Source organism: Gemmatimonadota bacterium, assembly GCA_022560615.1.
Taxonomy (GTDB): Bacteria; Gemmatimonadota; Gemmatimonadetes; order Longimicrobiales; family Gaopeijiaceae; genus UBA1138.
The window spans coordinates 1-57,671 of sequence record JADFSR010000012.1; the positions used below are offsets into that span (position 1 = coordinate 1).

The following is a 57,671-nucleotide window of genomic DNA, read 5'->3' on the forward strand; positions in this document are numbered from 1 at the left end:
AGCTGCTGGCCCCACACCGCTCGTACGCCCAGATATGGCCGTCGATCGGGTCGATGTCGATCCCGGCGGTCGAGCCCCACTCCCTTCCTTCGGGGAGATCCCCCCAGTTCGCCAGCACGGTCGGATTCGGGTTCGGCAGTCCCTCACCGGTGATCGTGTTGCCCGCCGCCATGGCCATCGCGGCCGGCGTCCCGGACTCGCTGGCGCACCCGGCGAGTAGGGCGGCACCGCAGGCCAAAAACGTGGACATCAGGACTCGTGACGATGACATGGTATCTCCCCCAGCGAAGCAGCCGTTGTGTGAGGTCGTGCTCTCGATGATAGCCTGCTACGTGGCTCGGCGCGAAAAGGATGTCACCCCCGGCGCCTCCTTTCTGCCGGCCGTCTGACCCGTACATTGTGGCGGCTCTCCTCCCGGCGGGCCGACCCGTGCCCGCAAATTCACAGACCTGAGACGCCTCGATGGAGACCGCCCAGCCGTTGGTGACGAACGACGCCGTGGTCCTGGGCATGCTCGCGCTGATCCTCGGCTTCGTCTTCTACACGGAGAGCAGCGAGCACCTGTTCTGGAAGAAGTTCTACACGTACGTGCCGGGCCTGCTTCTCTGTTACTTCCTCCCCTCGCTGCTCAACACCTTCAACGTGGTGGACGCGGAGCAGTCTCGTCTCTACTTCGTGTCGTCCAGGTATCTGCTGCCCACGTGCCTCGTGCTGCTGACGTTGTCCGTCGACCTCCAGGCCATCATGCGCCTGGGCTACAAGGCCGTACTCATGTTCTTCACGGGCACCATCGGCATCATGGTGGGCGGACCGTTGGCGCTGATGATCGTGGGGATGGTGAGCCCGGAGACCGTGGGTGGCTCCGGCCCAGACGCGGTGTGGAGAGGCCTCGCCACCGTGGCTGGGAGCTGGATCGGGGGCGGCGCCAACCAGACGGCGATGAAGGAAGTCTTCGAAGTGAGCGATGCCCTCTTCTCGCAGATGGTCGCGGTCGACGTCATTTGGGCCAACGTGTGGATGGCGATCCTGCTTTTCCTCGCGGGCCGTGCGGCGGTTCTCGACGAGCGCATGGGCGCCGACACGACCGCGCTCGAGGAGCTACGGCGCCGGGTGGAGGCGTTCCGCGACGAGCATGCCCGGGTCCTAACGCTGACCGACCTCATGCTCATCTTGGCCGTCGGCTTCGGCGTCACCGGCTTCGCCCATCTGGCCGGTTCCTTCATCGCCGAGTGGATCGCGGCCAACGCCCCCGTGCTGGAGCGGATGAGCCTCACGAGCACGTTCTTTTGGCTCGTGGTCATCGCTACCACGATCGGGATAGGGCTGTCGTTTACGAAGGTCAAGAACCTCGAGGGTGCCGGCGCGTCCCGTGTGGGTACCGCCATGCTCTACGTGCTCGTCGCCACGATCGGCATGGGCATGGACATTATGGCGGTGTTCACCAACCCCGGGCTCTTCGCCATAGGCGGCATCTGGATCGCCTTCCACGCGGTTCTGATGCTGATCATGGCGCGGGTCCTCAGGGTTCCGACTTTCTACATGGCGGTGGCGAGCCAGGCCAACGTCGGTGGCGCTGCCTCAGCACCCGTGGTCGCCTCGGCGTTCCACCCCAGCCTGGCACCAGTGGGCGTGCTGCTGGCAGTGCTCGGGTACGGGATCGGCACCTACGCGGCCTGGATCTGTGGGCTGGTGATGCAGGCCATTGCGACCTGACCGCGTTGGGGAGCACGCGTGTGCTCTGTTGGCCGGCCTCCTGGCGTTGGCCGCGCCGGTGATCTCTGCCCAGCAGGTCGGCGATCAGCGATCAGGGGTGGCGCCCGCGCGGGACTCCGTCGCCGGCTACCGTCACGAGCTGGCGCCGACGGCGACCGCGACTCGGGTGGTCGGGGCGATCACGATCGATGGGCTTCTCGACGATGCGATCTGGCAGCAGGTGGCACCGATTTCGGACTTGCTTCAGACCGCCCCGCTCGAGGGCCAGCCCGCGACGGAACGGACCGAGGTGCGATTCGTCTACGACGACGACGCCATCTACGTGGGTGCCCGCCTCCATGATCGGAGTCCGGTCACGTCCCGCCTCGCACGTCGGGATTCCCGCCTCGGGGACTCCGATTCGTTCGTCCTCCTCCTGGACAGTTATCACGATCACGAGACCGCCTACCGCTTCTGGACGAATCCGTCGGGCGTCAAGGGAGATGCGATCGTCACCGGCAATCGCAGGGGAGGGGGCGACTCGTCGTGGGATCCCGTGTGGGACCTCGCGACCGCGGTCACGGACTCGGGGTGGGTGGTGGAGATGCGGATCCCCTTCAGCCAGCTCCGATTCGATCGGGAGGATCAGCAGGTCTGGGGAATCCAGGTCGAGCGGAACATCCAGCGCAACCAGGAGAACGCCACCTTCCCGTTCACGCCCAGGCTGGAACGCGCCGGAGTCTCTCGCTTCGCGCACCTGAACGGTATGGCGGGGATCGAGCCCGGGCGGCGGCTCGAGCTCCTTCCGTATGCCGTAGCTCGGGGGGAGTACTTGCAGCTCGACGCCCCTGCCGGTGTGGCTTTCGGCAATCCCTACCGAAGCGGAGCGGATCACTTCGCAGGCGCTGGTGTCGATCTCAAGTACCGCATCGCCTCGAACGTCACGCTCGACGCAGCGGTCAATCCGGACTTCGGCCAGGTGGAGGCGGATCCATCGGTCATCAACCTCACCGCCTTCGAGACGCGATTCAGTGAGCGGCGCCCGTTCTTCGTCGAGGGCGCGGACATCTTCAGCTTCGGCGAAGGGGGTCCCGTCGGCAGCGTCGGACGACCGCCGCAAATTCTCTACTCGCGGCGGATCGGAAGATCACCCAGGGGCTCCGTTCCCTCGGAAGCCGTCTTTTCCGATGTGCCGACAGCTACGACGATCCTGGGAGCAGCCAAAATTACGGGCCGCGTCGGGGACGGCTGGTCCCTGGGCGTTTTGGAGGCGGTGACCGCCGGCGAGACCGCATCGTACCTCGATGCGAACCGGGAAGCCGGCGAGCTCGCGGTCGAGCCGGCCGCCAATCACTTCGTGGCACGCTTGCGACGTCAGATCCGTGGAGGTGCGACCCGATTCGGCGTGATCGGGACCGCCGTAAACCGCGACGTGCGGGGAACGACGTTGGCGAGCAAGCTGCACTCGTCCGCGTACTCCGGTGGCTTCGACTTCGCTCACGAGACGACCGACCGGATGTGGATGTTCAGCGGCCTGGTGGCCGGGAGCCATGTGGCGGGAACCGCGGACGCGATCGTACGCACGCAAAGGTCCTCGGCGCGGTACTTCCAGAGGCCGGATGCGGACCACGTAGAGGTGAACCCGTCCGCGACATCGCTGAAGGGATTGTACGTGATGGGCTTCATCGGCAAGCAGGCCGGCTCGTTCACGATGAGAAACGGCGTGGCGTTCGTGAGCCCCGGTTTCGAAGCCAACGACCTCGGCTTTCAATCCCACGCAGACCGTGTGCTCTTCGATACCCACTATCAATACAACCAGGTGGAGCCGGGCCGGATCCTTCGCTCGTGGAACGCGAGCATGAGCCCGGACGCGGTGTGGAATTCCGCGGGAGACCGTGTCTTCGCCAACGTCAACGCCATGCTCAATCTCACGTTCCTGAACTATTGGCGCACGTCGTTCAGAGTCCAGGTCGATCCGTGGACGGATGATGATCGGCTACTCAGGGGCGGTCCCATGGCCCGCTCGCCTGGGAGCTTTTCAGGAAGGCTGAACCTGAATTCGGACAGCAGGCGGGCTGCGGTGGCTCGAGCCACCTACAGTTGGGGCTCCGATGATGCGGGAGGCTGGAATCGCCGCGTACAGCTCAACCTGAGCGCGCGGATCAGGGAGACCCTCCAGATCAGCTTCGGCCCGTCCTACTCCCGGTCCTACTCGACCGCCCAGTACGTCACGCGCATCGATGATCCGCTCGCCGGCGCCACCTTTGGGAGCCGGTACGTGTTCGCTGACCTGGACCGGACCACGCTCTCACTCGAGACGCGCGTGAACGCCACGTTCTCGCCGACCTTGTCGCTGCAGTTGTATGTGGAGCCGTTTGCATCGGCGGGCGACTACGGGTTCCTGAAGGAATTCAGCGCGCCCGGGACCTTCGACTTCCTCGAGTACGGCACGGATGTGGGTACCGTAACCCAAGACGCGGACGGAAACTCCAGTATCGACCCCGATGGGGACGGACCCGCCGGAAGCTTCAAGGTGTCGAACCGCGACTTCAACTACCGGAGCCTTCTCGGCAACGCGGTGCTCCGGTGGGAATGGAGGCCGGGCTCCACGCTCTTCCTCGTCTGGCAGCAGAGGCGGGTCAATTCGGTTATCGGTCAGGGACCCGCCGGAGCCAACCGGTGGGTGGGCACTTTCGACCTGGGCCGGGACGCCGGAGACCTATTCAGCGTCCCAGCCGACAATATCCTGATGATCAAAGTGAACTACTGGCTGAATCCATGAGCGCAACACAGAGCTACACAGCCGAGGACATCTGGAACGCGCTGGGAAGGGAGCCGATCGTATCCGAATGGCTCGATGTCGAGCAGAAGACGATCGATCAGTTCGCGGACGCCACCCGGGACTGGAACTGGCTGCACATCGATCCGGAGAGGGCTACCCTGGAGGGGCCGGCTGATGGTACGATCGCGCATGGCTTCTGGACGATCTCGATGCTCAGCCACTTCATGCGATCGACCCCGGCCTGGCAGTATCCCGACGGCGTGCAATACGTCCTCAACTACGGCTTGGATCGCGTGCGCCTGATGGCACCGGTTCCCGTGGGGGGGCGTATCCGCGACCGAATGCAGGTCGTGAAAGTGCGGGGCGCGGGCGAGAACCGCTTCGTGATCAAGACGCGGCACACGATCGAAGTCGAGGGCGAGAAGAAGCCCGCGATGGTCGCCGAGTCACTCGGGATGCTCGTGTACCCGTCCCAGGACGACACCCCCGCGTGACTCGGGGTTACTCACGAACCCCGTCTTCCGAGGATCCCTCCGGGCTACCTGCCTTCACCATCCAGCATCGCGTCGGCGATTTGAACGTGGTGCACCTTTCGTTGGCCAGTAACGGCGTGACATCTCCGACCTTTGCGTTCCTCGTCGATTCACTCGACTTCGTCGACACAGCGCCCGCTTCGCCCCGGCCCGCCTCACGTACGACGTTGAGACCAACCCTTACGCGGACCTCTGGTACAATCGCTTTGAAGGGCGGCAGATCTTCGATTACGTCATGGTTCGTCCGCCGCCTGGCTTCGAGCTCGATGTTACCTCGGGACGCCTGGTTCTCACCGGTGACGACGCGCTCTCGGACCACTTCGGTGTGTTCACCGAGCTGAGCATCTCCAAGGTGGACGCGGTGGACGCTCCCGGCTCTGGAGCCGGTTGAAGCATGGCGCTCGCTTCCTGGTGGGATGCCCTCGCGTTCTTCGCGTTCATCGCGCTCGTCGTCGGCGTCTCCCTCTACCAGGGCCGCAAGGAAGAGACCTCCGAGGACTACTTCCTCGCTGGCCGGAATCTGACCTGGTGGCTGATCCCATCGCGTCGAACATCTCGACTGAGCACTTCGTCGGAATGGCAGGCTCCGGGTTCGGCGTGTCCGGGCTCGCCGTGGCGAGCTACGAGTGGATTGCCGCGGCCTCACTCGTAGTCGTCGGTCTCTGGCTGCTGCCGAGGTATCTGGAGCTCGGCATCTACACGATGCCCGAGTTCCTCGAGCATCGCTTCGGTGTCGCCGCACGCACGCTCATGGCGGTCTACATGATGCTGGCGTACGTGGGCGTCACGATGGCCGCAGTGCCGTACAGCGGTGCGCTGGGGCTCGCGACGATCTATCGACCTCGACCTGGTGCTCGGCATCTGGCTGATCGGTCTGCTCGCGGGGGCGTACACGATCTACGGCGGACTCAAGGCGGTGGTGTGGTCGGACCTCATCCAGGGCGCAGCGCTCCTGGTGGGCGGTAACGGTGGTGATGGTCCTCGGATTCGAGCGAGTCGGCGGGGTTCGTGCATTCCTGGATACGAACGCTGACAAGCTGCACACGATATTGCCGGCGGATCATCCCGAGATCCCCTGGACCGCGCTCCTGCTCGGAATCTGGATCCCCAACATGTTCTATTGGGGCGGCAACCAGTTCATCACCCAGCGGACGCTTGGGGCGCGCGCGCTTCGGGCCGGACAGCGCGGGATCATGTTCGCGGCGCTGTTCGGTGCGGTCATGAGCAGCCTCGACTCGATGTTGAACTCCGCGTCCACGATTTTCACTATGGACCTATACAGGCGGCGGTTCCGACCGGATGCGGATGCCCAGCACTATGTACGAGTGGGTCGCATCGCCACCGGGGTACTCGTGATCGCTGCGTGCTTGCTCGGTGGGCCGGTCTACGGCGTCTTGCTTTGGGCGCTCCGAGAGAGGCGCCATTTCGGTTCGAGCGGAAGAGCGACATCGGCCTCACACCCGACCCGTGGGCGCGTCCGTTGGGGATCGGTGTACTCCTCGCAACGGTGGCGCTCTACGTGGTCTTCCGTTGAACGTGGTGAAGGCGGCGGCCGGAGCTGCCGTAACCTAGGCAGGTGACCACGACTACCTGAGACACGGACGACCTTGTACAAGACCTGCATGTTCTGCAATCGGCCTCTCGGCACCAACGAGGTCATCGAGACGTTTCCGGTCGGACGCCGGCTGGCGTTCGACGCCGCGCAGGGCCGGCTGTGGGTCGTGTGCCGGAAGTGTGAGCGCTGGAACCTCTCGCCGTTGGAGGAACGCTGGGAGGCGGTGGAGATGTGTGAGAAGATCTTCCGCGATACCCGCGTCCGCGTGTCCACCGAAAACGTAGGTCTCGCGAAGCACCACGAGGGGCTGGAGCTCGTGCGAATCGGTGCGCCGATGCGGCCCGAGTTCGCGGCCTGGCGGTACGGCGACCAGTTCGGGCGCCGACGAAAACGGCAGATCCTGTACGGAGTCGGCGCTGCCGTCGTGATCGGCGGCGTCGTGATCGGCGGCGTCGTGACGGGGGCGATCTCCGGTGCGGTGCTCGCGCAGAGCGGCAACTTATGGAACGTATGGGCGAACGGGCGCACTCTGGTGAAGCACCGTAGGCCGAACGGAGAGCTTCTCAAGCTCAAGCGGATGGACCTGCTCGGCACGCGAGTTCGTGCCGCAGACGACGACCTCGGCTTCAAGGTCGAGGTGCGGAAAGGCAAGCAAAAAGAGTGGTTCAGGGGAGAAGAAGCCCGCCGTATCGTGGGAGCGATTCTGCCCAAGTTGAACGCCATGGGCGGCAAGCCGGAAACAGTGCAAGACGCCGTGGACGAGATCGAATCGCACGGACACCCCACCGACTTCCTGGCCGACCTCGTCGACCGCGACCAATTCCGCGACAAGAAGGGCGTCCCGGGCTACATCAACAAGATGCCGAAGCCGACGAAGCTCGCACTCGAGATGGCACTGCACGAGGAGCAGGAGCGCCGAGCGCTGGAGGGCGAGCTATGGCGCCTCGAGAGGGCGTGGAAGGAGGCGGAGGAGATCGCCGCGATTTCCGACAACCTGCTGCTCCCGAAAGGCGTGGAGGAATTCGTCGAGTCGCAGAAACGTGAGGGAGGCTAGGGCCGCGCGGACGTTCACGTAGTCAGCCGTCTTCGGTCGCTGTGCGCGGTGCGTTCTTGAGCAGCGCGTTGAAAAGCAGCTTGAACGTGCCGTGCGTCTGGCCGCGATGCTGCACCCGGAATCCGTACATGAGGATGCGCCCGCTGCCGTACTCCACGTCCAGGATCGCTCCCTTGCCGGCCAAGAACTCGGCGCCGATTAGCTGACCGCTCATCAGGAGCCGCTCGGGGTCCTCCGCCCAGTTACCCACCGCGCGTACTCGGCCCGCCTCGCCGCCGAAGTCGGTGGGCTCGTAGGCACGGCCGCCTGCCCACTTTGCGGCCACCTCGTCGGGGCTGCCCATGGTCAGCGGGTGCTCGCCGTCGAGCTCGACGCGCAGCAGTGAGCTCGGCAGGTAGAAATCGGGCTGACCGACTCCCTCTAGGGCGTTGCGCACGGGCACTCCGAAGTGCTCGATCACGAGCTCGTCCGCGCGCTCGAGCGTGATCAGCGTACCGCCCGCGCGCACGAACTGTTTGAGCTTCTCGACGCCATCCTCGCCGATGCCCCCCTTGAACTCCTCTGGGACCTGCGTCGCGGTATCGCCGTTGATCAACCGATTGAGCGGGATCTCCGACGGGAAGACGATGACGTCGAAGCGATCGGAGAGGTCGTCGGCCTGGACGTCGGTGTTCCCGAGGGTTTCGTAGGAGTACTCGAAGTCGTCGAATACGAACCGAGTCCAACCTTCGTCCATCGCGCCGGCCCAGCCCTGGTAGAGCCCGATACGGTTGAGCTGCTGTGGCATGGCTTCGCGCAAACCGTCCGGATCGGCCGTCACGGGGATGCCGAGATCGGCGGTTGCCTCGGTGATCAGGGCGAGTGCCTGCGGGGCCGCGGCCCGCACGACGAAGACCGGACCGTCGTCCGACTCCGCCTTGGAGACGGGGAGCCCAGCGTCCAGCATGCGGTTCACGGCCTGATAGCTGCGGGTGACCTGGGCGCTGATCGCATACCAATCGCTCGCGTTCGGAATGGGCGGGACGGTGAGCGGACCGACCCTGGCAGCCTCGGTGTCCACATCGAACGCATCATCCACGCGGATCACCTCGACCCCCATCTGCAACGGCATGGTATAGGCGGCCCCGTCATAGCTGCGCACGTACGGGCCGTCCGGCCACTCATGGAGCAGCTCACGGCGGCGCGGCTCGATGAGGTCGAGCACGGCGGCGCGCGCGGGCTGCGCTCCGTACACGATCCAGGATCCGGCCGGGAAAGTGCGCACTACGTGCTCGTCGCCCTCGTCGAGCGCATCGCCCTCATCGTCGCTCTCTTCGTCCTCGTCGAGCACCTCGCCCTCATCGTCGCTCTCTTCGTCCTCGTCGAGCACCTCGCCCTCATCGTCGCTCTCTTCGTCCTCGTCGAGCGCCTCGCTCTCGTCTTCGTCGCCTTCGCCACCCTCTTCGTCGTCCTCATCGACGTCGAGCAAACCGCCGTCGGGCGACTCCCACAGATCGCTCTCGATCACCGCCTCGAACGCTTCCGTCGTGCGGTGGACTTCTAGCCCCTGCAGCAGGAGGCGATCGACCATCTCGGCCGCGGCGACCGGGTCGTTCTGGTCGAGCGGGATCACATACGCGCGGGGCCCCTCCTCCTCGCCCTTCCGGATGGTCTCGGAAGACATCTGCCAGCGGCCCATGATGTAGTGCTCGCTGAACTTGGCGGTCTGCTCGAGGAACGACATCGCGGCGATCGTCTGGTAGTCGACGATGTCGCCGAGTCTCCATTCGCCGCCCATCCAGGGGTCGACGAACGCCATCTGGAACCCGTAGGTGCTGAGGCCGCGGCCGGGCGCTGCGCCGCGCTCGAGCGCGGAGAGCGAGACCGTGTCGGGGCTTGCGATGCGAGAGCTGGCGGTCTCGGTCAAGAGCGCGACGATGTTGTGGTAACGCCCGGTGAGCGCGCCTTCTTGGCCCCAGATGCGGTACATCGAGCCCGTGACCACTCCCTGCTTCCCCCGGGCCTGTAAGTCCGCGACCATGCCGCCGCCCATGAAGCGCAACTGCTGCCACTGGAGCGGGTGCACGTCCGGGTTCATGGGGTCGGGGTAGGGCGGCACGAAGATGCGCGGGCCGCTGCTGCCCATCTGGTGCTGGTCGAGATAGAGCTGAGGGTAGGCCCGGTGGTACATCAGCTCCATCCAGTACTGCGTCTCGACCAGGTTGGCCATGAAGAAGTCGCGGTTATTGTCGTGCCCGGCGTAATGGTGATAGAGCCACGGCATGCGCGCGCGCTCATTCTCGGTGTCGACGTTCCGGCGGTACCAGTCGGTGACCATGATCTGCCCGTCCGGGTTCGCGGAGGGGATGAGCACGGTCACGACGTTGTCGAGGATCTCCCGTGTGACGGCGTCGGTGCCGGTAGCGAGCAGGTAGACCAGGTCTACGCTCGTTTGGGATGAGCCGATCTCGGTCGAGTGGATATTGTGGTTGATGAACGCAGTCGCCGGCGTGTCGTCGGCAATGCGCTCAGCTTCCTCTCTGGAGATCCTACCGGCAGCGATACGTTTCGAGGCATCTCTGATCTGATCCAGCCTCGCCAGGTTCGCCGGTGAAGACATCGTGACCGATATGAACTCGGCACCGAGCGTGGTCGGTCCCGCGGTGTCGATCCGGATTCGGTCCGAGCCGTCCGCCACGATCGTGAAGTACTCGAGGATCTCGTCCCAGCGGGCCAGCTCTTTGTCGGTGCCCATGGAAAAGCCGAAGTGCTCTTCGGGCGTAGGGATCTGGGCTGAAAGCGGGGCGGCACCGATCAGCGCGGCGACGGTCATCAACAGGGTGTGCTTGCTCGAAACGCGGCGCACGGGTTCCTCCCGGGAACGGTCTTGAAACGGGTCGCGAATGTATGGGGGAGGCGTGCTCCGAGCTATCGTTATCGTCTCGCTCGTTTCGCAAGACCTATCCCGGAGATGACCGATGCAGATGCAATCCCTAAGGACCTTCGCACTCCTCCTCGCGATTGCGGGCCTCACCACCAACGTCGCCGCCCAAGAGGGGCGTGAGTACATCAACGCGCGCTACGCGACCGACGCGACGGCGCCGCCGTTCAGTGGCGCGGTCCTGGCCGGCAACACGCTCTACCTGTCCGGAACGATCGGGTTGGACTCCAACCAGCAAGTTCCGTCCACCCCGGAAGCCGAAGCGAGGCTCGTCCTGGACAACGTCCGCAGCACACTCGCGGCCGCTGGCATGACGATGGATGACCTCGTCACAGTCCAGGTATTCTGCTCCGATGTCGCGCACTACGACGCCTTCAACGCGGTGTACCGGACGTATTTCGAGGGTGAGTTCCCGGCCCGGGCTTTTCTCGGGGCCGGCACCCTACTTTTCAATGCGCGCTTCGAGGTCCAGGGGATCGCTGTGAGGCGATAGGGCCCGCCGCTGGGATCTTCCTCGCGTCCACCCCCAACACTCGAGGAGCTGAGCTTCGTGTGTGTCCCGGTTCAGGTCGGCGGAAAGGCCGCCGGCAGTCTCGGCGTCACACTGCCCTATGATCGGGAGCGAGACTTCGCGCGCGAAGCAGAGTTGCTGGGGGTCGTGGCCTCGATGATCGGTCAGGCCGTCAGGGTTCACACGCTGGTGGAGACCGAGGGGCAGCGGTTGCTGATGGAGAACGACCAACTCCGCCAGGAGTTGCGGGAGCGGTACGAGTTCCGAAACATCATCGGCAACAGCCGCCAGATGCGTGACGTCTACCAGGAGATCGCCCAAGTCGCAGGCAGCCCGACGACCGTCATGATCCGTGGCGAGTCGGGGACGGGGAAGGAGATGGTCGCTCACGCGATCCACTACAACTCTCCGCGGGCCGAGGGGCCCTTCGTGAAAGTCAACTGTGGCGCGCTGCCGGACACCCTCATCGAGTCGGAGCTCTTCGGCTACGAACCGGGAGCCTTCACGGACGCGCGGGAGCAGAAGAAGGGCCGCTTCGAGCTCGCCGATGGGGGGACACTGTTCTTGGACGAGGTGGGTGAGCTGTCCCCATCCACTCAGGTCAAGCTCCTGCGAGCCCTCCAGGAGAGGGAGTTCGAGCGGTTGGGCGGAGTGAAACCGATCAGGGTCGACGTGCGGGTGATTGCGGCAAGCAACGGCGATCTCGAGGGCGCGATGCGGCAAGGGGCTTTCCGCGAGGACCTATATTACCGACTCAACGTGTTCAGCATCTTCATGCCCGCCCTGCGCGACCGGAAGCCGGACATTCTCCTGCTGGTCGATCACTTTGCCGAGAAGTACGCGTCGGTGCTGGGTAGGAGCGTTCGCCGCATCTCGACACCCGCGATCGACTTGCTGATGGCCTACCATTGGCCGGGCAACGTCAGGGAGTTGGAGAACTGCATCGAGCGCGCTGTGCTCGTATGCGCGGGCGGGGTGATCCACGGGCACGACCTTCCTCCCACGCTCCAGCCCGCCCAGCTGTCGGGCACCCTGCCGCAGGTCTCCCTCGACGTCGCGGTCGGGAACTACGAGAAGGACCTGCTCCTGGATAGTCTCAAGACGGCCCGCGGCAACCAAGCCGAGGTCGCCCGACTGCTTCAGACGAGCCCACGGATCATCGGCTACAAGCTCCGCAAGTACGGGATCGACTCTGCCCGCTACCGCGCGTCCTCACGTCCGTCCTGGGACGCCTGAAGGCCGAACCTACATTTTTGTCGGTTTATCGGGCCTGTGATACGAAAGTGTCGTCCAGCTACGCGGGGCTGACCAGCCCTCGCTGATCCCCGAAAGCGTTCAGCCACAACCACATACGGCTCTGGCTAGGAGCTGATCCCGACCCCGTCGGCAGTTGGTACGGCGCTTGCCCAGAGGCGTGGCTGTCGAGTCAGCGAAGTCAAAGCGATCAACATGTGAAAAAGGAGAACGACTGATGCCCGGCACCCTCCTGGTAGGACGGATGAGGAAAGGGTTCGCGCCGCTTCGCCAGCGGTTGGACGCGTGTCTGTTTGCTCTTGCCCTTGCAGCTCTCTTCTTGCTGCTGAGCCCGGATCTGGTCGCGGCGCAGGAAGAGGCCGTGATCTCCGGCGGAGACACAGCGTGGCTGCTGACCTCGACCGCCCTCGTGCTTCTCATGACGGCCGGCCTCGCCTTCTTCTATGGTGGTTTGGTCCGCTCCAAGAACGTCCTGAACACGATGATGATGAGCTTCATCGCCTTCGGCTTTGCGGGCGTGCTCTGGGTCGTCGTCGGATACTCCCTCGCGTTCGGTGAGGGCGGGGCGTTGGTCGGCGACCTATCGATGGCCTTCTTGAAAGGCGTCGGCGTGCAGCCGAACGGAACCATTCCCGACATGCTCTTCATGGCGTTCCAGGCGACGTTTGCCATCATCACCGCCGCCTTGATCTCGGGCGCGGTCGTGGGACGGATGCGGTTCGGTGCCTACGTGGCCTTCATCTCCCTCTGGGGCCTGCTGGTCTACGCCCCGGTTGCGCACTGGGTCTGGGGTGGCGGATGGTTGGCCGGGTTGGGTGCGTTGGACTTCGCCGGCGGAACCGTCGTGCACGTCAACGCGGGTGCAGCAGCGCTGACGGCGGCGTTGGTTTTGGGGCCCCGAACGGATTATGGCCGCCAGGCGATGCTCCCCCACAACGTGCCTTTCGTCCTACTCGGCGCGGGCCTGCTCTGGTTCGGTTGGATGGGTTTCAACGGCGGGAGCGCTCTGGCGGCGGATGAGTTCGCGGCGCTCGGCGTGGTGAACACGCTCGTCGCCCCGTGCGCTACGCTGGTCGTGTGGGCGCTTCTGGACACCTTCTTCGCGAAGCAGATCACTGCGGTTGGTACGGCAACGGCCATCGTGGTCGGTCTCGTGGCCGTGACGCCGGCCGCGGGCTTCGTCTCGCCCATGTCGGCCCTCGCCATCGGCGCGATCGCGGCGCTTCCCAGCTATGGCATCATCCGGTGGCGCGCGGGCACACGCCTCGACGACTCCCTCGACGTCTTCGCGGCGCACGGCGTGGGGGGAGCCACCGGCGCGATCCTCACAGGGGTCTTCGCCAGCGCGGTGGTGAACGGCAGCGCCGACGGGCTCCTCTTCGGGAACCCGGGCCAGGTCGGTATCCAGGCTGTTGCGGTCCTCGCCGTCGCCGCCTACAGCGCAGTCGCGACACTGGTCATCCTCAAGATGATCCAGCTGGTTACCCCCTTGCGGCCGGCCGCCGATTCCGAGCGGCGGGGCATGGACGTGCTTTCCCACGGAGAGGAAGGCTATGCGCGTGGTGAGGGTGCGGTCCTCATCCTCCACGAGGAGCTCAACGGGAGCGGCGACGCGCTCCGGCACCCTGCCATCGCCCGCGAGCTAGGGGAGCCGCGCACGTTCGAAGGGAGTGACGGCACGCTCGTGAGACTCGTCAAGGCGATCGTGCGTCCGGACAAGCTGAGCGACGTCTTGAACGCCCTATACATGGCAGAAGTGACGGGATTCACGGTCAGTCGTGTGCAGGGTCACGGCGGTGAGACGGAGACCGTGGAGACCTACAGGGGCACGTCCGTGAAAATGGGTTTGACCGACAAGGTGATGATCGACATCGGGGTGTCAGAGCCGTTTGTGGAGGCCACCGTCGAGGCGGTTCTCAGCGCGGCGCGGACAGGAGACGTCGGAGACGGGAAGGTCTTCGTTCTCCCCGTCCAGGCGGTGCATAGGATTCGCACGGCGGAAAGGGACACGGCAGCGGTTACGCCTGTCGCTCCCTGAGTTGGGACGAAGTGTGAGACAGCGATCAAACGACGAATCGAACAAGGACGCGACAACGATGAAAGGACTTACTGGGCCCTTGCTCGCGGCTGCTCTCCTACTACCTGTCTCCGCTGTCGCGCAGGAGGCCACGGTGACGGCCAACGCCGGGTGGAGCAGCGAGTACCTCTATCGCGGCATCCCGCAGGAGAGCTCGTCCGCGAGCGGGCCGGGTTGGACGTCGCACTGGCTGGCCTGTACGTCGGAGTCTGGGGCGCTGACGTGGGTGCGGGAAACGAGGTCGATGTGTACGGCGGCTACGGCTTCGAGATCGCGGGCCTGAGCGTGAGCGTGGGCGGCACCGGGTACTTCTACACGGGTGACTTCGACCATACGTACTTGGAGGCGAACCTCGGAGCGGAGGTCGGACCGCTGTCGGTCGAATTCTCCATGGGCCAGTACGACACGACACCGGAGTCGCTGAACTACTGGTTCCTCGGGGTTACGGCGGAGCACCGGGGTCTCTACACGACCATGGGCAGCTTCGGAGACGGGTTTGACGGTGAGTACCTGGAGGCAGGATACGGCTTCACGGCATCAGAGTTGGACCTCACGATTGGATGGATCTTCAGCAACGCGGACCTGGTGGGTAGTAGAGACCAGACGCTGGTCTTCGGTGTGAGCAAGACCTTCGAGATCCGCTAGGGGGACTTCTGCCAGTCGAAGGACGCCTCGTAGCCGTGACCGTCTGAGAGCCAGAACCGCTCGGATCGCATACCGGACGCCAGCGCCCACAGAACGCACATGCCGCCCTGCAAACAGGGCGCGTGAGGCCAACCCGGGGGGAGGTTCGTCGCAGGCCCTCCCTCCGGGTTGGGGCGGTCGACGGCCTGCCCCGGGGTCGGAGCGCCTACGAGTCCGAGTTCCCCGTCACGTGAGAACAGGAAGCAGATGGCGCCCTCGACCAGCACGCTGTCGGGGAGCTTCAGCCTCGTCAGCTCACGCTGCTCAGGGCGATCCGCAGCAGAGGACATGACGAGCAGCGTGGTCTCGCGGTCCTTGGCCAGTTCCATGACGCGGAGGGCGTCGGCGAAGGCGGTCGCGCCCTCGATCAGGTTCACGCACGGCCCGGTCAAGCCGAACTCCATCGAGATCGAAGCCGCCACCTGGTTCTGGAGGGTGAGGAGGAGTGCGTATGGGTGGAGCCGGCGCAGCCGGCGGGCAAGATCGGGGCCCATCAAACGGCCATCGCGGGAACGCTGCCTGATCGGTTCCACGTGGTGCATGAGCTCGCCCGGTGGCCCCGAAATCGTGACGACACGAGCGTCGGTGGGTACATCGAGACGCGAAAGCGCCTCGATCGCGTATGTGGAGGCCGGTGCTCGGCGCTGCTGCTCGCTCGCATGCTCGACCAGCGTCACGTTCGGCAGATCCATGCACGCGCCGAGCGGCCGAGTGAATGCAGCGCTGAACGCCTCGAGCCGGAGCACGCTAGATCGGCCCGCGGGAAAACAGTAACGAACTGTTGTGCCCGCCGAATCCGAACGCGTTGCACAGAACGAAGTCCCCGGAGACCTCTTTCGATTCGTTGGGCAAGAAGTCGAGGCCCGACTGCGGATCGGGGTGCTCGAGGTTGATCGTAGGCGGTGCCTCACCATGCGTCAGGACATCGATGCAGACACACGCTTCGATGAGTGAGGACGCTCCGAGACAGTGGCCGATCATCGACTTCAAAGAACTGATGGGGACCATTGCTCGACCCTCACCGAGCAGCTCCCTGTAGACGCGTATCTCGGCTGCGTCGTTCGCCCTGGTCGAAGTGCCATGTGCCGAGACGTACGCCAAGTCCGTCTCGAGGTTGGCCACGCCGGCCAGCGCGGACGTGCATGCGCGGAGCATGATGCCGATGTCATCCGGCACGCCCGTCATGTGCGTGGCGTTCATCGACTGTCCGTACCCGCTCAAGTATCCCGGCGCTTCTGGGTGCGGGCGGCTGCTCAGCCACATGGCGGCGGCGCCCTCTCCCATGACGAATCCGTTTCGGTTCACGTCGAAAGGTCGGCTCGCCCGCAGATCGTCGTCGCGGTTCAACGTCCCGAGATTGTTGAATCCCGCTACGGCGAAGGGATTCAACAGGGCTGTGGAAGCGACGACGATCACGTCCTCGACGGCGCCGGCTTCAAGCCACTGATGGGCGAAGATCAAGGCATCGCTGCCCGAGGCGCAGGCGGTATCAACCCGCACTCGGGGGCCGTCCACTCCCAGCCGTTTCGCGATATGTGCCAGCGGCGCGTCCCCAAAGAAGCCGAGTAGCGGAGTCAACCCGCTCGGGTCCTCGACCGCGTCGAGCGAGCGCTCGATATGCTCTGGCTCCGCGCGGAGGGTCGGGAGCGCGAGGACCAGCCCATAGTGAGCGTCTGGGTCGTACTCCAGGCGGTCGCAGGCTTCGAGTGCGAGCGCGACGCCCCTCGGCGTGATCCGCTGAGCATCGGGGCGGGGACGGCAGACGTGGTCTGGGATCGGGGCGCCGACGCGCACCGGAAACTCTTCGGGGAGTCGGACGACGGCCGAGCGGCCGGCGATGAAGTCTGAGTAAGCGAGGTCCCCCGGCGCCACGATGGAGTGGGAGCGGACCACGAAAGAGGTCATCGGTCCAGCTCTTCAGCCACCTTTCGTTCAAGCCACAGCTCGAGAAGCTCTTCTCCTGGCGGCGGTTCGACCGGCTCCCCGGAATCCGGATGCACGAACCGATCTCCGTCCCACACCGCCGAAGGGCGGCCTGATTCGTCCTCACGGGCCATGTGCGTGAACACGTCGTGGATGAGCCGCGCGAACGTGTCCACCGTCCAGTATCGCGCGACATCGTAGACGCCGAGGTCTTCTGGGAGGGTCACACCGCTGAGCTCCGGCATCCGCTCGAGGAGAAGCTCTCTCCCTCGTGGTGTCAGGATCTGATCCCTGACCACGGTGTCGGGCGGAAGGCGCTTACTCAATTCCATCAACGGTTCACGCTCGGGGAACTCGAGGCCGAAGCGGTCCTCGATGTCGAACGCCGCTTCCGTCATGTCCAGTGAGTCCACGCCTTGCTCGGCGATGAGCGGGAGATCACGCTTCAACTGCCCTTGGGTGACACCGTTGAAGATCTCCAGAACCTGATCGGCGATTTCGTCGAACGTTGGCTCGGCCTGTCGCCCCTCCATGCTTCACTCCTTAGATACGGCCAGCGGCCCGGTGAGCGGCGCAGTCTACCAAAGTGACGAGCGTTTTACCAGAGTGCGTAGGGCTGAGGTCCGCCATGACATGCCGACCGCGGAGTTCGTGGCCAAGCATAGGAGCCTGTAGCAGTCGCCTACCGACCATTTGAGGCCATGACTACCTTTACCGCCTAGGGGCCATAGCTCAGTTGGGAGAGCACCGCCTTTGCAAGGCGGGGGTCGCCGGTTCGAGCCCGGCTGGCTCCACTGGGATAAGCCAACCAGGCCTCTCGGAGGGATGCCCGAACATCACTGATCACTCCTACCCCACCTTCCCGTCCGCCGTCACGACGCACCATGTCGTAAACTTTTTGACTATGTGAGTCCCCCGAGGGGCCTGAGGCGATGAGTGATCTCTCCTCTTTCGAGATCCTCACGACGGGCGCGGACGCGGCGCGCTTTGGGCGCCGTGTCCGCGCTCTTCTGGCGCCGTGTCGGCGCCCTTCTGGCGCCGTGTCGGCGCTCTTCCGGGCTGCGCCGATCGGGCCCAACCCGCCGGCTCTCCATCCGGCGGTCCGACAGTTCACGACGCTCGAGCGACACCGCCATCACGGTGATGCGACGAACAGCGTCCCGACGGTAATCGACTCGACGATGCATGTCTCGACGATCCGCCATGTGACGACGCTCGGAAGCTTCCCGGCGGTCCCTGCGGTCGAAACGCTCTACAGACATCCGATTCTCCGTGGCCTGCTAGCGTGTCTGAATCACCCTATCCACCGATCCGCCAAAGTCTCCCGGCGTTTCCAACGCCGGGTTACTAAGGGCTCACTTGCCAAACACTATATATAGTGCTTTCAGATCGTTGGGAATACCCTATACTGCGTTCCTGGACCGAAAATAGTTCTTACTGGATGATCGCCCGAATCAACTCAATCGCCCCATAGACTTCGAGCGCAGTCTCCATGCCACCGACAAGACAGCGGCGGGCCGGAGAACCGGCTCGCCGCTGGGATCACCCGAGGCGATCGACGCGCTAGTTGCAGCGCACGCCATTCCTCCCGCGCTTCTTGCAGGACACCGTGTCGGACGTGGTGTCCTCATTATTACCGCTGCCGTCACCCACAGTGAGCGTGACCGTGTACGTGCCCACGCCGGGATACTTATGGGCGACGGTGACGCCGGACCCTATGGTGGAGTCACCGAAGGTCCAGTCCCAAACGACGCTTCCGGTCGAACCGCTGGCGTCGAAGCTGCACGACAGCTCGCTGCACGAGAACGTGAAGCCCGCTGCGAGCGGGTCCGGGTCCGGCTCCGAGGACGGGGGGTCGCTCAGCGGGCCCATCACGGCCCGGTACGAATTCAGACGCCCCCACCCGAACTCGGTGTCGTACCCAGGGGCGCCGAGGTCGTCGGTCGTCCCCTCGAGGAGTGAGCGAAGCGCCGCCCCGGTGGCGCCTGTAACAGACGCCACGATCGCCGCGGTTCCGGTGACCTGTGGGGCCGCCATCGAAGTGCCCTGGAAGTAGGCGTAGCCGCTGCCGCGCACGGAGCTGTAGATACCTGCGTCGCTCGTCGTGTTCGAGTAGAGCTCGCCGCCGGGCGCGGTGATGTCGAGGCCCTCGCCGTAGTTGGTGTAGTAGGCGTGCTCGTCGAGCCAGTCGCTGGCCGCGACGGAGAGCGCGAGCGTATCACACGCCGGGCAACTCACGGTGCTCGTGCCGCCATTGCCAGCCGACGCGATGACAAGCGCGCCGGGCCGGCCGGTTGTCTCGTCGGTGGCGTAAAATATGGCGTCGGCCTCGAACTGCGAGAGCGAGCCGCCACCCAGGCTGATGTTCATCGCGACGACTCCGGAGTCCGTTGCGGCGTAGATCGCGCTTACGATGGCCGACGTCGGACAACCGTTGGCACCGCACACTCGGAAGACGTAGACCGTCACGTTGGAGGCGGCGCCCGCCACGCCGGCCACGCCGACGCTGTCTCCGACCATCGTGCCGGTCGTGTGCGTGCCGTGGTCGTTCTCATCCGACGGATCGGCGTCGTTGTCTATGTAGTCCCACCCGTCGCCGAACGTCACGCCGCCGAATTCCGGGTGGTCCATTTGCACGCCGGTGTCGATGCTTGCGATCGAGACCGGACCACCGCCCGACGCGTAGCCCTCGTGGTTGTCCTCGTCGGCGTCCTCGACCGAGAGGTACGACGTGACGGGCTTTCCCTTATTGCGACCGCGGGTCCACGCGACCGAGAGCCCCCCCGGGTTGTGGAACGCCCAGAGCTTGGCGTCGATCGCGGTCGTCTGCCGTAGGTAGTCGGGCTCGGCGTAGACCACGCGGTCGTCACCACCGAGGCGGGCGGCGAGGGCGCGTTCGTTACCGACGGCACCGTTGAAGATGGCGATCCGGCCATTCGCGACCGTGCGTTCGAACGCGACACCGTGCGCGCTCCCTACCGACGCCGCGTCGGCACCGTCGACGAGTCGCGCGAGGATGCGTCCAGGCACAACCTGATCGACCTGCCGCTGGATGCTGAACGCGGGGGCGTCGGCTGGATCATTGGGGGAGAGAAGCTGATTCGAGTCCTGACATGCCGCGACGAAAAGGGCCGTCGCGAGTGCAGACAGAGTAAGGGTACGTCGCATGTGGGGAGAACCTCCAAACTGAAAGGGCAGACGATCGCCCCACCGTACGCTTTCCCCCGACTCATTCCCGTCTCGCGTGCGGCGGGCACCTATTCATCCAATGTAGGAGTTCTCTCATACAAGAGACAACGACGACGTCGTACACAGGCCTCAAGGGGAGCCGAGCTGGTGAGAATGGTGGGTCGTGCTCGTTTGCGATTCTTCTGCCGGACCACCATGCTCAGCGAAAGCCGCGAGCTGATGCTATGAGACGCGGTCGACCGCGACCTACGGACTTGGATCACGCCGACGAGTGCGGTCTTTCCAACGAGGCTTGGGCGATGCCGGTTACTGACTGGTGGGCGATCGTCGTATCGATGTGGATGCTGACCTGCTCCGGGATAGCCTACGGGGCAGCGGCCCAGGCGCCTACGCTCCCCGATTCGCTCGAGTCGGCGTATCGAGTCGACGCGTCCAGGTTGGCGCTACGGGGAATCGAGCGTAGCCTGCCGCTCAGTGACGCATCGATTGAAATCCCGCCCGAAGAGGTGCGGGCCCGATTGCAGGCCTTCGCGTGGCTGTTTCATGCGACCGGTTTGGCGGAACGGGATTCTGTCGTGGACGTGTTTCACATTCACACGTTTCCGCGGCCTGCGGTCCGGGAGCTCGTTTTGTCTCTAGATGCCACGGAAGAATGGGTGGCACGCTGGACGCCAGGTGCCGCCCCTAGCGGCAACAGCGTGCTCGACGAACTGGTTCGGCGCTATGGGCTCAGTTTGGTTTCGGATCGAATGACGGGAGCCTACCGACAAGTGGTACTTCGTTCTGTATACGCAGTTAACATCCACGCGCTGGCCGCGCGATTGGCAGAACTACCAGGGGTCCGATGGGCCGAGCCCAACACAGTCCGAGGGGACGGCAGTGATATCGAGTCGGAACGCGACGGGAACGGCTGGCTGATCACGTTCCGCCTCGGCTGGAATGACTGCCCGGCACGTTGCATCGAGTCGCACTACTGGCGATTCCGAGTCACGGACCAAGGTGCCGTCACTTTTCTGGAGAGCTGGGGCTCCCGTGTTCTCGATCGGAATCGACTCGGTCACGGTACGTGAGAGGTCGCTTCGCCGGGGAACAGCTCGTCGGTCTTCGCCGCCATGATGAAGTCGTTCCGATGGAGGCCCCGGATCTTGTGAGTCCACCAGGTCACCGTGACGCTTCCCCACTCCGTCAGAAGCGCCGGATGATGACCTTCCTGTTCGGCCGCGGCACCTACGGCGTTCGTGAAGTTCAGAGCGTCGATGAAGTTCGGGAACACGAAACTTCGCTCCAGCCGCGGGATCTCGTCGCGCTCAACGATCGCCCACTCGGGGACCTGGGCGTGTAGTTGAACGCGTTCCTCGGCCGTGACTGTGGGGGCGCCTCGCTGGCACGCCTCACACTTCGCCTGCGATAGTTGATCCATCGTCCGATGCTCCCTGCTGTGTTGTTGCCTGCTTGCGACACCGATCTGGGCGACGCTGGCCGAGTCTACTCGGCTACCGTCGATTGACCGGCAAGTCCAACGCGGATCGATCGACGATCTTTCCGCCCTTGATCACGAGCTCGATCTCCTGCGTATGGCTGATGTCCTCCAGTGGATCGGCGGACAGTAACACGAGATCGGCGAGCTTGCCTTCTTCTATGGAACCGAGCTCGCGTTCCCGCCCCAGGAAGATCGCCGCGTTGAGCGTGCCAATCCGGATCGCCTCGACCGGGGGGATGCCACCCTCGACCATCAACTCGAGCTCACGGTGCGAGGCTGGCCCGGTGGACTGGTCCGACCCCAGGACGATCACGCCGCCGGCCTCGGCGATGAGCCGCAGATTCTCCTGCGCCACCGGGGTCATGACCTTCATCCACGTCGTCCACGTGCGCGCGGCGTACGAGTCCCGAACCGTGGTGCGCAGCTGCTCGAGCGTCTCCGGTTCGTACGTCGCCTGGTAGATCGGCCGATCCAGGAACTCGGGGTGTTCGACCAACCGGCTGTACCCCTCACCGATTGTGAGCGTGGACACCATCGGCACTTTGCTCGCCGCCATGAGACTGACGAAGCCTTCGCTGACCGGACCCTGAATGATCGGGTGTGCGAGCGTGTTCATGCCGGCTTCGATCGCTTGACGGGCCCGGAACTCGTGCGAAATGTGGACCGTGGTCCGGATGCCGTGCTCGTTGAAATAGCGGCCGATCTTCGCCATCAGCTCTGGCTGGAGAAGAGGGATGAGGGGCCGAGTACCCCACCCGTGCTCGTCGAAGGTCAGCTTCACGAGATCGGGCTCACGCGCGATGTGCGCATCGAGTAACGACCTGTCCTCGGGCCACTCGTCGACGAGCGTCGCGCCGGCGCCGCCGCCGTGGCCTCCTGGCGCCGTCACCACTCCACCGGTCGCGAAGATGCGCGGGGCGACGATCTGTCCGGCCCGCTCCCGCGTCCTCAGGCCGAAGATGTAGTCGGGGTCGTTGCCAGCGTCGAAGACGCTCGTGACCCCGCTATACAGAAAGCCGTGCAGCGCACGGATGCCCACCCGTTCGTCGGGGCCGCCCCGCCCGCGGCCTCCGGATAGGTGGATGTGCATGTCCATCAGGCCGGGGATGAGGAATTTGCCGCGTCCGTCGATCCGCTCGGCGCCCTCCGGCGCCTCGATCTCCCGGACGGCGACGCGCGTGATGCGGTCGCCCTCCACCAATACCCAAGCGTTCGGCATAGCGGGACGTCCGGTGCCGTCGATGAGCGTGACGTTCTCGAACAGCAGGGACGCTTGGCCGCTGAGCGGAGCCTGTGAGGTCAGGAAGACCGCGGCAGCGAGGCAGGGCGTAAGTAGGCGCATGGTTGGGTCCGGGGCGATACCGGGGCAGCGTGGGTTCACGTGCCCAACGTACGGCCCCGGGAGGCAATGCGCGCCGAACTTTGCCTTCTGGTCTCCCAGGGAGGGTGGCTCAGCTTCGGCGCTCAGTGCAGCCGGAACACGAAAAGAGTGTTCCCGCCGGAGCGCTGCTGGATCTCGGGCGTGAGCGAGAGCGTGTTCGGTCCCCCACCTGCTGCGATCGCGATGTATTGAACTCCGTCGACGCTGTAGCTCACAGGGTAACCGCCAGCGGTGGAGTTGAGGATCTGCTCCCAGAGGACCTCGCCGGTCGCCGCATCGAAGGCGCGAAAGCGGCGGGCATCATCGGTCACGAAGACGAGGCCTCCGCCGGTCGTGAGCACCGAGCCGCCAATTCCCGCCCGCTGACGGTGCTGCCAAAGCGTCCTTCCGGTCGCGACGTGCACGGCGGTGAACACGCCCACGTTCTCGTCGGAACCCGGGACGTGGATCCGCCGGTAGGACGCGGAGTTGTGGTACATGCCCACGGTCGGCTCCACCGGATCGAGCGTGTACTCCATGCATGTGTTGTTTCCCGAGGAGTAGAGCGCGTTCGTCACCGGATGGTAGGCCGCTGCCTGCCAGTTGGTGCCGCCGCCCAGGTGTGGGCAGACGATGACCTCCTGACCGATCTGGGGATGCTTCAGCTCCGGGTTCAGGATCCCTCTCCGGCCCTCGGCATCGACGCCGACGATCACGTTCTGGAAGTGAGTGGTGCGGGCCCATAGGAAGTCGCCCGTCGCCGCGTCGAGAGTCCAGATGATGCCGGGCTTGCCCGGTATCCCCGTTACGACCTTGCGCCGTTCCCCCGGCGTGATCGTGGGGCTGATCCACTCGACCGCGCTGGCGTCCGGTGCCACCTCCGTCTCCACGATGATGCGTTCGAACGGGTGATCCTGGTCGAATTCGTCGCCTGGAAGGTGCTGGAAATACCACACGATCTCACCGGTGCGGGCGTCGAGCGCCAGCGTCGAGTTCGTGTACAGCGCGTCTCCGACGGTGCCCCGCTGGACGGTGCCCCACGGGACCGGCACGGCCACGCCCGTGAAGATGAGCCCCAGCTCCGGGTCATAGCTCGGTGCGATCCAGGCGGAGCCGCCACGCCGTTCTTCGTCGGGCACATCACCCCAACTGTCGCCGCCCGGCTCCCCCGAGTGCGCGAGGGTGTACGTCCGCCACAGCTCCTCGCCGGTCTCCGGGTCGTGGGCCGAGATCCAGCATCGCGTGTTGATGAAGTAGCAGCCCGACATGCCCGCCACGACCTGCCCCTCGATGATCTGGGGACCGCCGGAGTAGTGGTGGCCGATCGTCCAGTCGCCGACCGGCTGCTCCCACTCGACCTCCCCGGTGCGCGCGTCCAAGGCCACGAGATACGCGTCGTGCGTCGCGAGGAAAATTCGGTCGCCGAAGAGCACCGCGTTCCGGTTGGCGCACGCGAGGCTCGCGATGTGCTCGACGCGCTCCCGGCGGTACGTCCACAAGAGCGTTCCGTCGCGGGCGTCCACCGCTTCGACGAAGTCGCAGGCCTGCGGCAGGAACATGACGCCGTCGTGCACGAGAGGTGTCGTCTCTTGCTTCCCACGCTCCATCGTCCACGCCCACGCGAGGCGGAGCTCGTCGACGTTGGACCGATTGATTTGATCGAGTGGACTGTATCCCCAGTGGCCGTATGTTCTGCGCCACATCAACCACTCGCCGTCGGGCGGGTCGACGAGCATCGCATCCGTTACGGGACTGTAGGCATCCAGGATGGACGGCCCGGTCGCGGTGGACTGGCCGTCCGCGGTGGACTGCCCACCGGCGATCGACGCGGTGAAGGTGCCAAGCAGACTGACGAAGGCGGTGCAGGTCGCTCCCCGAATCAAGTGTCGTCGGGCGACGAATCGAAGGCGATCGATCATCTCGGGGGTCTGCCGGCTGGAGTGGCGTGTGGGGCCAGGGTAGGAGCGGAGGGTTGGGTGAGCAAGGATAGAGCCGATCGGTGACGGACTCTTTCGCATCATCCGTGGGCTCTTGAATTCGCGCGGTCACCGCCATACTATGGCGTCGTGCGACTTACTTGGCACAAGGGAAGCCCATGAGTAGCGATCCCGGCGCTTTTTTGCCACTCAGCCCTCCGGTATTTCATATCCTCCTCTCCCTCGCCGACCGCGAGCGTCATGGCTACGCGATCATCAAGGAGATCGAACGGCGTACCGCCGAGTCGATCGTCCTGAGCACGGGGACTCTCTACGCCGCCATCAAAAGGCTGTTGGCCGATGAGCTCATCGAGAGTGCCGAGGGGCGGGCTGACCCCGAGCTCGACGACACGCGCAGGCGCTATTACCAGCTCACCGCCCTGGGGAAGCTCGTCGTGAGAGCGGATACGGACCGGCTCGCCGAGCTCGTCAGCATGTCTCGCGATAAGCAACTGAGCCCCTGGTTCTCGGGCGGGAGCGTAGGATGAGCGTCGGCGAGCGCCTCTACCGCTTGACCTTACGGGCCTACCCCTCCCAGCACCGCGCCGACTACGGGCCGGACATGCTCGAAGCGTTTCAGGCTCTCGAGCGGGACTTCCGCGCGCGAGGCCGTCTCCGCTACTTGCGGTTCCTCCTGGCCGAGCTTCGAGGGCTCCTGTCGCAGGCTGTCCGGGAGCGGCTTGCCTGGGGCAGCGTACAGCCGTCGGGGGGCCGGTTCGGAGGTGACGGCTCCAGGAAGGGCGGTGCGACGGACGGCTGGATCCAGGATCTCCGTTACGGATGGCGGCAACTCCTCCGCACGCCGGGGGTCAGTGCCCTCGCCGTCCTGACGCTCGCGCTCGGGATCGGCGCCAACGCCGCGATCTTCGGTGTAGTGGACGCGGTGATGGATCAGCCCGTTCCCTATGACGAGCCGGACCGCCTGGTCCACATCTTCGAGCAGTATCCGGTTCAGCGCCCTGAAATGCAGCACGCCTTGGGTCCTGGGAGACCCAGGGTGTCGGCGGGCGATTTCCTCGACTACTCGGCCCTCAACAGCACCTTCGAGTACCTCGCGGCGACCTCGTTGGATAACTACGTGCTCGACGGAACGTCGACGATCACCAGAGCACTGGGGGTTTCCGAGGACTTCTTGCCGATGCTGGGCGCCCAGTTCCAGCTCGGCCGAAGCTTCTCGCCCGATCCGCTACTGCCCCCACCCGTGTGGCCAACGGAACTCGTGAATTTCGAGGTGATCCTGACCCATGGCTTCTGGCAGCGGCAATTCGGCGGCGACCCGGAGATCCTCGGCAAGACTCTTAGGTTCCACCATTGGTGGGGCCGTCGTCCCGTAGTCAACCTCGAAGTCGTGGGGGTACTCACTCCGGATTTCCAGGCACCGCCCAGCCTCGGCACGACGGGACTCCAGCTCATCGCGCCCGATATGCTGGTGCCGCTGGGTCGGACCCGCGTGAACTGGAGCGCCCGGTCGCTTTATCAGCTCAACGCCGTCGGTCGCCTCCGCCGGGGAGTATCTGTCGAGCAGGCTCAGGCCGACCTGGACGGGATCGCCGCCGGGATCGCCGAAGCGCATCCCGAGACAAACGCCGGATACCAGGTCGCCCTCCTGCCACAGGAAAGCCTCCCGCGACGTCTCTACGGTCCGGCCATCGCCTTGCTCATGGGGGTGGTTGGAGCGGTGCTGCTCATCGCCTGTGTCAATGTCGCGACCTTGCTATTGGCACGGTCGGTGGTGAGAGAAGGGGAATTCGCCGTGCGTGCGTCACTGGGTGCCGGACGGGCGCGTATCTTCCGTCAACTGCTCATCGAGGCGGGCCTACTTGGTGCCTTGGCCGGCGTCGCCGCTTTGTCGGTCGCGTACTTCGGCACGGTGGTTCTCACTTCTCTGTTCCCAGGTAACGTCCTGGGCCTAGCCGACGCCGCCGTTAATTGGCGAGTAGTCGCCTTCACGGGGGCCGCATCACTCCTGACCGTGATACTGTTCGGCGTGGTACCCGCGCTATGGGGTTCAAGAACCGATGTGGGTCAGACGCTCAAGAAGAGTGGAGGCCGCACCGTTACCAAGGCGAGCGCTCTCCTCCGGGGGTTGGTGGTGTCGCAAGTGGCGCTCGCGCTGACGTTGCTCATCGGCGCCGGGTTGCTGATCAACAGTTTTGCGCGCCTGACGTCAGTGGACCCCGGGTTTGATCACGACGGTGTCCTCACGGTGGACGTGCGCTTGCCGCCCTGGCAGCTCGGGAAATACCAAGGTTGGCCTCAGATCACCGCCCTGTATCGAGACATCACGGCTCGGGTTGAAGCCGTCCCCGGCGTACGATCCGTCAGCAGTGTCGGAGCGCCCCCGCTGAACCTGAGTGACGACACTTGGCCCATCACCATCCAGGATCGACCGAGGGCTACGTTCGAGGAAAACCTGAGAGCCGACTTCCGTTATGCGAGTCCTGGCTACTTTCGCACCATGGGGATTCCCGTAGTCAGGGGCCGTGAGTTCACCGAACAAGATGACGATGGGGTCGAGCGACCAACGGCGGCGCCGGCGGTCGTGAGCGAGGCCATGGCACGACAGTTCTGGCCGGGCAAGGATCCGCTGGGGAAGATCTTCTACTGGGGTCAGAACGACATGGAAGCCGGAGAGTCGGATAACCGCTATCCGCCCTCACCCCAGTTCACGGTGGTCGGCGTCGTGGGAGACGTCAAAACGCTCGGCCTGGGCATGCCACCGAGACCCCAGGTGTACAGCACCGCGTTCGTGTTCCAGGCTAAGGATCGAACGGTCATGGTGCGGACCGCCGGGGACCCGTTGAAGGTCGCCGATGCCGTGCGTCGTGCCGTCCTGTCAGTAGACGAGAACGACCTGACGTTAACGCTCAGCACCATGGAGAGTAAAATCTCGACGGCCCTGGACCGGCCGCGCTTCTACGTGGCGATGGCGTCCACCCTGGCAACTGTGGCGCTTATCTTGGTCGTCACCGGCCTATATGGTGTGGTATCGTATCTGATAAGCCGTCGGACCCACGAGTTCGGTCTGCGGATCGCCATGGGCGCACGGCCGGACCACTTGCTCAAGATGGTCATGGGGCAAGGCGTGATGCTGGTGGGCGCCGGTGTCGCTTTGGGCCTCGTCGGAGCCGTGATGCTGACGCGGTTCCTGTCGGCCTACCTGTTTGGGATCAGCCCCTTCGATCCGATCACGTTTGTGGTGGTGGCCGTCGCATTGGCCGGCGTTGCTCTGATGGCAAACGCAATCCCCGCGCGGCGGGCTAGCCGGGTCGATCCGATCATTGCGTTACGGGCGGACTAGTAGGACCGCCACTCTACCGTCTGGCCCACCCAGTGCGCGATACGAGGACTGCGGCCACGAGCGGCTAATCCCGTACTCCTGCAAGGGCCGGGGAATCTGCCCCGAGGCGTTCGCAGTGCCGCCAAATCATTGGGGTGTGGCTACTTTGGAACAACGTATAACTACTTGTCAATACTGAAGTTCTACCAGTCCTTGCAGGTAGATGTGTGCGGAAAACCCGGGGCTATTGGAGGGGACGGGCGATAGCCCGGGGGTTAGCTCGTTCTGGAACGGCGTGAGCGGAGCGAAGTACTTTGTCCTAGACGCGATCGTAGTCGAAGATCACCAGGTCGGCCTGGCCAACCCGCACCTACCCGCAGTCCGGCAGACCGATGATCTGCGCGGGTAAGCCGGTGGAGGAGCGCACGAAGAACGGGAGTCAACTCCATCCCCGGTGATGCTCGCAGGCGTTCCACAACCCGCTCGTACGCGTTTTCGGCGACGTACGGCGTTAGTGCATGGCTCCGAGCTTCGCTACCTGATGAGGCCGGATGAAACGTCCCAAGTATCCCAGGCGTAGCCACTACAAGTACGCGTAGTTGAGCCATTCGGCTACCTCCCTCCGCCAGTTTGAACATCCCCTCGTCCCACTCCTTCAGTGCGACGCCTCCCCACCTCCCTCGACAACGGCGATCGGCCCCACGCCGCGGCCCCTCTCCGTGTCCCATCCCACAACACGACCTACCGCGCTTCTCGCTTCGCTAGGGCGGTTGAAGCGCCGATCCTTGATAGCGCGGTTGGAGTTCCTATCCGTTTTATCCCTGTGAGCAAGGACCTTGTGGCGAGCGGTCCAGATCCCAACAGTGGACCCGTCGTGCGACGAGCTCTGCGTGCCAACCAGAGGGGGAAAGCGATGAACGTGAGGTTGACGACTTCGGTGGTGGTGTCTGCAGTCGTGATGACGCTCGGCCTGGGCGGGGCGACCATGGTGCTCGAGGCCCAGGACGGAACACGGGCTCCACGCAACCTCGAGGAGTTCGACGTGATGTTCCGCGAGCTCTCGAATTGGGGGCGCTGGGGCGCGTCAGACGAGCGCGGGACGCTGAATCTGATCACCCCGGCCAAGATCCGTGAGGCGGCCGCACTGGTCCGCAGCGGGATCACCGTGTCGCTCTCGCACAATCCGATGCCGGAAGCAGCTCCGGACAACCCGGTCACCGCGTTCGAACACACCATGGGCCGAGGTTTCCGCAGCGACACCTACAGCTTCACCTACCACGGCTACGGCGTGAGCCACATCGATGCGCTTTGCCACTTTGCCCACAACGGCCGGCTCTACAACGACGTTCCCACGTCGGCGAGCACGTCCGAGGGGTGCAGCAAGAACGGCATCCAGAACCTCAAGAACGGCATCGTCACGCGCGGCATCCTGCTCGACTTCCCCCGCCTCAAGGGCGTGCCCTACCTCGAGCCCGGGACACCGATCTACATCGAGGACATCGAGGCCTGGGAGCGGCAAGCCGCCGTCACCGTCTCGGCCGGCGACGTCATCTTCATCCGCACCGGCCGTTGGGCGCGACGCGAAGCTCTCGGACCCTGGCAACTGTCGGGGAACAGCGCCGGCTTGCACGCGTCCGTCCTCCCCTGGATCAAGGAACGCGACGTCGCGTTCGTGGGGAGCGATGCGGCGACCGATGTGATGCCGTCGATGGTCGAAGGCATCACGCAGCCGGTCCATACCTTTCTGATCGCCGGCCTCGGCTCGAACATCTTCGACAACATGGACCTCGAGGCGCTCGCCGAGACAGCGGCCCGTCTGAACCGCTGGGAGTTCATGCTGACCGCTGGTCCGATTCCGGTAACGGGTGGCACCGGTTCGCCGCTCAATCCGATCGCGGTGTTCTGATTTGGTGGAGCCCCCGTAGCCCGCCAACCCGACTCGAGGTTTCGCCCGCCCCTGTCGTTCACACGCTTCCCCGAGGGACGACCCACTCGACGGGCTGTCCGGTGACGGCGGCTATGCGGTCGAAGTCGGCATCGTAGTGGAGGACGGTGAGCCCGTTCGCCTCGGCGCAGGCGGCGATGATGAGATCGGGGATGGGCAGCCGGTGTTGGCCCATCTCGGCGAGCTTCGCCTGAATGGTGATCGCACCCTCGAAGATGTCTTGAGTCAGCGGGATCTGGGCGTAAGCGAGCCGTCGTCGCTCGCGGATCGCAAGGTAGTCCTGGTGGCTTCGCGCGCTGAAGAGTACTTCGAGATCGATGATCGAGCAGGTAGCTGCCGTTCCCGCGTCGATGATCGGACCGAGGCGCTCGCGAACCGGCTCCAACGGCATGCGCTCGAGGGCACTCTTGTCCACCATGTAGCGGGCAGTCACGTTCGCCACGCCCCGGTCATCACCTGCGGGTCGTCGAGGTCCATACCACGCATGCGTGCCAACGCGTCGACCTCGTCCCGGCGAGCTCGCTCGCGGAGAACTTCGAGGAATGCCTCTTCAACCGTCTCTTTGATGGTGGACGTTCCCAGGGCGCTTCGGACCCGGTCGAGGAGCCCCACGTCGATCTCGATACTCGTTTTTCGCTTTGCCATTTCCCAGATGTGTCGTACGGTAGATATCACTAACTGTCCTCAATGGAAGCTAATCCAGGATACGAATGGATATCAAGTTCATAGTTCCTGCGATATACACGTCGGTCCCGACCGACAGCCGCCCGACGTCCACCGTACAACGCGATGAGGGCGCCCGGATGGCCGATTCGGCCTCGGACCACGCCTTTCGGCCAGGGTTGACTTACCGGACAGCCCGAGCGGTGCGAGGCCAACCGCCGACCGACGACTGTGGATCCCGGATCTTGTGCGCGTAGGCGGGCAACGCCGTATCATGTACGCCAGGCTTCTGTGGCCCCAGAGGACGGGCGGAGTTGGATGTCCGATCCCGATTACTCGGCAGAACAGGGCTGTACATGGCGGCTACCAGCTGACGGAGGCGTTGCGATGCTGAACGTGAGGAGTACACGAATCCTGCTCTGCACCGTGCTTGCCGCGATCGTCGCTGCGCCGCTGGCGGCGCAGAGCGGCCAGGTGGCACGCATCATCCAGACCAACTCGGCCGGGACGAACGCGCACCTCATCGATCCCGAGACGCACGAGGTGCTGGCCGTGATCGAAGGCCTTCCTCATGTCCATGGCGTCGCGGAGCATCCGGAGGGCCTCTACTACTACTTCTCCAACGAGATGTACAGCCGCATCGACGTGGTCGACACACGCACGTTGGAAATCGTCGACCACATCCCGCTTTCGGGGCGGCCCAACAACATCTCGATCAGCAAGGAGCTCCGGAAGCTCTATGTCGGGATCAGGGGCGGCGGGCCCTTCACGGACGTCATCGACATCGACACGCACGAGGTGATCAAGACCATCCGCATGCACCGCGGAGTCCACAACATCTACGTGACCGAGGACTCCCGCTGGGCGGTGGCCAGCCTCGCGCCGGGCCCGGAAAGCCCCGAGGACCCGTCGATCCAGGTGATCGACACGAGCACCGACGAAGTCGCCTGGGGCATACCGGTGAAGGGCCTTCGGACGCGCCCCCTGGCGATCGAGTCGAACCCGGACGGCTCCCCACGGCGGATCTTCGCCCAGGCGAGCGAGCATCACGGCTTCTACGTGATCGATTGGGACACGAGGGAGGTCGTGGACTTCATCAGTCCACCCCCCGTTCCCCTCTCGCAGATCAACGCGGACGGACGTCAGGACGGACCGAGCCACGGTCTCGAGGTGCTGGCCGACAACTCGGCGGTGTGGGACGTGAGCCGCATCACCAGCTCGGTGTACGGATACTCGCTTCCCGATCTGGAGTACATCGGGTCAGTCTTCGTCGGAATCGGAGGGGGAGGAGCGGACTGGGCCACGTCATCGCCGGACGGCAGGTACCTCTTCGTAGCGGTCACGGGAGCGGGCGAGACCGTGGTCGTGGATCTGGAGCGGCTCGAGGTCGTGAAGCGCATTCAGGTGGGGCATGCGCCCAAGCGCGTGCACACCGCGGTGATTCCTGCCGATCGGGTGGAGATCGGGAGCGGCGGACGGTGAGGGGAGGAGAGGAGCGCGCGCGGACCCGGCTGGGCGGAAGACGTGGGGGCGAGCGGATCCGACCGGGCACGGCCCGGTACGGCGTGCTCGTGGGTGCCGTCCTGCTCGCTACGACTGCCTGCGGCGGCGGGCTGGACCCGGCGGTCGCTTCCGTCGCAGAAGCTACCGGCCTGGACTTCGACTTCTACGTAGCCAACGTGGAGCCGATCTTCGCGAGGCTGCGTGGCGGCTTCACGCTCGACAACCCCGGCGGGCCGTCCTGTGTGATGTGCCATACCTGGCAGACCAATGCCCCACTCAAGCTGGAGTCCCTCGAGGAGGGACCGGGCGGGGCGACCTCTTGGACGGAAGAGCAGTCGGGCAGGAACTTCGTCGAGGTGGCCCGGCTCGTGACGCCAGGGGATCCGGACAACAGTCGGCTGCTCAGGGCCCCGCTGGCCAACGCGCAGGGGGGGCGAGGGCGACATACGGGCGGTGTGTTCTGGGCGTCGAAGGACGATCCGGAGTGGCAGCTTCTGGCGGAGTGGGTGGGCACGGCCGGCGCCCCTGTGGGCGGAGAAGTCGTGGCCGATCTTCCGCCCACCGTGGACTTCGAGTTCTTCCAGAGCTGCGTCCAGCGGATCTTCCTGAACACCACGCCTGGAGCCCTCCCCTGCACCGAATGCCACGGAGGTGGGGCAGCGGGGTTCGCCCGAGCCATCGGGGACGGGCGTGACTTCTGGAACGAGGTGGAGTCGAGGCGCAACTTCTCGGTGGCGATGCGGCTGATCGAACCCGGGGAGCCGACCCGGAGCCGACTTCTCATGCATCCTCTCGCCTTCGAGGGCGGCGGGGATTACACGCACAACGGTCCGCGGCGCTGGAGGTCGATGGACGACCCGGAGTGGCAGATGCTGGCCGCTTGGGTCCGGGGCGAGCGGACGGGCAGCGCCTGCCCCGGCTGATGCAGATCCGCAGGGTCTCGACGGGTTTGGACTGATGCCGATCCGTACTGCTCTCCTGGGCGCCGCCACCCTGACGTTCGCCGCCACGGCATGGATTGTCTCGACTCGGGACGGCCACCTCCCCTCGCCGGTGTCCACGCCCGCAAGCGATCGCGCCGTGCAGGGGTGCTGCGCCTACTATCCTTACGAGGGGTCCTTGACGTTCTTGCGGATCCAGACCGCTTCCCCCTATGGCGGGTACGGCCGGTACGGTGGTTGGGCGCATGACTATCCAGACGCCGACGTCAACATGTCGACGATTCTGCGCGAGCTGACCCTCATCCGCACGCGAGAGTTGGCGATGGGTGGCAACGTGCTCACGTTCGACGACCCGCGACTGATGCAATTTCCCGTCGCTTACGTGTCCGAGCCGGACGAGTGGCGAGTGACGGAGAGCGAGGCCGAGGGGTTACGCGCGTACCTGCTCAAGGGTGGCGTGGTCATGTTCGACGACTTCTTCGATTTCGAGATGGCGAATCTCGTGGCGCAGATGAGCCGCGTGTTTCCCGAGTTGCATTTCATCCTCCTCGACGGCACCGAGCCGATCTGGGACTCGTTCTACAGGCTCGAGCCGTTGACGATGTACCTGGAGGGCCCACGCAAGTACGGTACGCCCGAGTTTTGGGGGCTCTTTGAGGACAACGACAAGAGCAAGCGGTTGCTCGCGATCGCCAACGCGGGGGCCGACATCGGCGATCTGTGGGAGTGGGCCGCGGAGGGGTGGTATCCGGTCGACCCCACCAGCGAAGCCTTCAGGATCGGCGTGAACTACTTCATTTACGCCGTGACTCACTAGCGCGGGGTGGCCTTCGCGTGCCGTCGGACCGCGATGAGCTTGCGCCGGATTGCGACCGGTCGGTTCATCGAGTACGCCGAGCCAACAGATCTCACGCGCTTCCACCTGTCACTGTTGCAGCGCATGGGGATGGAAATCGACCAGCTGGGGACGGCGTCGGCCCCGTTGGCCGAGCTGGGGGGCTGAGGGCGCGGGGTCGTCGCCTGACGGGACGAATAAGAACGCCCACGTTTTCGCTCGGGCCAGTGCGAGGACTGTGGCCACGAGCGCCCGCTCCGCCGTAACTTCCCCCCATGGTCCGACCCGTATACTTGGACCTCCCCACCGGTGAGATCGCGCACCGGGCGGAAGAGGCCGTGGCCTCCCTCGCGGAATGCCGGCTGTGTCCCCGCGACTGCGCGGTCGACCGGCTGGCCGGGAAGTGGTCCGCCTGCAAGACGGGCCGTCACGCGGTGGTGAGCTCGGCGTTCGCGCACTTCGGCGAGGAAGACTGCCTGCGAGGATGGCACGGTTCCGGCACGATCTTCTTCGGCCACTGCAACCTGCGCTGTGTCTTCTGTCAGAACTTCGACATCAGCCAGGCCATACGACCGGGGCCGTCGGAGCCGGGCCTGGAGGCGGATCAGATCGCCACGCTCATGCTCATGCTGCAGGCGAAGGGCTGTCACAACATCAACTTCGTGACACCCGAGCACGTAGTGCCCCAGCTGCTCGAGGCCCTCGTGCCGGCGATCGAGATGGGGCTCCGCCTCCCGATCGTGTACAACACGTCCGCTTACGACAGCCTCGAGAGCCTCCGCTGGATGGACGGGATCGTCGACATCTACATGCCGGACTTCAAGCTGTGGTCAGCCGCCGCCGCCAAACGATACCTGATGGCTGAGGATTACCCCGAGGCCGCCCGAGCCGCGCTCCTCGAGATGCACGGACAGGTGGGGCGGCTCGTCTGCGACGAGCGTGGGCTGGCCACCCGGGGCGTGCTGGTGCGACACCTGGTGATGCCAGGCCTCCTGGACGAGACCAGGGCGTGTCTCGAGTGGTTGGCCGAGCAGTTGGGACCCGGCACGTACGTGAACGTGATGGACCAGTACCGTCCGGCGGGGAAGGTGAGCGAGGGACGCTTCGAGGAGATCGGTCGAGCCGTGACGAGCGAGGAGTTTGCCGAGGCTCGGCGCTACGCGCAGTCGCTGGGGCTACGCTTGGACGAGCGTTGGGCGGTTGCATGAGACGAAGCGCGCCAGGTTGAGAGATCTGCTCCGTACGCCGGAGGTCACGGTCGTCCCGGAGGCCTATACCGTGTTTACGGCCAGGCTCGCCGAGCTCAACGGCTTCGATGCGATCTACGTCGGTGGCAACATGATCGCCGGGATGCACCTGGGGATCGAGGACTGGGGGCTCGTCGACCTCACGGAGCTCGTAGAGATTGGCGGACGGATCGCGAGGGGCGTGTCGGTGCCGGCGATCGTCGATGCCGACCAGGGTGGTGAGACCGCCCTCAACGTGTACCGTAGTGTCGGGGCGTACGAGCGGGCCGGCATTGCGGGGCTGCACATCGAGGACACCCGCAACCCGAAGCACATGGGTCAGGGTAGGAGCGAGCTCATGCCGCTCCAAGAGATGCTCGTGCGGATTTCGGCTGCCGTCGAGGGTCGGTCGGACCCGGACTTCGTCGTCATTGCCCGGTCCGATTCCCTGATTCTGGGCCCCAATCGGGGTGACGCTGCCGAGGCGATCCGTCGCGGGACCGCCTTCGCCGAGGCTGGGGCCGACGCTTTCTTCTGCGTCGGGATGCGGAGCGATCAGGTCGCGCAGATCGCCGCCAACGTGCCGATTCCCCTCATCGCGCTGAACATCCCTGTGGGAGACGTGCGCGACACCGGCCTGCGGATGGACATCCAAGGGGTGCAGGTTTACCAGGCAGCTGCGAAGCTCTACGAGACGATGATTCTGGAGCTCAAGGACGAGGGGCAGTTCGGGCGCGGACCCGACCGCCGCCTAGCGCCGGAGACCGTGGCTCAAATCATGGGTACGCCTGCGTACCGGGAGCTCGCTGAACGATGGATGGAGCTACGAGGGTAAGCTACCCGCCCGCACCGCCGGGCGGTCCGGCGGGTCGCTGATACCGCAAATCGAACTCGACGCTCCGCACGCCGGGTATGGCGCGGACGACAGCGCCGAGGCTTTGCTGAACCGTCCCGAAGCCGGGGGGCGTGCGGCGACCTCCGCACTCCTCGCAGACGACCGAGCCGGTCAGGGTCACGACCCCAGCGCTGACCGCGACGGTGATCGAGTCGGCGGGGACGTCGGACGCGCGCGCGATAGCCGCCTCGACCCGCTCCTGTAGCACGTCGTCCGGCGGAGCCTCGGGCACGTCGGACGCGCAGGCACCGAGGGCTGTGGCGGCGCCCAAGCAGGCCACGAGAGCGAGATGGATCCCGGGTGCGCTCCTCATCGACCGCCGACTCGAGTCCTGAAACTCCACGCGTCCCCCGCCGCGCCGAAAGACGTTGATCCGCGCCTCGACCTCCTGCCGGAAGGCCCCACCGGTGAGCCAGTCACGGTCGAGCACCCGGAGCACGTCTGTGCTCGACAGCTCCCGCTCCAACTCCGCAAAGAGCTCGGTGGTTGTGGGCATCACGATCTCCGTCGGTGGCTCGCCGTCCCACGACTGCGGGTCCGTGTCGACTTCGTCCTGCTCCTGAGCGAGGCCGGTGCCCGACCGGGCATCCGCATAGCGCATGTAGAGACGCTCACACGACAACTCGAGGACGCGTTCTCTGCCGCGCGTCCTGAGCTGGAGAAAGTCTCGTCGATTCATGCTACCACGGGCTGCTAGGCGGACGTGGCGAGTGACAGGACTGTCTGCTCCACCACTTGTCGAGTCAGAGGGAGCTTGTATGCGTTCTTCGACATGGCCCTCGCTCCTGCCACGGCAGCCGTCCCCACCTCGCGAGCGAGCTCCGGCGTGACGCGGCTGCCCGCCAGCAGCCTCTCTGCCTCCGGGACGCGCCACGGAATGGGAGCCACGCCGCCCAGCACAATCCTCGCGCCCTGGCAGACGTCGCCGTCCATCTCCAGCACGACGGCGGCACTCACCAACGCGTGCGTCCACGCCTCGCGATCCATCACCTTGTGAAACGTGCTGCGCACGCCAGCTCCGGGTGCGGGAAGCTCGACAGACGCGAGTACCTCGTCGTCCCCGAGCACGTTCTCGTGTTCTGCGTCCTGGCGCGGAAGCACGAAGAAGTCCGCTCCCGACAGCGTACGCTCACCCTCGGGCCCTACGATCCGGAAGCTCGCGTCGAGCGCGACGAGTGCAGGCGCTACGTCCGAGGGATGAACGATGAAGCTCGGTCCGCCGCCGAAGATCGCGTGGAGCTGGTTCTCGCCGCGCACCGAGAAGCACACGCTGCCGCCCGCCTTGTAGCACGTGAATCCGTTGCGATAGTACCAGCACCAGGGTCGCTGACACACGTTTCCGGCCAAGGTGCCGGCCTTGCGGATCTGGGGAGTCGCGACGCTTTCGGCGGCTTCGGCCAACACGCTGAATTGGTCACGAACGAGCGCATGCCCGCTGAGCGCGTCGAGCGTGATCATCCCGCCTACGGTCACTCCGTCCTGCCCCCTCGACGTCACCTGATCGAGCCCGTCTACGGTCTTGAGGTTCACGAGCACGTCCGGCAGGTCGGATCCCGGCCGATTCACGACCCTGTCCTTCATGAGCTGAAGCAGATCGGTGCCGCCCGCTGCGAAGGACACCGATTGGCCGCCCTCGAGCGCCTGCCGCGCCAGTGTGACCGCTTCTTCCAGGCTTCGGGCATTCTGGTTGGCAAAGGCTTTCATGAGAGCGCTCCCAGAATCTTGTCCCTCGTGATGGGCAGGTCTTTCATCCGGTGCCCGATGGCGTTGAAGATCGCGTTGGCCACCGCGGCCGGGCCCGGGATGATGCCCGCCTCGCCGACCGTCTTCGCGCCGTAAGGCCCGAAGCCGTCGTCGGTCTCGATGAACGTGACCTCGATTTCCGGCGCATCCAGATGTGTCAGGTGCCGCGCGCCGTAGTACCCCGCCGTGAGCGGGTGCCCGTTGCGAGCGTCGTACAGGAGATCCTCGTGCAAGGCCTGTCCGACCCCCTGCAACGCCGCGCCGCGGATCTGGTCCCTGGCGGGAAGCGGATTGAGAATGCGTCCGGACTCGTGGACCGCCACGTATTTCGTGATCCGCACGTGGCCGAGCTGAACATTCACTTCCACCTCCACGAAGTGCGCGCCGAAGCACATGCGCCGCCTCCCCTGCGTGCTCGGGGTCGGCGTCGCCGATGCGATCAACACGTCGGCACGCCGTGGCATCCCCGCCTCGGCGATCTGGGCCTTGAGATCCTGAGCGGCCTGGACGACGGCGTAGCCTGTCTGGGTCGTGGTCCGGCTCCCCGACTCGCCCACTGAATACGGGCAGCGATCGGTATCGCCCCAGACGACCTCCACCTGCGACAACGGCACACCCAGCTCCTCGGCGGCGATCATCGCCATCGTCGTCTTGGCCCCGGGGCCGATGTCCGTGACGCCGACGAACAGCGTGTACCGCTGCTCGGAGTCCACGCGCAGAATCGCACTGCTCGGGCCGACCCCGGACCGGAACATCATGAACGACATGCCCGCCCCGCGCTTGACGGGTCCCGGGTCCGAGCCGGGTTCGGAACGCCGCCGGCTCTGCCAGTCGAAGAGTTCCACACCTCGGTCGATGCACTCTTCCATCGAGTAGTTCGTGAAGCGCACGTCCTCGGTCGGCCGCAGCATGTTCTGCTTCGCGAAGTCCACCGGGTCCATGCCCAGCTTATACGCGATGTCGTCCATCATCGACTGCATCGCGAAGTACCCCTGCGGATCCGAGGGCGCCCGGAAGTTGCCCGACACCATCCGGTTGGTGTGCACCGGGTAGATCACCCGCTCGCTATTGGGGCACGCGTATACCTCGATCCCGCTGATGCCGCCCGATCGTCTCAGGTACGGACCCATGCCACTGTAGCCGTGCAGCTGAATCGCCGTCACCGTCCCGTCCTGCTTCACGCCCACCTTGTAGTCCTGAACGGTGTGCCAACGCCCGTGCGTACCCAGCCAGTCATCCTTCCTGGTCAACTCGAGCAACACCGGGGCGTCCGCCTCTTTCGCCAGCATCGCGGCGATCAGGTCGAAGTAGTAGCTGCCGTTCTTGTCGCCGAAGCCACCGCCCATGTACTTGCAGATGATCTGTACTTGATGGTCTTCGAGACCCAGATCTCGCGCGTTGTCGTGACGGCAGTTCGAGATGCCCTGGGTCGGCGTGTAGATCGTGACCTTGTCGCCCTGCCACTGCGCCAGCGCGCAGCGGGGCTCCATCTGGGCGTCCTGCACGAAAGCAGTCGTATACCGATCTTCGAACAGCTGGTCGGCGGCCCGGAAGCCCGCGTCGATGTCTCCGACCCGCCGCACCATCGGTCTCGCCTGGTTCTGATAGTCCAGCGCGAGGTTGCCCTCGGGCCAGATGGGAGGAGCCCCCGGCTCCAGCGCCTGCTCGGGATCGATCACGAAAGGCATCTCTTCGTAGTCGATGTCGATGAGCTGGAGCGCCTCCTCGGCCACGTGCCGATCGACCGCGGCTACCGCCGCCACCGGCTGGCCAACGTAGCGGACCGGGTTGTCGAACATGTACCGAACGTGCTCGGTGATGTCCTTGGCGGCGTCGCTGTACTGTCGCCCCCCGGCGATCGAGCCCGAGCTGTAAATCAGCTGGTGTGTCTCGTGCGTGATGACCGCACGTACGCCCGGCAGCGTCTCGGCCCTCGAGACGTCGAGGCTGCGGATGCGCGCGTGAGGATGCGGACTCCGCAGGACTCGCGCGTACAGCATGCCCGGGAGCCGGACGTCGCCCGTATAGGTGGCCTTTCCCGTCACCCGCTCGTAGGCGTCGATGCGCGGGACGTTGTGCCCGACTGTGTTCATCGGCCCGACGGGTCCCCTCGCTTGCTCCTGGCTCATGGCGCGCCTCCCGATCCCGCGGTCGATCCCGCGGTCTGGGCAGTCGCCAACACCGCCTCCACGATCGCGTTGTAGTTCGAACAGCGGCAGAGATTGCCGACCAACGCCTCGCGCACCTCGTCCGCGGCCGGGCGGGAGTTCCGCTCCAGCAACGCGGTCGCCGTCATCAGTTGACCGGGCGTGCAGAAGCCACACTGGGCCGCGTCGTGATCGATGAAGGCCTGTTGCAACGGCGTGAGCTCGCCGTCCCGCTCGAGCCCCTCCACGGTCTCGACGGCGCGACCGTCCGCCCACACCGCGAGCGTGCTGCACGAATAGATCGGCTCACCATCCAGCAGCACCGTGCACGCGCCGCATTCGCCGCGATTGCAGCCGATCTTGGAACCCGTGAGCTCGATGTGGTCCCGGAGCAGCTCGTTGAGCGTCCAGCGATCTTCGACCTCGACCCGGTGTTCGGTGCCGTTGACGGTAAGGCGGATCAGAGTCCGAGGGACGGCCTCGGCTTCCTGTCGGGCGACGGTCGCGCTCCGGGGCTCCGCTGCGGTTAGCTTGGGCGCAGCGCCGGCGACGACCAGCACGGCCCCGGTGCCTTCCAGGAAATCGCGCCTCGTGAGACCCCCGCTTTTTGGCTCGTTCTTTTTCATCTGGTCTACCGCTCCGTTCTCTCCAAGACCGCCTGCATCACCCCAGGACCGCCTGCATCACCGCGACGGCAGGCTGAGTGCCACTAGCTGCCCCGGTGTCTGCAGGACGATGCGCTGCCGACCCTCGTTCATGTAGGACATCATGCCGTACATGCCAAGGCCCGGAGTCTCGAGACCGCCGAGACGCTCGCCCGTCGCCTTGTCCACCGCGAAGAGGAAAGGCGTCTCTCCGTCGTCGCCGATCGCCGTGTGGAGCAGCATATCTGGCGTGACCATCATCGCTGAGTGGCCCAAGTTCCCGGTCGCTGGGATATCGAGCCCCTGCAGCGCCGGGTGATCCTGGATGTACTTCGGTGTGCCCCCGTTGGGGATCCACCACAGGTGCTCCCCGGTGTTGAGGTCGATCGCGGTGATTCTACTGTACGGCGGCTTCTCCAATGGCAGACGCTGGGGACCCGGCACGCCGCCCGGCGTACCCCTACCGACGGCGAAGTCCGCGATCGTCGTTCCCGTCGGCCGCTCGAGCATTGCGTCCCGCTCCACGCCCGGGACCACGAGCCGCCAGCCGCAGTTCGTGCGAGAGATGGTGTAGATGATCCCGGTCTCGGGGTCGGCCGCCGGGGGGCCCGTGATGTTGGTTCCGCCGAGCTCACCCGGGCACCAGATCGATCCGTTCGATCCCTCGGTATTCGTACTGTGGATGGGCGGGTTGAAGAGCGGACCGAGCTCGTAATCCGCGATGATCTCGAGCGCTTCCTGTCGCAGCTCCGGCGTGAAGTCGATCAGGTCGTCGACCGTGAAGCCCTGCTTGTCGTACGGCGCGGGTTTGGTCGGGAATGGTTGAGTGGGCGATAGCTGCTCGCCGGGAATCTTCGACTGGGGCACCGGGCGCTCTTCGATGGGCCAGATGGGCTCGCCCGTCTCCCGATTCAATGCATAGAGGAATGCCTGCTTCGTGGCCTGGAACACCCCCGGTATTCTCTTCCCGTCCACCGTGACGTCCATGAGGATCGGGGCTGTGGAGGTGTCGTAGTTCCAGACGTCGTGATGGACCATCTGGAAATGCCACACGCGCTCGCCGGTCTCGACATCGAGTGCGATGAGGCTCGTTCCGAACAGGCCGTCCCCCGGGCGGAAGCCGCCATAGAAGTCGATCGTGGGCGGGTTCGTAGGGATGTAGACGATTCCGCGCTCGGGGTCCGCCGCCATCGGTGCCCACGACGAGACGTCCCCCGTCCAATTCCACGCGTCGCTCTCCCACGTCTCGTGGCCGAACTCGCCCGGCCGCGGAATCACGTGGAACTTCCACTTGTGCGCGCCCGTTCTGGCGTCGTAGCCCAGGATGTCACCGGGCACGTTCTGGATGCGCGTCTGGTTGTAGCCCTGCTCGGCCGAGTTGCCCACCACGACGGTCCCGTTCACGACGATCGGCGGTGAAGAGCTGGTGATGTACCCGAGCGCCAGCGGGATCCCGTAATACGGGTCGTACGGCTCGTCCCACTCCTTCCAAGGACCCCAGTCGGCGAGGAGGTCGGGCAGGAGATCGACCACGCCGGTCTTTGGAAAGCCATCCAGCGGCACGGGCGTGCCCCAGTTGTCGAGAGGCCTGCCCGTCTCGGCATCGAGGGCATAGAGGAAGAACGCTGGGGTCGTAACGTAGACGACTCCCCTACCGTCGACCTCCGCGTATGCGATCCCTTTCCCCCAAGGCGCCCGCATGGAGTACTCCCAACGGAAGGTGTTGGGCAGTCGGAACGTCCACAGCGTCTCTCCCGTGGAGGGGTCGATCCGCACCACGTGACGGCGCGCCCCGGCCACCGTGAACAGCTTCCCGTCCGCGTAAACGGGCGTGGAGCGCGGGGGCCCAGGCCCGAAGCTGCCGCTCCTCCAGATCCACTCGATCTCGAGGTCGGCGAAGTTCGACGCGTCGATCTGATCCAGAGGCGTGGATCGCGTGTGTCCGGCATCCCCGCCGATGTAGCGCCATGCTTCGGGGTCGGTCCCGGGCCGCTCATTGACGTGCTGGGAAACGCCTGGTGCGGGTGGGACGAGCAGGACGCCGAGGGCTACCGTGGCCGATATCCTCCAGCTGCGGGACACGCCGCCTGCGTCGGGTTTCGCGTTCATCAGAACCTCCGGCCGTCGATGAAGATGGCGCGCAAGATGCCGTGCGAAGCGGGACGACGGCAAGGAGGATGCCGAGTGTGTGAGCTGGTTGCGGGTCCCGAGAGGGGATCCACAGAGAACGCTCAGATTTTCGGGGTCATGCAGCCCATCCACACCGCGAAGCCACCCAGACCGCCGCGGAGTGCTTGCCGCGTCCCCCCCCTTGCGCCGGCACGTGAGTGATATTATCTGATAATGCCTGATAATACATGAGTATCACTTACGGATTCGATGCCTGATCTAGTCCTCAACGCGACAGCAAACGCGATCGCGTATGCGAAGAACCGCACGGATCCCGAGGTCACGCCGGACGACCTGCTGCTGGGCGCGCTTCAGGCGGTTTCGAAGCTGGGGGTCGCGAGCTTCGGCCCCATCACGGTCGATCTGTCGACGCATCCCGCCGTCCCGAACCTGAACGGCGGGCGGGATGTGCGTCCCCGGTACTCGAGTGCCGCGGTGGACGTCTTCGAGCAGGCTTCCGCGATCGCGAGGACGGACACCGAGTCGCGGGTCCGCCTGGTACACATTCTGGCCGCGCTGGGAGTTTCGGACGGGGGTCTCATTGGAGAGTTGAGGGATCGTTACGATTTCGATGACGCCGACTGGCGGGCTGCGCTCGTGGAGTGGGACAGCCGACGGGAGCCTCCCGCCGGAGCAGGTCCGGCGAAGGGGGCCCTGCTCAGCGTCGACGAGGCGGCCGAGGCTCTGGGCGTCCATCAGCAGACGATCCGGGGCTACATCCGGACGGGCAAGCTGGCGGCCTTCCGCATCGCGGGGGAGAGGGCGATCCGGGTTTACGCATCGGATCTGTACGGCTTGCTCGAGCCGCTGGAGCCGAGCTCGAACGATGTCGGGGACTAATGCCCCGATGCACTTCAAGGAGGTGTGAGATGACCATGTTCGTCGTGAAGCGCACGCTACCCGGGATCACCCCCGATGGCGTCCACGGTGCGGGGGTTCGCGTGAAGTCCTGCGCCGCGGAGATGCGGAGTGAGGGACTCGATGTGCGCTGGGTCAGGAGCTTCTTCCTGCCCGAGTCGGAGCAGACGCATTGCTACTTCGAAGCCGCTGACCTCTCCGCGGTGAAGGACCTCAACGAGCGGGCGCAGGTACCCTTCCTCGAGATTTCCGAGGTCGTGGAGATGACTCCGGACTCAGTGTAGGAGTCGTGCCCGGCTGGACCTCGGCTCCAAGCTCGAATCAGGTTGGCGTCGAGGTCCGCTGGGTCTGTTCGATGTCGGGCCTTCCGGTAGTGTCGAAGGGCCTCGAGAAAGAGCGACTCGCCTCTAGCTCTAGCTCTAGCGGCGGGCGTGCCAGGCGGCCAGTACCTCGGCTTCGCGCTCGGCGGAGATGCCTGCCCGCAGGTTCGCCTGACGCTCAGGTGATCGGGAGAAGTGGTACTCGAGCGTCTCGCGGGCGGTGACCGCGAGGGGCCGGAACGTCAGCCCGGCCTCGATCTCCGGCGTGAGGTCGAATCTGGCGAAGCCCTCGAATCCCTGGGTGGGGGGCCTCCAGACGGGCATGTGGGAGTACGGGCGGATGCCGATCTCGGTGAGGAAGTCGAGGTTCACCCAGGTGAAGGTTGTCTCTGCGGTGGTCACGCTCCGGATCCCGTAGAGGAGCTCGGCCATCGGACGCGGCGTCCTGGGACCTATCCCGTTGAACACTCCGGTCGTGCCGTCCTCCGCCATGCGGATCATCCACTCGGTCAGGTCGCGCACGTCGATGATCTGCACGGGATCGGACGGATCACCCGGGGCCAGCACCTCGCCGCCCCGATGGATGCGCACCGGCCAGTAGGTGAAGCGGTCCGACTCGTCGTCGGGGCCGATAATGAGCCCGGGCCGCACGATGTTCGCACGTCCCACGAAGATCCGCTGGGCCTGTCTCTCCGAGAGCGCTTTCGCGAGGCCGTAGGGCAACCGCTCGGCATCCCGGCTGACACCGGCGGTCTCATAGGTATACGTCGGGGCGTCTGCGGTCATCGGGACGCGGCTCGTATCGACGTAGGCCGAGCGCGACGAAACGTAAAAATACCGGTCCACGGAGTCCTTCAAGAACTCGGCAGACAGGCGCACCCACTCGGGGTTGGACCGAGAGTTGTCGATTACGGCGTCCCAAGTCCGTCCTGCGAGGGAGTCGAGCTGGCCGTTCCGGTCTCCCACCAGGCGTTCCACCCTGGGGAAGAGGTGCGTGTTGGTGCGTCCACGATTGAAGAGGGTGACGGTGTGGCCTCGTTCCAGGGCGTAGCGAACCTGGTAGGGCCCGATGAAGCCGGTGCCGCCGAGGATGAGGATCCTGATCGCCCTCCTTGCCGGCGGAGCCGGGCGCGGAACGTGCCAGGCCGCGAGTGCCTGGGGGGTGATTCCCAGCGCCAGGGTACCGGCGGTGGCCGCTGTGAGTCTCAGGAAGTCCCTGCGATCGGTCGACATGGTTCCGCTCCCCGCACTCACCGGCGATCCTCGCCTTGCTCGGAGATCACGCGCTTCCGCGTAAGTCCCAGCCCAAGCTCCTTGCCCTTCAGGATGGCCGGCACGCCTTCCTCCAACCAGACGGGCGCTGGCGCGTCCATGAGGTAGTGGTCGAAGAACTGCTGCATGCGCATCGCCCAGTCACGCTGGTTCTGGGACTTTTGTAGCCCGTGCTCCTCACCGTTGTAGTTGAGCATCCACGCCGGCTGACCGAGTCGCCTGAGCGCCACGAAGAGCTCGATGCCCTGCTCCCACGGTACCGCCGTGTCCTGGTCGTTGTGCATCATGAGCAGCGGGGTCTTGATCTTGTCCGCCGTGAAGATCGGCGAGTTCTCGATGAAGCGGAGCGGCTGCTCCCACAGCGACCCGCCGATCCGGCTCTGCGTGCGCTCGTATTGGAACATGCGGCTCATCCCCGTACCCCAGCGGATGCCGCCGTACGCGCTGATCATGTTGGCGACGGGAGCTCCCGCTTCGGCAGCGGCGAACAGGTCTGTACGCGTCACCATGTACGCGATCTGGTACCCACCCCAGGAGTGCCCCTGCACGCCGATCTTGTCGCGATCGACAAAGCCCTGATCGAGCAGTCGCAAGACACCGGGCACGACTGCGTCGAGGGCGCTCTCCCCGGGGTACCCGATTGCGTACGGGATGTCCGGCACGAAGAGCAGATAACCGCGGCTGACATAGAAACTGCGGTTGATCGAGGACCTACCGGCCGCGGGCACCGTGTACGAGTGGAGCCCGTCCGAGTTGCGTTCGTAAAAGTACACCATCATCGGATACTTCTTCGACGCGTCGAAGTCCTCGGGCTTGTACAGGATGCCCTGCAGCGGGATGCCGTCGTTCGAGGTCCACTCTACGAGCTCGGCGGTGCCCCACAGGTACTCGTCTTGTTGAGGATTGGCGTCGGTTACTTTGCGCGCGTCTGCGAAGTCGGCATCGGCCACCCAGATGTCCGGAAATTCCTCGAAGGTCGATCGCTCATACAGGATCACGTCCGCGGACTCGGCCTTGCGGATAGCCGCGAAGCGCACGTCGTCCATCACGAGCTTCTGAGGCACTCCGTTGCCGTCGAAGCGGTCCCGGTAGACGCCACTCGCCTTCGTATACAGATGAAAGGAGGTCAGGTACACGTCCGAGTCGGTCGGCACGTAGGGATCGTCCGGGTCCAGGTCGAGCACGCGGAAGCGGATGTCGGACTGCCGGCCCACACCTTCGGTCAGGTTGCGAGGCGCGGTACTGCCTGTCGGGTCGATCGACCATGCGTCGAAGCGATCGTAAACGATGAACGCCTCGTCCCCTCGAGTCCAACCCGCGGATCCGTACGAGCGCAGCGCGTCCGGATGGTCGTCGAGGATATCGTGGACCGGTACGCCGAGATTCTCCGTGAGGTTGGTCCGCTCGCCGCTCTCGACGTCGACCGCGAACCACGCCGTCTCGAAGCCGTCCCACCAAGTCACGTACTTGCCACCGGGAGAAAGGCTCGCGGAGCCACGCACCATCTCCGCAATCCGCCGCGTTCCACCATCCTCGACGTCGACCAAGTACAAGTCCGAGTAGCGTCCATCCCAGGAAACGAGCTGGCGGTACTCGAGGTTGCTCGTGCCGAGCGCGACAGCTCCGTCGCCGCGGTCGGCGACTGAGACGGAGGGAACGTCCTCGGTGGCGAGCTGAACGACGCGACCGCTCGGCAGGTCCAGCACCGCCCGGTAGGTGCGATCTTCCTCCTGAGACCGCTGCAGTAACTGCATCGGCTGCAGGTACGGGTCCTTCCAGTTCCAGATGTCGACAACGACCCGTTCGTCCTCTGGAGTCTCGTCCTCGGGTTCGGGCTCGGGCGCGTGCGTCGTGCCGAAGAAGACCCGCCGGCCGGACTCTGAGAACGAGAGGCTGCCGTTGTCGCTCGGAGCCCACCCGCTGGGCAGCCCCGCCGTACCCAGGCTCGCTCGGGCCGTAGCCTCGCCGTCCGTTGCCACGTAGAGTGCGAAATCCGGAGCCTCGTCCTCGCGGTCGTCCCGGTCGGTCAGGAAGGCTACGGTGCCGTCATCGGAGACCGCGAGCTCGACGTAGCGCCCCTCGCCCGTGCTCACAGCCTCGGAGGCTCCGCTCCCATCCACGCGGAAGACCCCGTCTGAGGCGCCGTCGTCGCCCGAGGCCGTGTAGAAGAGAGTCGAACCGTCGGCTGCGAACGCGTACTCCACCGCGTGCTCGAAGCGCCACTCGCGTCCCGAGTTCAGGGCTCGAGCGACAAGTGCCGTGCCATCGTCGACGCGGGGCACCTCCGCATCCTCCTCTTCGTCTCCCTCCTGCGCGGCCGGCTCCTCGGAAGACTCTTCCTCTTCGTCGTCGTCAGCCTCGAGCAGGTAGGCCATCCAGCTGCCGTCGTCTTCCGGAAGCCGGAACGAGGTCACGTTCGCCATCCGGGTGACGGATAGCTTCGCCAGGTCGACGACTACGAGGGAGTCGTGAGGCTGGGCGTCTCCGTCATCCTCTCGGTCGCCCTTGGCCTCCCGGGCCGCGTCAACCGCTTCTTCCATCGGCGCGACCAGGGCAATCAGGTACCGCGCATCGCTCGTGAACGCCGGCCGCGCTCCGCGCTCGATCGTGAGGGAGCGATCATCGTTCAAGCTCTGCACGATCATCGTCGCGTCCCCGTCTCCGGGCACGAGTCGGTAGACGAGCCAGCGACCGTCGGCGGAGACGATGTCGTCCTGGATGCGATTCCACCGGTCGAAATCCGCGTGGTCCAGGGGTCGCTTCTCTTGAGCGGCAGCGGGGGTGGCCACCGGAGCGGCAACGAGTGTCACGAGAAGCGTGAGCAGGGCGGAGCGTAGGGTCTTCATCGGTCTTGTCCATCGAGGTCGGAGCTGGAACGCACACGGTACCGGAGCGCCGTGTCACCGGCAACGGTAGGCAGTGGCCCGGTGGCTAGCAGCCCGTGGTGGAAGTACAGCGGGCCGTGCCACCGTAACCCACATACTGTTCTGTCATGGCACACATGGTGTTGGGCGCAGGGGGGTCGCGGCCCTGGAGGTCGTTTCTCCTCCTCGCCGTAGAACAACTACGACTCGTCGTCGTGCCTACTCCAGGTCTCGCGAGACCCCTGCGCGCGGCCCACTGTACTTCCACCACGGGCTGCTAGGCCGGCGATCGTCATGGAGAGCGCGTAATCAGAGCCGGCGCTCTATTCCTGTGGCTTCGAGGATGGTGCTGGCGATCCCCTCGATCGAGGTCTGCGTCGTGTCGATACACGCCACACCGTGGCGGGCAAAAACCCTCTCGGCCTGGCGAAGCTCGAAGTTGATCTGCGGCAGCGACGCGTAGCGGCCATGGGCACGCCGTTCCTTGCGAATCTGGAAGAGCCGGGCTGGAGAGATGGTCAAGCCGTATAGCTTGCTCCTGTGCTCCATCAGCGCCGCGGGAAGCGTGCCGTCCTCGAGCTCGTCTTCGGTGAGCGGATAGTTCGCGGCGTACACACCGTACTGGAGCGCGAGGTAGAGGCAGGTAGGTGTCTTCCCCGACCGCGACACTCCCACGAGTATCACGTCCGCCTGATGGTAACTCTTGAGATTGCAGCCATCGTCGGTGGCTAGGACGAAGTTGGTGGCTTCGATGCGGTGCGTGTAGGCCTTCAGGTCCGCGATGCCATGTGCCCTACCGGTGCTGTGCGCCGATGGCATCTGAAATTCCTTCTCCAACGGACCCAGAAAGGCATCGAAGAAATCCAGAAAGAGCCCGTTGCTGTCCCGCAGCACCTTTCTGATCTCGTCCCTCACCAGCGTGCTGAACACCACGGGGCGGCAGCCGTCCGCCTCGGCAGCCCTGTTGATGCGGAGTACCGTGCTCCGTGCCTTCTCCACGGTCGAGACGAACGGTACGGTGACCTTGTCGAACTCGAGACCGTCGAACTGAACGATCAGGCTCTGGCCAAACGTCTCGGCGGTCACGCCGGTGTTGTCAGACACGAAAAACACCGTCCGCGGCTTCACCGTTTCCGCCTCCTCCTAGGAGTGCTACACTGCAATTATCCCCGTCGTAGCCAACTATCCCCGTCATCTCGACCGAAGACAAGGGGTGCAGATGGATTCTTATGTACTCCCTCTTGAAGGGTTGCGCCTGAGCGACGTCGACACGGTCGGCGGCAAGAACGCCTCACTGGGAGAGATGATCGGCCGGCTTTCCGGACTCGAGGTGGACGTTCCGGGCGGGTTCGCGACGACCGCGGCCGCCTATCGCGACTTCCTCGCTGAGAACGGGCTTGACCAACGGATCGGGAACGTTCTGGGCCATCTCGACGTGGACGACGTGGACGAGCTTGCCCGGATCGGAGCCGACATCCGTGCGTGGATCGGCGAGGCGACTTTGTCCGAACGCCTCACCGGCGAAGTGTCGGAGGCCTGGGACCGGATGTCCGGCGGTCACGAGATCTCGGTCGCGGTGCGTTCGTCGGCGACGGCGGAAGACCTTCCCGACGCCTCCTTCGCCGGACAGCAGGATACGATTCTCAACGTCTCGGGTCTGCCCAACGTGCTGCGAGCCATCCACGAGGTCTACGCGTCGCTCTTCAACGACCGCGCCATTTCGTACCGCGTGCACCAGGGCTTCGATCACGATCAGGCCGCGCTGTCAGTCGGAGTCCAGCACATGGTCCGGAGCGATCTGGGCGCCAGCGGCGTGATGTTCACCCTCGACACCGACTCGGGATTCCGAGACGTCGTCTTCATCACTTCTTCATACGGGCTTGGGGAAACCGTGGTACAGGGGATGGTCAATCCGGACGAGTTCTATGTCTACAAGCCGGCTTTGAGGGCTGGGAGACAGCCGATTCTGCGGCGGACGCTCGGTCAGAAAGCGGTAAAGATGGAGTTTGGGGATGCGACGAGGCCGGGTGAAACGACCCGAGTCGTAGACGTGGCGCCGGAAGATCAGGCCAGCTTCTCGCTCACTGACGACGACGTCATCGCTCTCGCACGGCGGGCGTTGGTTATCGAGGAGCACTACGGACGCGCCATGGACATCGAATGGGGCAAGGATGGCAATACCGGGAAGCTGCACATTCTTCAGGCACGTCCCGAGACCGTCAAGAGCCGATCCGGCCGCTCGGTGCAGCGCTTCGCCTTGAGGGAAAAGTCGCGCGTCTTGCTTACCGGCCGAGCCATCGGCCACCGCATAGGACAGGGTACCGTTCGGGTGATCGACGATGTGAAAGAGATGGGTCGTGTTCAGAGGGGGGATGTGCTGGTCACCGACATGACCGATCCCGACTGGGAGCCGATCATGAAACGCGCTTCTGCCATCGTTACCAACCGCGGAGGGCGCACGTGCCATGCTGCCATCATCGCCCGCGAGCTCGGTGTCCCGGCTGTCGTCGGCTGCGGGGATGCCACGGAGCTCATCGGGGACAACACCGAGGTCACGGTCTCTTGCTCCGAAGGAGATACCGGCGTGATTTACGAGGGACTCCTCGCCTATGAGGAGTCCGAGGTCGAGGTCGAGTCACTGCCCGACATCCCCGTCAAGATCATGATGAACGTGGGGAACCCCGACCAAGCCTTCGACTTTGCGACCATCCCCAACAGTGGCGTGGGCCTCGCGCGCCTCGAGTTCATCATCAACCGCATGATCGGCGTCCACCCGAGGGCCCTCTTGGAGTTCGACAGCCAGCCCGCAGAAGTGCAGGCGATGATCCGCGAACAGATGGCGGGTTACGGGGATCCCGTCGATTTCTACGTGACCAAGCTCGTCGAGGGGATCGCGACGATCGGAGCGGCCTTCGCCCCCGAGCCGGTCATCGTTCGCCTCTCGGACTTCAAGTCGAACGAGTACGCGAACCTGATCGGTGGTGCCGCCTATGAGCCCCATGAGGAGAACCCCATGCTCGGGTTTCGCGGGGCATCTCGTTATGTCGAGGAGAGCTTCAGACCTTGCTTCGAGCTCGAGTGCCAAGCTCTCAGGAGGGTTCGCAACGACATGGGCCTCGACAACATCTGGATCATGGTCCCGTTCGTGCGAACCGTCGCCGAAGCGGAGAGCGTCGTAGAGCTGCTCGCCGCCAACGGGCTCAGACGGGGCGAGGACGGCTTGACGATCATCATGATGTGCGAGTTGCCGACGAATGCGCTGCTGGCCGATCAGTACCTCGATCACTTCGACGGGATGTCGATCGGGTCCAACGACTTGACGCAGTTGACCCTCGGGCTGGACCGAGACTCGGGGGTAATCGCCCACCTGTTCGACGAACGCGACGAAGCTGTCAAGGCGGTCATGAGCATGGCCATCAAGGCCTGCGTTCGTCGCGACAAGTATATCGGGATTTGCGGTCAAGGGCCGTCGGACCACCCCGATTTCGCCCGGTGGCTCGTCGACGAGGGAATCGGCAGCATCTCCCTCAACCCGGACACCGTCGTGGAAACCTGGATGTTCCTCGGAGGCGAGAGTGTCTGAGACGACGTTAGCCGCTCAGAAAGGGAGTGCCCGCCCGTAGGCGGATCAGCACGGCCTCAGGCGGACAGGCGAAGCGGACGGGTAGCCCGGCCGCACCGAGTCCGCGGCTGACCACGAGATCCATCGGGCCGACCCGATAGCGGCCTTCATCCAGGCGGTACCGACTCTGTCGTACCAGGACGGGGAGGCCGGGAACACGGATCTGCCCACCGTGCGTGTGCCCCGAAAGCATCAAGGCCACCCCGCTGCGGGCCGCGTCGAAGGCGAGATCGGGATTGTGCGCCAGAAGGAGGACCGGAGCATGTGTGCCCGCCAGAGCCGCTTCGAGATTCGGCCGACCTGCGACCAGATCGTCCACCCCGACCAGCGACAGGGAGGCGTCACCGCGCTCCAGAGCGACGGAGCGGTTGTGGAGCACCCGGATACCCACGTCCTCGATCATGTCTCGGAGTCGGTCTGCGTCCCTCGTGTAGTGATCGTGATTACCGAGCACGGCGAAGACGCCCATGGGCGCCCGGAGCTTCCGGAACGCCTCCCGGCTCTCGACGAAGTCCTCCAAGGTGGCAGTCACGAGGTCACCGCCCACCAGGATCACGTCGGGCTCGGTGGTAAGCAAACGTTGGAAGGTGTGCACGAGCGTTTTCGCGGAGACGAAGGGACCCGCGTGAACGTCGCTGACAAAGAGTATGCGCAGACCATCGAACGCCGGTGCCAGCGAGGCCAACTCGACCTCGGTCTCCGAGAGGACCAAGCCGGCTCTGAGCTGCCTGTCGTAGAGACCGGACAGACCCTGCACTCGCGGGAAGACCCTAGTAGCAAGGGCGTTGCTGACCCGCCGCTCCAAGCGGCGGAACCATCCCCGCCTCGGGTCGAACAAAGGGCGGGGATCCTCCCGGGCGTGCCCCCGTTCGCTCAACCGCGTTCTCGGCAGCGGGCCGGCCCGCTCCGGGTGGGTCGTGCGATCGGCCACTGCGACGTGACGGCCCCGCGATTCGTGGTCGGAGTTCTCCGCTACCTCGGCCTCCGTGCGACCGTCAGGGTGGACCGCGACGTCGTTGACTGCCTTCATCTCTTCTCCCTTGCCATGCCCTCTCCGGGGGCTTCGCACGACATCATACGATACCACGCCTTGGCATCTTCTTCCCCATCCAGCTCAGTCTTCGCGACCTTGGGTCTCTGAGCCGCTCTCCAGCGCCTCCAGGTCCGGTCCCCCGATGGGGTACGCCTCCTGGATGAGTCGACACAGCCCCAGGACCCGCTCCTCTCCGAGGGGCGGACCTACCACTTGGAGTCCAACGGGCAGTCCGTTTGCGTCGAGTCCGCACGGGACGGAAGCGACGGGCAAGCCCGTGAGGCTCAGCGTGAACGTCGGAGCGATCCAGTCCACGTAGGTCTTCATCGCGCGGCCTCCCACCGTTTCCGGATAGTTCTGCTCTACCGGGAACGGGGAAACGGCCATCGAGGGGGTCAACAGGAAGTCGTGGCGTTCGAAGAACCGCTCGAAGAACGCCCACATTCGCCCGCGAACCGCATGTGCCCAGGCGACCTGTTCGGTCGTCACTTTCAGGCCTGCCTCGATATTGCCGCGCACGTTGTCACCGAGCTCCGCGAGGCGGTCCATGTGCTCCCGCATGTGCGCCACCATCCAGACGCCCCGCAGGTGCAGGAACGCCTTGCGGCCGTCCGAGAAGGCGAGATCGACCGGCTCGACCCGGGCGCCACCGTCCGCGAGACCGAAGGCGGCAGAACGGCAGCGCTCCTCCACGGACGCGTCGATGCCCAGGCCGACGATGTCAGGACAGTACGCGAGCCTCAGCCCTTCGAGTCTCGCTTCGGCAACGGCGCCCACGAAGTCCCGCCCGTTCAGCGGCTGCTTCATGGGGGAGCGTGGGTCGGGTCCCGCCATGGCTCGAAGCGCCAACGCGACGTCCCCCGCGGTGCGCGCCATGGGTCCGGTCACCGCCAGGTCGTCCCACGGCCAAGCCGTCGGGTACGTCGGTACGAGTCCCGGTGAGGGGCGGATGCCGACCAGCCCGCAAAACGACGCCGGAATCCGCAGCGACCCACCCAGGTCGGTGCCCTCCGCCACTCCGATCATCCCACTCGCCAAGGCGGCGGCCCCGCCCCCCGTGGAGCCGCCCGCGCTCAGCGCCGGGTTCCAAGGATTCCGCGTGCGGCCGAAGACCTCGTTGAAGGTGTTGCCACCGGCGGCGAACTCCGGGGTGTTGGTCTTGCCGAGAATGATGGCCCCAGCGCTGCGCAGCCTCTCGACTACGAGCGCGTCCGCGTCTGGAACGTTGTCGACAAAGAGCGGCGAGCCGTACGTGGTGCGCAGACCTGCCACGTCGGTGATGTCCTTGATGCCGACGGGGACGCCGCACAGGGGGCCGGGCTGCGCGCCGGCGGCGAGCGACGCCTCGAGGTCTCGCGCGTCGTCGAGCGCTCGCTCGTTCGGCGTAACCACCGCGTTCAACGTCGGGTTGTATCGCTCCACGCGGTCGAGCGCAGCCTGAGTGACTTCGACCGGTGACACCTCGCCCGTCGAAACCAGGCGGGCGAGCTCCGTGGCGCTGAGAGCCGCTAGATCACTCAGCTCGGAAACTCTCCTACGAACGCCACCGTGCGCGCGAAGGCTGCCTCACCGCCTTTGAACTTCCACGGAAAGCACCCGATGGTCAGGCGCTGATTCTGCAGCTCGGGGGATGAGATCTCTCCGCCCATGTTCTCGATGTGGATGCAGTTGTGCGGGAAGAGCGCGTTGTATAGGGGGTGTTCCCTATCTCCACCTGAACCCACTGGCCATCTCGGTGCCCGAGCTCCCACTCTTCTCGGACCTCTCCACGTATCCGAAGCGTGCAAGGCGCCCACCCGCGGAGTCGTTCGAACAGCATGCTCCCTGACGGCTACGAGCTCCTCGTCCGTGAACATCTGATCGAGACTTCCGGAGCGGCGGAGGACCCAGGACTTTCTCTCACGCCCGATGACGTAGCTCTTCATCGCCAATCCCCAATTGCCTCTAATCGGGGTGGATCGACGTCTCGCGATTCTTGATCAATGTGCCGCCCGCAAGTGCAGCGCGCGACCCTCAGGTTCACCCGCGACAACAGCAATCGTTAGGGAGTGAGGCGGTGACCTGGCTCAGCTTCAGTTAGAAGTGCGGGCAGTCCCTCTCGGGTTCGGTGAGATCGCTCCCCCAGGGCGCGCGTCTCCAACCAGGCACCTGCCCGCACGTGCCGTATAGGACCAATGACTCGCCGGATTACCGAACCTGGAACGTGATCGAGAAGCTCACCCACACTGGAACCGCCTTATCGCGGTTCAGCGCCGGGGAAAATCTGTAGATATCAAAGACCGCCATCGCGGCGGCGTCCAGGGCCTGGTGCCCAGAACTCTCATCGATCTGCCGGTCCTGCACACGTCCGTTTTCGTCGATGAAGAAGTAGACCCTGACCGTGCCACCGATTCCGGCGTCCCGCAGGAGCGGCGGATACTCCCGCTCCATCGCCCGCACGATGTCGGCTCGGTTCAAAATGGACGGAGCCACCGAGTACGGCGTGAACGTCGGAGCCTCGGGAACCCCCGCCTCGATGACGTCGACCACATCGTCATCCCTTTGGTTGACCTGGAACTCGATGTAGCTGCCAGTGACCAGCCCCGCGACCAGCAGGGACAGTATCGCTCCTTTGTTCATCCTAACCTCCTCCTACAAAGTCCGGGGTCACCACCCCAGCTCAACCTAGTTCGGGTCACCCCTTCCGTACCAGCCTTCAGTGAAACGCACGCCGTTCCCCGCGCGGATTGTACGGGTATGCGTACAACATTGTACGGTTGCGCGTACACTGCGACCCCCTTGCGCACGGCCTTATCTTTTGTGGAGACCGTGCTCGGCTTCTCGATCAGCCGCCTTCGGACTTTGTTCCCGCCGCTGGTTAACGGAATCGTCGTGATGCTCATCGGGCTCACGCTCATCCCCGTCGGGATGGACTACGCGGCGGGCGGGGTGGCAGCTCCCGACTACGGGGCACCTGCGAACCTGGTGATGGCGGGGGTGGTCTTCTCGGTGACGCTGCTGCTGAACCGATTCGCGAAGGGCTTCCTCAGCCACGCGAGCCTGCTCGTGGGCGCCGTGGCCGGGTACGCGCTCGCGATCACGCTGGGGAGGGTGGACTTCTCCGCCGTTTCGGCGGCCGGCCTGCTCGCCGCTCCCCGACCGCTGGCGTTCGGGCTGGAATTCCATGCCGATGCCATTCTGCTCATGGCGTTCATCTACGTGATCAGCGCCATGGAGACCATCGGGGACATCTCGGCTACGCTCGCCGCGGTCGAGCGCGACGCGACGACCGAGGAGTTGAGAGGCGGACTGATCGCCGACGGAGTCATGAGCGGAGTAGCTGCGCTCTTCAGTGCGTTCCCGAACACGTCGTACTCGCAGAACGTCGGCCTCGTCAACTTCACGGGTGTCGTGAGCCGCCACGTCACGGCGATCTCGGGCGTAATCCTGGTTGTCTTCGGCCTCGTTCCCGTCGTCGGTGCCGGCTTCGCCACTATTCCCGCGCCGGTCATCGGAGGAGGCGGCCTCATCATGTTCTCCATGATCTTCGCGAGCGGTGTGGCGATACTGCAACGGGGCGTCGAGCTCAACCAGCGAAACATGATCGTCCTGGCAGTCTCGCTCGGGCTGGGGCTGGGGATCGAGCTACGGCCCGACGTATTGCAGAGCATGCCGGATTGGGTGCGCACATTCTTCGGGTCGGGGCTGATCACTGGTGGGCTGAGCGCACTCGTGTTGAATGTGGTGCTGCCCGCTGAAGAAGATGGCTCGGCCTGACCGCGGGTTTCCCGTCAGGCCGTCGGCGCGCCTTCCGGCTCGGGCATGGCCGCCAGGCGAAGGTACCCGGCCAGGAGGATTGCGGCGAAGAGACCTGCCCCCGCCCCCGCCATCGGCCCCAGATACTCCAACGCCACGACCGAGCCCGACAGGCCAACGGTACCGGAGAAGGCCGCCACGCACAGGACCGCTACGACGAACGAGCAGCGGCTTGAGGCCGGTCGGGTGTCCTCCGCCGGTGCCGCTCTGTAACTGGGCGACGCCGTGGACGTGGGGGCTCAGCTGCCATTCCAAGTCGATATTGATCGCGAACTCGAACTGCGAGCGCACGGGATCCGTGGCTGCCCGCTCGTCCTGCTCCAACGCATCGAACAGCCCGAGGATAGTCCCGCTGAGCTGGAGCGGTGAGAGTGCCTGTGGTATGGCCGACTGCCCACCCGGCGCAGACTCATGGCCAACAACGGCCACAGTGTCAGTTTGTGCCGCGGAGACCGCAACCGGGATCACCGCCGTCGTGAGCTTTACTGCTGCGACGATAAGCGCGGTACGCATGGGATATACTCTCGTCGAGTGGGTTTGGAGTGACGCGCTTCACGCATGGTCACAACCCGCCCGCTGGCGCATCACAAAGCGATGAACAGCCCCGTGGTGTACATGACGACGAGACCGGCCATCAGGCCGCCGGCCGTTAACGGCGTCCATACTGTCTCGGGGCTTTGGCGCGCCACCATCTTGTATAACGCGACCACTACCTGTGCGATCGCGCCGACGCCTATGCTCAGGAACAGGGTGGCCCACAATGGCGAGTAAGCGATGCCACCCAACCAAGCCCCCGCAATCGTTGGCACGCCGGCGACCAACCCCAAACTCATCAGCGTTCGTAGAGTGGGACGGTCCTTGGCGATGGGCGAGATGATCGCCAGGCCCTCAGTGGTGTTGTGGAGCATGAACCCGACGATGAGAAA

General features: G+C 65.1%; 49 protein-coding genes, 1 tRNA gene and 1 pseudogene (1 of these 51 running past the window's edge). 25 read left to right on the forward strand and 26 right to left on the reverse strand.

All coding sequences use genetic code 11. The features are described 5' to 3' along the window. A partial coding sequence (locus IIB36_08755) for a hypothetical protein (GenBank protein MCH7531831.1) occupies positions 1-250 on the reverse strand: 250 nt, incomplete at its 3' end. Between the two features lie 212 nt (positions 251-462). Between IIB36_08755 and IIB36_08760 the strand changes: the two genes are divergently transcribed. From IIB36_08760 to IIB36_08785, 6 genes and pseudogenes are all read left to right on the forward strand, one after another. Continuing rightward, on the forward strand, positions 463-1,713 hold the full coding sequence (locus IIB36_08760) for a DUF819 family protein (protein MCH7531832.1): 1,251 nt from the start codon (positions 463-465) through the stop codon (positions 1,711-1,713). A 28-nt stretch (positions 1,714-1,741) separates the two neighbouring features. Further along, the gene (locus IIB36_08765; protein ID MCH7531833.1) at positions 1,742-4,474 is read left to right on the forward strand and encodes a carbohydrate binding family 9 domain-containing protein; all 2,733 of its coding nucleotides are present in this window, start codon (positions 1,742-1,744) and stop codon (positions 4,472-4,474) included. Continuing rightward, positions 4,471-4,968 carry a MaoC family dehydratase gene (locus IIB36_08770; GenBank protein MCH7531834.1) on the forward strand — a complete coding sequence of 166 codons (498 nt, stop codon included), beginning with the start codon at positions 4,471-4,473 and terminating at the stop codon, positions 4,966-4,968. The genes IIB36_08765 and IIB36_08770 overlap by 4 nt, the downstream gene beginning before the upstream one ends. 274 nt (positions 4,969-5,242) lie before the next feature. Further along, positions 5,243-5,398 carry a hypothetical protein gene (locus tag IIB36_08775; GenBank protein ID MCH7531835.1) on the forward strand — a complete coding sequence of 52 codons (156 nt, stop codon included), beginning with the start codon at positions 5,243-5,245 and terminating at the stop codon, positions 5,396-5,398. Positions 5,399-5,401: 3 nt separating this feature from the next. Then, a pseudogene (locus IIB36_08780) lies at positions 5,402-6,587 on the forward strand (hypothetical protein). Positions 6,588-6,629: 42 nt separating this feature from the next. After that, complete coding sequence (locus IIB36_08785) at positions 6,630-7,616, forward strand: hypothetical protein (GenBank protein ID MCH7531836.1); 987 nt, start codon at positions 6,630-6,632, stop codon at positions 7,614-7,616. 22 nt (positions 7,617-7,638) lie between these two features. On the opposite strand, the gene IIB36_08790 is transcribed toward IIB36_08785, so the two are convergent. Further along, positions 7,639-10,461, reverse strand: a complete 2,823-nt coding sequence (locus tag IIB36_08790) for a hypothetical protein (protein MCH7531837.1) — start codon at positions 10,459-10,461, stop codon at positions 7,639-7,641. Between the two features lie 118 nt (positions 10,462-10,579). Between IIB36_08790 and IIB36_08795 the strand changes: the two genes are divergently transcribed. The 4 genes from IIB36_08795 to IIB36_08810 all read left to right on the forward strand — a co-directional run bounded on the left by IIB36_08795 (position 10,580) and on the right by IIB36_08810 (position 15,023). Beyond that, entirely contained in the window at positions 10,580-11,029 is a 450-nt protein-coding gene (locus IIB36_08795; GenBank protein ID MCH7531838.1) for a RidA family protein, read from the forward strand. 174 nt (positions 11,030-11,203) lie between these two features. Then, positions 11,204-12,283, forward strand: coding sequence for a sigma-54-dependent Fis family transcriptional regulator (locus IIB36_08800; GenBank protein ID MCH7531839.1), 1,080 nt, complete (start codon positions 11,204-11,206; stop codon positions 12,281-12,283). A 235-nt stretch (positions 12,284-12,518) separates the two neighbouring features. Then, complete coding sequence (gene amt / locus IIB36_08805) at positions 12,519-14,339, forward strand: ammonium transporter (protein ID MCH7531840.1); 1,821 nt, start codon at positions 12,519-12,521, stop codon at positions 14,337-14,339. A 213-nt stretch (positions 14,340-14,552) separates the two neighbouring features. Beyond that, the gene (locus tag IIB36_08810) at positions 14,553-15,023 is read left to right on the forward strand and encodes a hypothetical protein (GenBank protein ID MCH7531841.1); all 471 of its coding nucleotides are present in this window, start codon (positions 14,553-14,555) and stop codon (positions 15,021-15,023) included. Here the strand turns inward: IIB36_08810 and IIB36_08815 are convergent. The 3 genes from IIB36_08815 to IIB36_08825 are packed head-to-tail and all read right to left on the reverse strand — an operon-like array spanning position 15,020 to position 17,518. After that, on the reverse strand, positions 15,020-15,808 hold the full coding sequence (locus IIB36_08815; protein MCH7531842.1) for a hypothetical protein: 789 nt from the start codon (positions 15,806-15,808) through the stop codon (positions 15,020-15,022). The two genes, IIB36_08810 and IIB36_08815, sit on opposite strands and share 4 nt — an antisense overlap. Before the next feature lies 1 nt (position 15,809). Further along, entirely contained in the window at positions 15,810-16,967 is a 1,158-nt protein-coding gene (locus tag IIB36_08820; protein ID MCH7531843.1) for a beta-ketoacyl-[acyl-carrier-protein] synthase family protein, read from the reverse strand. After that, the gene (locus tag IIB36_08825; protein MCH7531844.1) at positions 16,964-17,518 is read right to left on the reverse strand and encodes an acyl carrier protein; all 555 of its coding nucleotides are present in this window, start codon (positions 17,516-17,518) and stop codon (positions 16,964-16,966) included. Before IIB36_08825 ends, IIB36_08820 begins: the two co-directional genes overlap by 4 nt. A 188-nt stretch (positions 17,519-17,706) precedes the next feature. On the opposite strand from IIB36_08825, the gene IIB36_08830 reads away from it, so the two are divergent. Further along, positions 17,707-17,779 (forward strand) — tRNA-Ala (locus tag IIB36_08830). A gap of 108 nt (positions 17,780-17,887) precedes the next feature. Here the strand turns inward: IIB36_08830 and IIB36_08835 are convergent. Together IIB36_08835 and IIB36_08840 are read right to left on the reverse strand one after the other, a co-directional pair. Further along, entirely contained in the window at positions 17,888-18,247 is a 360-nt protein-coding gene (locus tag IIB36_08835) for a hypothetical protein (protein ID MCH7531845.1), read from the reverse strand. Positions 18,248-18,548: 301 nt separating this feature from the next. Next, positions 18,549-20,153, reverse strand: coding sequence for a S8 family serine peptidase (locus IIB36_08840; protein ID MCH7531846.1), 1,605 nt, complete (start codon positions 20,151-20,153; stop codon positions 18,549-18,551). A gap of 320 nt (positions 20,154-20,473) precedes the next feature. On the opposite strand from IIB36_08840, the gene IIB36_08845 reads away from it, so the two are divergent. Continuing rightward, a complete protein-coding gene (locus IIB36_08845; protein ID MCH7531847.1) occupies positions 20,474-21,244 on the forward strand; it encodes a hypothetical protein in 771 nt (256 codons plus the stop codon). Here the strand turns inward: IIB36_08845 and IIB36_08850 are convergent. From IIB36_08850 to IIB36_08860, 3 genes are all read right to left on the reverse strand, one after another. Then, positions 21,232-21,594 carry a 4a-hydroxytetrahydrobiopterin dehydratase gene (locus tag IIB36_08850; protein MCH7531848.1) on the reverse strand — a complete coding sequence of 121 codons (363 nt, stop codon included), beginning with the start codon at positions 21,592-21,594 and terminating at the stop codon, positions 21,232-21,234. The genes IIB36_08845 and IIB36_08850 overlap by 13 nt on opposite strands. Positions 21,595-21,667: 73 nt before the next feature. Continuing rightward, entirely contained in the window at positions 21,668-22,996 is a 1,329-nt protein-coding gene (locus tag IIB36_08855; GenBank protein ID MCH7531849.1) for an amidohydrolase family protein, read from the reverse strand. A 122-nt stretch (positions 22,997-23,118) separates the two neighbouring features. Beyond that, a complete protein-coding gene (locus tag IIB36_08860; GenBank protein ID MCH7531850.1) occupies positions 23,119-24,933 on the reverse strand; it encodes a PQQ-binding-like beta-propeller repeat protein in 1,815 nt (604 codons plus the stop codon). Between the two features lie 176 nt (positions 24,934-25,109). On the opposite strand from IIB36_08860, the gene IIB36_08865 reads away from it, so the two are divergent. From IIB36_08865 to IIB36_08875, 3 genes are all read left to right on the forward strand, one after another. Next, positions 25,110-25,478, forward strand: a complete 369-nt coding sequence (locus tag IIB36_08865) for a helix-turn-helix transcriptional regulator (GenBank protein ID MCH7531851.1) — start codon at positions 25,110-25,112, stop codon at positions 25,476-25,478. Then, positions 25,475-28,291, forward strand: a complete 2,817-nt coding sequence (locus IIB36_08870; GenBank protein MCH7531852.1) for an ABC transporter permease — start codon at positions 25,475-25,477, stop codon at positions 28,289-28,291. Before IIB36_08865 ends, IIB36_08870 begins: the two co-directional genes overlap by 4 nt. Before the next feature lie 892 nt (positions 28,292-29,183). Next, on the forward strand, positions 29,184-30,176 hold the full coding sequence (locus IIB36_08875; GenBank protein MCH7531853.1) for a cyclase family protein: 993 nt from the start codon (positions 29,184-29,186) through the stop codon (positions 30,174-30,176). Between the two features lie 58 nt (positions 30,177-30,234). Here the strand turns inward: IIB36_08875 and IIB36_08880 are convergent, their stop codons facing one another. Further along, the gene (locus tag IIB36_08880) at positions 30,235-30,633 is read right to left on the reverse strand and encodes a PIN domain nuclease (GenBank protein ID MCH7531854.1); all 399 of its coding nucleotides are present in this window, start codon (positions 30,631-30,633) and stop codon (positions 30,235-30,237) included. Positions 30,634-30,644: 11 nt separating this feature from the next. Then, on the reverse strand, positions 30,645-30,860 hold the full coding sequence (locus IIB36_08885; GenBank protein MCH7531855.1) for a hypothetical protein: 216 nt from the start codon (positions 30,858-30,860) through the stop codon (positions 30,645-30,647). 405 nt (positions 30,861-31,265) lie between these two features. On the opposite strand from IIB36_08885, the gene IIB36_08890 reads away from it, so the two are divergent. From IIB36_08890 to IIB36_08915, 6 genes are all read left to right on the forward strand, one after another. Continuing rightward, positions 31,266-32,360 (forward strand): hypothetical protein, encoded by a 1,095-nt coding sequence (locus tag IIB36_08890; protein ID MCH7531856.1) that lies wholly within the window; start codon positions 31,266-31,268, stop codon positions 32,358-32,360. Continuing rightward, positions 32,357-33,304 carry a hypothetical protein gene (locus tag IIB36_08895; protein MCH7531857.1) on the forward strand — a complete coding sequence of 316 codons (948 nt, stop codon included), beginning with the start codon at positions 32,357-32,359 and terminating at the stop codon, positions 33,302-33,304. Before IIB36_08890 ends, IIB36_08895 begins: the two co-directional genes overlap by 4 nt. A 34-nt stretch (positions 33,305-33,338) precedes the next feature. Next, entirely contained in the window at positions 33,339-34,139 is an 801-nt protein-coding gene (locus IIB36_08900; protein MCH7531858.1) for a DUF4159 domain-containing protein, read from the forward strand. Between the two features lie 33 nt (positions 34,140-34,172). Further along, positions 34,173-34,325: a hypothetical protein gene (locus IIB36_08905; protein ID MCH7531859.1), complete on the forward strand. Its 153-nt coding sequence runs from the start codon at positions 34,173-34,175 to the stop codon at positions 34,323-34,325. 107 nt (positions 34,326-34,432) lie between these two features. Continuing rightward, positions 34,433-35,365: a radical SAM protein gene (locus tag IIB36_08910; protein MCH7531860.1), complete on the forward strand. Its 933-nt coding sequence runs from the start codon at positions 34,433-34,435 to the stop codon at positions 35,363-35,365. Beyond that, on the forward strand, positions 35,358-36,218 hold the full coding sequence (locus IIB36_08915; protein ID MCH7531861.1) for an isocitrate lyase/PEP mutase family protein: 861 nt from the start codon (positions 35,358-35,360) through the stop codon (positions 36,216-36,218). The genes IIB36_08910 and IIB36_08915 overlap by 8 nt, the downstream gene beginning before the upstream one ends. A 1-nt stretch (position 36,219) precedes the next feature. Here IIB36_08915 and IIB36_08920 read toward each other — a convergent pair whose 3' ends face one another. The 5 genes from IIB36_08920 to IIB36_08940 are packed head-to-tail and all read right to left on the reverse strand — an operon-like array spanning position 36,220 to position 42,921. Next, entirely contained in the window at positions 36,220-36,957 is a 738-nt protein-coding gene (locus IIB36_08920) for a BON domain-containing protein (protein ID MCH7531862.1), read from the reverse strand. Between the two features lie 14 nt (positions 36,958-36,971). Continuing rightward, a complete protein-coding gene (locus IIB36_08925) occupies positions 36,972-37,982 on the reverse strand; it encodes an FAD binding domain-containing protein (protein ID MCH7531863.1) in 1,011 nt (336 codons plus the stop codon). Beyond that, positions 37,979-40,150 (reverse strand): xanthine dehydrogenase family protein molybdopterin-binding subunit, encoded by a 2,172-nt coding sequence (locus tag IIB36_08930; protein ID MCH7531864.1) that lies wholly within the window; start codon positions 40,148-40,150, stop codon positions 37,979-37,981. Before IIB36_08930 ends, IIB36_08925 begins: the two co-directional genes overlap by 4 nt. Beyond that, complete coding sequence (locus IIB36_08935) at positions 40,147-40,794, reverse strand: (2Fe-2S)-binding protein (protein MCH7531865.1); 648 nt, start codon at positions 40,792-40,794, stop codon at positions 40,147-40,149. Before IIB36_08935 ends, IIB36_08930 begins: the two co-directional genes overlap by 4 nt. 57 nt (positions 40,795-40,851) lie before the next feature. Further along, positions 40,852-42,921: a PQQ-binding-like beta-propeller repeat protein gene (locus IIB36_08940; GenBank protein ID MCH7531866.1), complete on the reverse strand. Its 2,070-nt coding sequence runs from the start codon at positions 42,919-42,921 to the stop codon at positions 40,852-40,854. A gap of 270 nt (positions 42,922-43,191) precedes the next feature. Between IIB36_08940 and IIB36_08945 the strand changes: the two genes are divergently transcribed. Together IIB36_08945 and IIB36_08950 are read left to right on the forward strand one after the other, a co-directional pair. Continuing rightward, positions 43,192-43,821, forward strand: a complete 630-nt coding sequence (locus IIB36_08945; protein MCH7531867.1) for a helix-turn-helix domain-containing protein — start codon at positions 43,192-43,194, stop codon at positions 43,819-43,821. Positions 43,822-43,850: 29 nt separating this feature from the next. After that, on the forward strand, positions 43,851-44,123 hold the full coding sequence (locus tag IIB36_08950; protein MCH7531868.1) for a DUF4242 domain-containing protein: 273 nt from the start codon (positions 43,851-43,853) through the stop codon (positions 44,121-44,123). 135 nt (positions 44,124-44,258) lie between these two features. Here IIB36_08950 and IIB36_08955 read toward each other — a convergent pair whose 3' ends face one another. From IIB36_08955 to IIB36_08965, 3 genes are all read right to left on the reverse strand, one after another. Next, positions 44,259-45,392 carry an NAD-dependent epimerase/dehydratase family protein gene (locus tag IIB36_08955; protein ID MCH7531869.1) on the reverse strand — a complete coding sequence of 378 codons (1,134 nt, stop codon included), beginning with the start codon at positions 45,390-45,392 and terminating at the stop codon, positions 44,259-44,261. A gap of 17 nt (positions 45,393-45,409) precedes the next feature. Then, a complete protein-coding gene (locus tag IIB36_08960) occupies positions 45,410-48,277 on the reverse strand; it encodes a S9 family peptidase (GenBank protein ID MCH7531870.1) in 2,868 nt (955 codons plus the stop codon). Positions 48,278-48,604: 327 nt separating this feature from the next. Then, complete coding sequence (locus IIB36_08965) at positions 48,605-49,423, reverse strand: kinase/pyrophosphorylase (protein MCH7531871.1); 819 nt, start codon at positions 49,421-49,423, stop codon at positions 48,605-48,607. A gap of 91 nt (positions 49,424-49,514) precedes the next feature. Between IIB36_08965 and ppsA the strand changes: the two genes are divergently transcribed. Further along, positions 49,515-51,878 carry a phosphoenolpyruvate synthase gene (gene ppsA, locus IIB36_08970; protein ID MCH7531872.1) on the forward strand — a complete coding sequence of 788 codons (2,364 nt, stop codon included), beginning with the start codon at positions 49,515-49,517 and terminating at the stop codon, positions 51,876-51,878. 7 nt (positions 51,879-51,885) lie between these two features. Here the strand turns inward: ppsA and IIB36_08975 are convergent, their stop codons facing one another. From IIB36_08975 to IIB36_08990, 4 genes are all read right to left on the reverse strand, one after another. Continuing rightward, a complete protein-coding gene (locus IIB36_08975) occupies positions 51,886-52,947 on the reverse strand; it encodes a metallophosphoesterase (protein ID MCH7531873.1) in 1,062 nt (353 codons plus the stop codon). Between the two features lie 84 nt (positions 52,948-53,031). Next, a complete protein-coding gene (locus IIB36_08980) occupies positions 53,032-54,411 on the reverse strand; it encodes an amidase (protein ID MCH7531874.1) in 1,380 nt (459 codons plus the stop codon). Positions 54,412-54,467: 56 nt separating this feature from the next. Then, entirely contained in the window at positions 54,468-54,875 is a 408-nt protein-coding gene (locus tag IIB36_08985) for a hypothetical protein (GenBank protein ID MCH7531875.1), read from the reverse strand. Between the two features lie 262 nt (positions 54,876-55,137). Then, the gene (locus IIB36_08990) at positions 55,138-55,569 is read right to left on the reverse strand and encodes an energy transducer TonB (GenBank protein ID MCH7531876.1); all 432 of its coding nucleotides are present in this window, start codon (positions 55,567-55,569) and stop codon (positions 55,138-55,140) included. A gap of 189 nt (positions 55,570-55,758) precedes the next feature. On the opposite strand from IIB36_08990, the gene IIB36_08995 reads away from it, so the two are divergent. Then, positions 55,759-56,706: a purine/pyrimidine permease gene (locus tag IIB36_08995; protein MCH7531877.1), complete on the forward strand. Its 948-nt coding sequence runs from the start codon at positions 55,759-55,761 to the stop codon at positions 56,704-56,706. Positions 56,707-56,720: 14 nt separating this feature from the next. On the opposite strand, the gene IIB36_09000 is transcribed toward IIB36_08995, so the two are convergent. Beyond that, positions 56,721-56,885: a hypothetical protein gene (locus tag IIB36_09000; GenBank protein ID MCH7531878.1), complete on the reverse strand. Its 165-nt coding sequence runs from the start codon at positions 56,883-56,885 to the stop codon at positions 56,721-56,723. 444 nt (positions 56,886-57,329) lie between these two features. Beyond that, a protein-coding gene (locus IIB36_09005) for a metal transporter (GenBank protein ID MCH7531879.1) crosses the window boundary here: on the reverse strand, positions 57,330-57,671 show its end. The gene runs 822 nt beyond the window's last position; the window shows 342 of its 1,164 coding nt (coding positions 823-1,164); its start codon lies off the right edge, out of view; its stop codon occupies positions 57,330-57,332.

Bases quoted from the DNA above. Each gene is read 5' to 3' on its own strand.
- IIB36_08870 (MCH7531852.1), top strand. From the start codon at position 25,475: ATGAGCGTCGGCGAGCGCCTCTACCGCTTGACCTTACGGGCCTACCCC.
- IIB36_08990 (MCH7531876.1), bottom strand. From the start codon at position 55,569: ATGAACAAAGGAGCGATACTGTCCCTGCTGGTCGCGGGGCTGGTCACT.
- IIB36_08885 (MCH7531855.1), bottom strand. From the start codon at position 30,860: ATGGCAAAGCGAAAAACGAGTATCGAGATCGACGTGGGGCTCCTCGAC.
- IIB36_08825 (MCH7531844.1), bottom strand. From the start codon at position 17,518: ATGGAGGGGCGACAGGCCGAGCCAACGTTCGACGAAATCGCCGATCAG.
- IIB36_08920 (MCH7531862.1), bottom strand. From the start codon at position 36,957: ATGAATCGACGAGACTTTCTCCAGCTCAGGACGCGCGGCAGAGAACGC.
- IIB36_08985 (MCH7531875.1), bottom strand. From the start codon at position 54,875: ATGAAGAGCTACGTCATCGGGCGTGAGAGAAAGTCCTGGGTCCTCCGC.
- IIB36_08855 (MCH7531849.1), bottom strand. From the start codon at position 22,996: ATGCGCCTACTTACGCCCTGCCTCGCTGCCGCGGTCTTCCTGACCTCA.
- IIB36_08900 (MCH7531858.1), top strand. From the start codon at position 33,339: ATGCCGATCCGTACTGCTCTCCTGGGCGCCGCCACCCTGACGTTCGCC.
- IIB36_08840 (MCH7531846.1), bottom strand. From the start codon at position 20,153: ATGCGACGTACCCTTACTCTGTCTGCACTCGCGACGGCCCTTTTCGTC.
- IIB36_08795 (MCH7531838.1), top strand. From the start codon at position 10,580: ATGCAATCCCTAAGGACCTTCGCACTCCTCCTCGCGATTGCGGGCCTC.
- amt (MCH7531840.1), top strand. From the start codon at position 12,519: ATGCCCGGCACCCTCCTGGTAGGACGGATGAGGAAAGGGTTCGCGCCG.
- IIB36_08890 (MCH7531856.1), top strand. From the start codon at position 31,266: ATGCTGAACGTGAGGAGTACACGAATCCTGCTCTGCACCGTGCTTGCC.
- IIB36_08820 (MCH7531843.1), bottom strand. From the start codon at position 16,967: ATGACCTCTTTCGTGGTCCGCTCCCACTCCATCGTGGCGCCGGGGGAC.
- IIB36_08930 (MCH7531864.1), bottom strand. From the start codon at position 40,150: ATGAGCCAGGAGCAAGCGAGGGGACCCGTCGGGCCGATGAACACAGTC.
- ppsA (MCH7531872.1), top strand. From the start codon at position 49,515: ATGGATTCTTATGTACTCCCTCTTGAAGGGTTGCGCCTGAGCGACGTC.
- IIB36_08940 (MCH7531866.1), bottom strand. From the start codon at position 42,921: ATGAACGCGAAACCCGACGCAGGCGGCGTGTCCCGCAGCTGGAGGATA.
- IIB36_08770 (MCH7531834.1), top strand. From the start codon at position 4,471: ATGAGCGCAACACAGAGCTACACAGCCGAGGACATCTGGAACGCGCTG.
- IIB36_08775 (MCH7531835.1), top strand. From the start codon at position 5,243: ATGGTTCGTCCGCCGCCTGGCTTCGAGCTCGATGTTACCTCGGGACGC.
- IIB36_08945 (MCH7531867.1), top strand. From the start codon at position 43,192: ATGCCTGATCTAGTCCTCAACGCGACAGCAAACGCGATCGCGTATGCG.
- IIB36_08950 (MCH7531868.1), top strand. From the start codon at position 43,851: ATGACCATGTTCGTCGTGAAGCGCACGCTACCCGGGATCACCCCCGAT.
- IIB36_08910 (MCH7531860.1), top strand. From the start codon at position 34,433: ATGGTCCGACCCGTATACTTGGACCTCCCCACCGGTGAGATCGCGCAC.
- IIB36_08875 (MCH7531853.1), top strand. From the start codon at position 29,184: ATGAACGTGAGGTTGACGACTTCGGTGGTGGTGTCTGCAGTCGTGATG.
- IIB36_08865 (MCH7531851.1), top strand. From the start codon at position 25,110: ATGAGTAGCGATCCCGGCGCTTTTTTGCCACTCAGCCCTCCGGTATTT.
- IIB36_08850 (MCH7531848.1), bottom strand. From the start codon at position 21,594: ATGGATCAACTATCGCAGGCGAAGTGTGAGGCGTGCCAGCGAGGCGCC.
- IIB36_08905 (MCH7531859.1), top strand. From the start codon at position 34,173: ATGAGCTTGCGCCGGATTGCGACCGGTCGGTTCATCGAGTACGCCGAG.
- IIB36_08845 (MCH7531847.1), top strand. From the start codon at position 20,474: ATGCCGGTTACTGACTGGTGGGCGATCGTCGTATCGATGTGGATGCTG.
- IIB36_08955 (MCH7531869.1), bottom strand. From the start codon at position 45,392: ATGTCGACCGATCGCAGGGACTTCCTGAGACTCACAGCGGCCACCGCC.
- IIB36_08760 (MCH7531832.1), top strand. From the start codon at position 463: ATGGAGACCGCCCAGCCGTTGGTGACGAACGACGCCGTGGTCCTGGGC.
- IIB36_08860 (MCH7531850.1), bottom strand. From the start codon at position 24,933: ATGATCGATCGCCTTCGATTCGTCGCCCGACGACACTTGATTCGGGGA.
- IIB36_08935 (MCH7531865.1), bottom strand. From the start codon at position 40,794: ATGAAAAAGAACGAGCCAAAAAGCGGGGGTCTCACGAGGCGCGATTTC.
- IIB36_08785 (MCH7531836.1), top strand. From the start codon at position 6,630: ATGTTCTGCAATCGGCCTCTCGGCACCAACGAGGTCATCGAGACGTTT.
- IIB36_08975 (MCH7531873.1), bottom strand. From the start codon at position 52,947: ATGAAGGCAGTCAACGACGTCGCGGTCCACCCTGACGGTCGCACGGAG.
- IIB36_08925 (MCH7531863.1), bottom strand. From the start codon at position 37,982: ATGAAAGCCTTTGCCAACCAGAATGCCCGAAGCCTGGAAGAAGCGGTC.
- IIB36_08880 (MCH7531854.1), bottom strand. From the start codon at position 30,633: ATGGTGGACAAGAGTGCCCTCGAGCGCATGCCGTTGGAGCCGGTTCGC.
- IIB36_08960 (MCH7531870.1), bottom strand. From the start codon at position 48,277: ATGAAGACCCTACGCTCCGCCCTGCTCACGCTTCTCGTGACACTCGTT.
- IIB36_08800 (MCH7531839.1), top strand. From the start codon at position 11,204: ATGATCGGTCAGGCCGTCAGGGTTCACACGCTGGTGGAGACCGAGGGG.
- IIB36_08835 (MCH7531845.1), bottom strand. From the start codon at position 18,247: ATGTCTGTAGAGCGTTTCGACCGCAGGGACCGCCGGGAAGCTTCCGAG.